The 54,020-nt window shown below is 65.2% G+C and carries 57 protein-coding genes, 1 tRNA gene and 1 pseudogene (1 of these 59 running past the window's edge); 27 read left to right on the top strand and 32 right to left on the bottom strand.

Features of this window, described 5'->3' with window-relative positions; translation table 11 throughout:
• The 6 genes in view from ACSFA5_RS29755 to ACSFA5_RS29730 are tightly spaced (at most 42 nt apart) and all read right to left on the bottom strand, a layout consistent with a single transcriptional unit that may run on beyond the window.
• On the bottom strand, nucleotides 1–82 hold the start of the coding sequence (locus ACSFA5_RS29755) for a non-heme iron oxygenase ferredoxin subunit (RefSeq protein ID WP_435447645.1). 239 nt of this gene lie to the left of the window's left edge; only the first 82 of its 321 coding nucleotides appear in the window; its start codon is at nucleotides 80–82; the stop codon falls past the left edge of the window.
• Between the two features lie 22 nt (nucleotides 83–104).
• Entirely contained in the window at nucleotides 105–1,073 is a 969-nt protein-coding gene (locus ACSFA5_RS29750) for a Bug family tripartite tricarboxylate transporter substrate binding protein (RefSeq protein ID WP_435447644.1), read from the bottom strand.
• A complete protein-coding gene (locus ACSFA5_RS29745; protein ID WP_435447643.1) occupies nucleotides 1,070–1,438 on the bottom strand; it encodes a chorismate mutase in 369 nt (122 codons plus the stop codon). The genes ACSFA5_RS29750 and ACSFA5_RS29745 overlap by 4 nt, the downstream gene beginning before the upstream one ends.
• 10 nt (nucleotides 1,439–1,448) lie before the next feature.
• Complete coding sequence (locus ACSFA5_RS29740; protein ID WP_435447642.1) at nucleotides 1,449–1,928, bottom strand: aromatic-ring-hydroxylating dioxygenase subunit beta; 480 nt, start codon at nucleotides 1,926–1,928, stop codon at nucleotides 1,449–1,451.
• Nucleotides 1,925–3,190, bottom strand: a complete 1,266-nt coding sequence (locus ACSFA5_RS29735) for an aromatic ring-hydroxylating dioxygenase subunit alpha (protein WP_435447641.1) — start codon at nucleotides 3,188–3,190, stop codon at nucleotides 1,925–1,927. Before ACSFA5_RS29735 ends, ACSFA5_RS29740 begins: the two co-directional genes overlap by 4 nt.
• A gap of 42 nt (nucleotides 3,191–3,232) precedes the next feature.
• Complete coding sequence (locus ACSFA5_RS29730) at nucleotides 3,233–4,231, bottom strand: 2Fe-2S iron-sulfur cluster-binding protein (protein WP_435447640.1); 999 nt, start codon at nucleotides 4,229–4,231, stop codon at nucleotides 3,233–3,235.
• A 127-nt stretch (nucleotides 4,232–4,358) separates the two neighbouring features.
• Between ACSFA5_RS29730 and ACSFA5_RS29725 the strand changes: the two genes are divergently transcribed.
• Nucleotides 4,359–5,291 carry a LysR family transcriptional regulator gene (locus ACSFA5_RS29725; RefSeq protein WP_435447639.1) on the top strand — a complete coding sequence of 311 codons (933 nt, stop codon included), beginning with the start codon at nucleotides 4,359–4,361 and terminating at the stop codon, nucleotides 5,289–5,291.
• A gap of 28 nt (nucleotides 5,292–5,319) precedes the next feature.
• Here the strand turns inward: ACSFA5_RS29725 and ACSFA5_RS29720 are convergent, their stop codons facing one another.
• Entirely contained in the window at nucleotides 5,320–5,793 is a 474-nt protein-coding gene (locus ACSFA5_RS29720) for a 2'-5' RNA ligase family protein (RefSeq protein WP_435447638.1), read from the bottom strand.
• A 322-nt stretch (nucleotides 5,794–6,115) separates the two neighbouring features.
• Between ACSFA5_RS29720 and ACSFA5_RS29715 the strand changes: the two genes are divergently transcribed.
• A complete protein-coding gene (locus ACSFA5_RS29715) occupies nucleotides 6,116–6,730 on the top strand; it encodes a porin family protein (protein ID WP_435447637.1) in 615 nt (204 codons plus the stop codon).
• A gap of 20 nt (nucleotides 6,731–6,750) precedes the next feature.
• Here the strand turns inward: ACSFA5_RS29715 and ACSFA5_RS29710 are convergent, their stop codons facing one another.
• The 3 genes from ACSFA5_RS29710 to ACSFA5_RS29700 all read right to left on the bottom strand — a co-directional run bounded on the left by ACSFA5_RS29710 (nucleotide 6,751) and on the right by ACSFA5_RS29700 (nucleotide 9,429).
• Nucleotides 6,751–8,019 (bottom strand): type II toxin-antitoxin system HipA family toxin, encoded by a 1,269-nt coding sequence (locus tag ACSFA5_RS29710; RefSeq protein ID WP_435447636.1) that lies wholly within the window; start codon nucleotides 8,017–8,019, stop codon nucleotides 6,751–6,753.
• Between the two features lie 4 nt (nucleotides 8,020–8,023).
• On the bottom strand, nucleotides 8,024–8,524 hold the full coding sequence (locus ACSFA5_RS29705; RefSeq protein ID WP_435447635.1) for a helix-turn-helix domain-containing protein: 501 nt from the start codon (nucleotides 8,522–8,524) through the stop codon (nucleotides 8,024–8,026).
• 320 nt (nucleotides 8,525–8,844) lie between these two features.
• Nucleotides 8,845–9,429: a TetR/AcrR family transcriptional regulator gene (locus ACSFA5_RS29700; RefSeq protein WP_435447634.1), complete on the bottom strand. Its 585-nt coding sequence runs from the start codon at nucleotides 9,427–9,429 to the stop codon at nucleotides 8,845–8,847.
• A 135-nt stretch (nucleotides 9,430–9,564) separates the two neighbouring features.
• Between ACSFA5_RS29700 and ACSFA5_RS29695 the strand changes: the two genes are divergently transcribed.
• The 5 genes and pseudogenes from ACSFA5_RS29695 to ACSFA5_RS29675 all read left to right on the top strand — a co-directional run bounded on the left by ACSFA5_RS29695 (nucleotide 9,565) and on the right by ACSFA5_RS29675 (nucleotide 12,986).
• The gene (locus tag ACSFA5_RS29695) at nucleotides 9,565–10,353 is read left to right on the top strand and encodes an SDR family NAD(P)-dependent oxidoreductase (RefSeq protein ID WP_435447633.1); all 789 of its coding nucleotides are present in this window, start codon (nucleotides 9,565–9,567) and stop codon (nucleotides 10,351–10,353) included.
• A 36-nt stretch (nucleotides 10,354–10,389) separates the two neighbouring features.
• Complete coding sequence (acuI, locus tag ACSFA5_RS29690; protein WP_435447632.1) at nucleotides 10,390–11,376, top strand: acrylyl-CoA reductase (NADPH); 987 nt, start codon at nucleotides 10,390–10,392, stop codon at nucleotides 11,374–11,376.
• A gap of 19 nt (nucleotides 11,377–11,395) precedes the next feature.
• Nucleotides 11,396–11,569 (top strand): annotated as a pseudogene (locus tag ACSFA5_RS29685) (alpha/beta fold hydrolase); the annotation flags it as partial.
• Between the two features lie 133 nt (nucleotides 11,570–11,702).
• On the top strand, nucleotides 11,703–12,704 hold the full coding sequence (locus tag ACSFA5_RS29680; RefSeq protein WP_435447631.1) for an NADP-dependent oxidoreductase: 1,002 nt from the start codon (nucleotides 11,703–11,705) through the stop codon (nucleotides 12,702–12,704).
• 9 nt (nucleotides 12,705–12,713) lie between these two features.
• Nucleotides 12,714–12,986 carry an SDR family NAD(P)-dependent oxidoreductase gene (locus tag ACSFA5_RS29675; RefSeq protein WP_435447630.1) on the top strand — a complete coding sequence of 91 codons (273 nt, stop codon included), beginning with the start codon at nucleotides 12,714–12,716 and terminating at the stop codon, nucleotides 12,984–12,986.
• Between the two features lie 25 nt (nucleotides 12,987–13,011).
• On the opposite strand, the gene guaA is transcribed toward ACSFA5_RS29675, so the two are convergent.
• The 4 genes from guaA to guaB all read right to left on the bottom strand — a co-directional run bounded on the left by guaA (nucleotide 13,012) and on the right by guaB (nucleotide 16,866).
• Nucleotides 13,012–14,628, bottom strand: a complete 1,617-nt coding sequence (guaA, locus tag ACSFA5_RS29670; RefSeq protein ID WP_435447629.1) for a glutamine-hydrolyzing GMP synthase — start codon at nucleotides 14,626–14,628, stop codon at nucleotides 13,012–13,014.
• An 11-nt stretch (nucleotides 14,629–14,639) separates the two neighbouring features.
• Nucleotides 14,640–15,074 (bottom strand): type II toxin-antitoxin system VapC family toxin, encoded by a 435-nt coding sequence (locus tag ACSFA5_RS29665; protein WP_435447628.1) that lies wholly within the window; start codon nucleotides 15,072–15,074, stop codon nucleotides 14,640–14,642.
• Nucleotides 15,071–15,319, bottom strand: a complete 249-nt coding sequence (locus tag ACSFA5_RS29660) for a type II toxin-antitoxin system Phd/YefM family antitoxin (protein WP_435447627.1) — start codon at nucleotides 15,317–15,319, stop codon at nucleotides 15,071–15,073. Before ACSFA5_RS29660 ends, ACSFA5_RS29665 begins: the two co-directional genes overlap by 4 nt.
• A gap of 77 nt (nucleotides 15,320–15,396) precedes the next feature.
• Nucleotides 15,397–16,866: an IMP dehydrogenase gene (guaB, locus tag ACSFA5_RS29655; RefSeq protein WP_435447626.1), complete on the bottom strand. Its 1,470-nt coding sequence runs from the start codon at nucleotides 16,864–16,866 to the stop codon at nucleotides 15,397–15,399.
• Nucleotides 16,867–17,004: 138 nt separating this feature from the next.
• On the opposite strand from guaB, the gene ACSFA5_RS29650 reads away from it, so the two are divergent.
• A complete protein-coding gene (locus ACSFA5_RS29650) occupies nucleotides 17,005–17,532 on the top strand; it encodes a DUF4124 domain-containing protein (protein WP_435447625.1) in 528 nt (175 codons plus the stop codon).
• Between the two features lie 16 nt (nucleotides 17,533–17,548).
• On the opposite strand, the gene ACSFA5_RS29645 is transcribed toward ACSFA5_RS29650, so the two are convergent.
• Nucleotides 17,549–17,893 (bottom strand): RnfH family protein, encoded by a 345-nt coding sequence (locus ACSFA5_RS29645; RefSeq protein ID WP_435447624.1) that lies wholly within the window; start codon nucleotides 17,891–17,893, stop codon nucleotides 17,549–17,551.
• Nucleotides 17,893–18,339, bottom strand: coding sequence for a type II toxin-antitoxin system RatA family toxin (locus tag ACSFA5_RS29640; protein ID WP_435447623.1), 447 nt, complete (start codon nucleotides 18,337–18,339; stop codon nucleotides 17,893–17,895). Before ACSFA5_RS29640 ends, ACSFA5_RS29645 begins: the two co-directional genes overlap by 1 nt.
• Before the next feature lie 63 nt (nucleotides 18,340–18,402).
• Here ACSFA5_RS29640 and smpB point away from each other — a divergent pair, with 63 nt between their 5' ends.
• The 6 genes from smpB to ACSFA5_RS29610 all read left to right on the top strand — a co-directional run bounded on the left by smpB (nucleotide 18,403) and on the right by ACSFA5_RS29610 (nucleotide 22,758).
• A complete protein-coding gene (smpB, locus tag ACSFA5_RS29635) occupies nucleotides 18,403–18,879 on the top strand; it encodes an SsrA-binding protein SmpB (protein ID WP_435438324.1) in 477 nt (158 codons plus the stop codon).
• A gap of 100 nt (nucleotides 18,880–18,979) precedes the next feature.
• Nucleotides 18,980–19,375, top strand: a complete 396-nt coding sequence (locus ACSFA5_RS29630) for a COG4315 family predicted lipoprotein (RefSeq protein WP_435447622.1) — start codon at nucleotides 18,980–18,982, stop codon at nucleotides 19,373–19,375.
• 27 nt (nucleotides 19,376–19,402) lie between these two features.
• A complete protein-coding gene (locus ACSFA5_RS29625; protein WP_435447621.1) occupies nucleotides 19,403–19,918 on the top strand; it encodes a sigma-70 family RNA polymerase sigma factor in 516 nt (171 codons plus the stop codon).
• Nucleotides 19,919–19,931: 13 nt separating this feature from the next.
• Entirely contained in the window at nucleotides 19,932–20,750 is an 819-nt protein-coding gene (locus tag ACSFA5_RS29620) for an anti-sigma factor family protein (protein WP_435447620.1), read from the top strand.
• A gap of 90 nt (nucleotides 20,751–20,840) precedes the next feature.
• On the top strand, nucleotides 20,841–21,233 hold the full coding sequence (locus ACSFA5_RS29615) for a COG4315 family predicted lipoprotein (RefSeq protein WP_435447619.1): 393 nt from the start codon (nucleotides 20,841–20,843) through the stop codon (nucleotides 21,231–21,233).
• Nucleotides 21,234–21,333: 100 nt separating this feature from the next.
• Entirely contained in the window at nucleotides 21,334–22,758 is a 1,425-nt protein-coding gene (locus tag ACSFA5_RS29610) for a hypothetical protein (protein ID WP_435447618.1), read from the top strand.
• Nucleotides 22,759–22,868: 110 nt separating this feature from the next.
• Here ACSFA5_RS29610 and typA read toward each other — a convergent pair whose 3' ends face one another.
• From typA to ACSFA5_RS29555, 11 genes are all read right to left on the bottom strand, one after another.
• A complete protein-coding gene (gene typA, locus ACSFA5_RS29605; RefSeq protein ID WP_435447617.1) occupies nucleotides 22,869–24,707 on the bottom strand; it encodes a translational GTPase TypA in 1,839 nt (612 codons plus the stop codon).
• Nucleotides 24,704–25,672, bottom strand: a complete 969-nt coding sequence (truB, locus tag ACSFA5_RS29600; RefSeq protein WP_435447616.1) for a tRNA pseudouridine(55) synthase TruB — start codon at nucleotides 25,670–25,672, stop codon at nucleotides 24,704–24,706. The genes typA and truB overlap by 4 nt, the downstream gene beginning before the upstream one ends.
• 2 nt (nucleotides 25,673–25,674) lie before the next feature.
• Complete coding sequence (rbfA, locus tag ACSFA5_RS29595) at nucleotides 25,675–26,046, bottom strand: 30S ribosome-binding factor RbfA (protein ID WP_435447615.1); 372 nt, start codon at nucleotides 26,044–26,046, stop codon at nucleotides 25,675–25,677.
• Between the two features lie 21 nt (nucleotides 26,047–26,067).
• The gene (gene infB, locus ACSFA5_RS29590; protein ID WP_435447614.1) at nucleotides 26,068–29,058 is read right to left on the bottom strand and encodes a translation initiation factor IF-2; all 2,991 of its coding nucleotides are present in this window, start codon (nucleotides 29,056–29,058) and stop codon (nucleotides 26,068–26,070) included.
• A 24-nt stretch (nucleotides 29,059–29,082) separates the two neighbouring features.
• Complete coding sequence (gene nusA, locus ACSFA5_RS29585; RefSeq protein ID WP_435447613.1) at nucleotides 29,083–30,576, bottom strand: transcription termination factor NusA; 1,494 nt, start codon at nucleotides 30,574–30,576, stop codon at nucleotides 29,083–29,085.
• A 16-nt stretch (nucleotides 30,577–30,592) separates the two neighbouring features.
• The gene (gene rimP, locus ACSFA5_RS29580) at nucleotides 30,593–31,231 is read right to left on the bottom strand and encodes a ribosome maturation factor RimP (protein WP_435447612.1); all 639 of its coding nucleotides are present in this window, start codon (nucleotides 31,229–31,231) and stop codon (nucleotides 30,593–30,595) included.
• A gap of 176 nt (nucleotides 31,232–31,407) precedes the next feature.
• A complete protein-coding gene (locus ACSFA5_RS29575; RefSeq protein ID WP_435447611.1) occupies nucleotides 31,408–32,610 on the bottom strand; it encodes a YbfB/YjiJ family MFS transporter in 1,203 nt (400 codons plus the stop codon).
• A 16-nt stretch (nucleotides 32,611–32,626) separates the two neighbouring features.
• Nucleotides 32,627–34,243 carry an ABC transporter ATP-binding protein gene (locus tag ACSFA5_RS29570; protein ID WP_435447610.1) on the bottom strand — a complete coding sequence of 539 codons (1,617 nt, stop codon included), beginning with the start codon at nucleotides 34,241–34,243 and terminating at the stop codon, nucleotides 32,627–32,629.
• A 14-nt stretch (nucleotides 34,244–34,257) separates the two neighbouring features.
• Nucleotides 34,258–35,328, bottom strand: coding sequence for an ABC transporter permease (locus ACSFA5_RS29565; RefSeq protein WP_435447609.1), 1,071 nt, complete (start codon nucleotides 35,326–35,328; stop codon nucleotides 34,258–34,260).
• Nucleotides 35,294–36,328, bottom strand: coding sequence for a microcin C ABC transporter permease YejB (locus ACSFA5_RS29560; protein ID WP_435447608.1), 1,035 nt, complete (start codon nucleotides 36,326–36,328; stop codon nucleotides 35,294–35,296). Before ACSFA5_RS29560 ends, ACSFA5_RS29565 begins: the two co-directional genes overlap by 35 nt.
• Before the next feature lie 16 nt (nucleotides 36,329–36,344).
• Nucleotides 36,345–38,144 (bottom strand): extracellular solute-binding protein, encoded by a 1,800-nt coding sequence (locus ACSFA5_RS29555; RefSeq protein ID WP_435447955.1) that lies wholly within the window; start codon nucleotides 38,142–38,144, stop codon nucleotides 36,345–36,347.
• Between the two features lie 37 nt (nucleotides 38,145–38,181).
• On the opposite strand from ACSFA5_RS29555, the gene fabI reads away from it, so the two are divergent.
• Together fabI and ACSFA5_RS29545 are read left to right on the top strand one after the other, a co-directional pair.
• A complete protein-coding gene (gene fabI / locus ACSFA5_RS29550) occupies nucleotides 38,182–38,964 on the top strand; it encodes an enoyl-ACP reductase FabI (protein WP_435447607.1) in 783 nt (260 codons plus the stop codon).
• Between the two features lie 65 nt (nucleotides 38,965–39,029).
• Nucleotides 39,030–39,872 (top strand): DNA ligase, encoded by an 843-nt coding sequence (locus ACSFA5_RS29545; protein WP_435447606.1) that lies wholly within the window; start codon nucleotides 39,030–39,032, stop codon nucleotides 39,870–39,872.
• Nucleotides 39,873–39,918: 46 nt separating this feature from the next.
• Here the strand turns inward: ACSFA5_RS29545 and ACSFA5_RS29540 are convergent, their stop codons facing one another.
• Nucleotides 39,919–42,219, bottom strand: a complete 2,301-nt coding sequence (locus ACSFA5_RS29540; protein ID WP_435447605.1) for an Orn/Lys/Arg family decarboxylase — start codon at nucleotides 42,217–42,219, stop codon at nucleotides 39,919–39,921.
• A 213-nt stretch (nucleotides 42,220–42,432) separates the two neighbouring features.
• On the opposite strand from ACSFA5_RS29540, the gene ACSFA5_RS29535 reads away from it, so the two are divergent.
• From ACSFA5_RS29535 to ACSFA5_RS29515, 5 genes are all read left to right on the top strand, one after another.
• Complete coding sequence (locus tag ACSFA5_RS29535) at nucleotides 42,433–42,858, top strand: NfeD family protein (RefSeq protein ID WP_435447604.1); 426 nt, start codon at nucleotides 42,433–42,435, stop codon at nucleotides 42,856–42,858.
• Between the two features lie 33 nt (nucleotides 42,859–42,891).
• A complete protein-coding gene (locus ACSFA5_RS29530) occupies nucleotides 42,892–43,821 on the top strand; it encodes an SPFH domain-containing protein (RefSeq protein ID WP_435438304.1) in 930 nt (309 codons plus the stop codon).
• Nucleotides 43,822–43,855: 34 nt separating this feature from the next.
• Nucleotides 43,856–43,946 (top strand) — tRNA-Ser (locus ACSFA5_RS29525).
• A 196-nt stretch (nucleotides 43,947–44,142) separates the two neighbouring features.
• Nucleotides 44,143–44,499 carry a hypothetical protein gene (locus ACSFA5_RS29520; RefSeq protein WP_435447603.1) on the top strand — a complete coding sequence of 119 codons (357 nt, stop codon included), beginning with the start codon at nucleotides 44,143–44,145 and terminating at the stop codon, nucleotides 44,497–44,499.
• Nucleotides 44,500–44,599: 100 nt separating this feature from the next.
• Nucleotides 44,600–44,989: a response regulator gene (locus tag ACSFA5_RS29515; protein ID WP_435447602.1), complete on the top strand. Its 390-nt coding sequence runs from the start codon at nucleotides 44,600–44,602 to the stop codon at nucleotides 44,987–44,989.
• A gap of 63 nt (nucleotides 44,990–45,052) precedes the next feature.
• Here the strand turns inward: ACSFA5_RS29515 and ACSFA5_RS29510 are convergent, their stop codons facing one another.
• The 4 genes from ACSFA5_RS29510 to ACSFA5_RS29495 all read right to left on the bottom strand — a co-directional run bounded on the left by ACSFA5_RS29510 (nucleotide 45,053) and on the right by ACSFA5_RS29495 (nucleotide 48,753).
• Nucleotides 45,053–46,261: a branched-chain amino acid ABC transporter substrate-binding protein gene (locus tag ACSFA5_RS29510; protein WP_435447601.1), complete on the bottom strand. Its 1,209-nt coding sequence runs from the start codon at nucleotides 46,259–46,261 to the stop codon at nucleotides 45,053–45,055.
• Nucleotides 46,262–46,395: 134 nt separating this feature from the next.
• Complete coding sequence (locus tag ACSFA5_RS29505) at nucleotides 46,396–46,800, bottom strand: hypothetical protein (RefSeq protein WP_435447600.1); 405 nt, start codon at nucleotides 46,798–46,800, stop codon at nucleotides 46,396–46,398.
• Between the two features lies 1 nt (nucleotide 46,801).
• A complete protein-coding gene (locus ACSFA5_RS29500) occupies nucleotides 46,802–47,242 on the bottom strand; it encodes a DNA polymerase III subunit chi (RefSeq protein WP_435447599.1) in 441 nt (146 codons plus the stop codon).
• Entirely contained in the window at nucleotides 47,239–48,753 is a 1,515-nt protein-coding gene (locus tag ACSFA5_RS29495) for a leucyl aminopeptidase (protein ID WP_435447598.1), read from the bottom strand. Before ACSFA5_RS29495 ends, ACSFA5_RS29500 begins: the two co-directional genes overlap by 4 nt.
• Before the next feature lie 21 nt (nucleotides 48,754–48,774).
• Here ACSFA5_RS29495 and lptF point away from each other — a divergent pair, with 21 nt between their 5' ends.
• The 6 genes from lptF to ACSFA5_RS29465 all read left to right on the top strand — a co-directional run bounded on the left by lptF (nucleotide 48,775) and on the right by ACSFA5_RS29465 (nucleotide 53,871).
• Complete coding sequence (gene lptF / locus ACSFA5_RS29490; protein WP_435447597.1) at nucleotides 48,775–49,899, top strand: LPS export ABC transporter permease LptF; 1,125 nt, start codon at nucleotides 48,775–48,777, stop codon at nucleotides 49,897–49,899.
• On the top strand, nucleotides 49,896–51,008 hold the full coding sequence (lptG, locus tag ACSFA5_RS29485) for an LPS export ABC transporter permease LptG (RefSeq protein ID WP_435447596.1): 1,113 nt from the start codon (nucleotides 49,896–49,898) through the stop codon (nucleotides 51,006–51,008). The genes lptF and lptG overlap by 4 nt, the downstream gene beginning before the upstream one ends.
• On the top strand, nucleotides 51,005–51,394 hold the full coding sequence (locus ACSFA5_RS29480) for a sirohydrochlorin chelatase (RefSeq protein ID WP_435447595.1): 390 nt from the start codon (nucleotides 51,005–51,007) through the stop codon (nucleotides 51,392–51,394). Before lptG ends, ACSFA5_RS29480 begins: the two co-directional genes overlap by 4 nt.
• Before the next feature lie 63 nt (nucleotides 51,395–51,457).
• Entirely contained in the window at nucleotides 51,458–52,399 is a 942-nt protein-coding gene (locus tag ACSFA5_RS29475; RefSeq protein WP_435447594.1) for a CysB family HTH-type transcriptional regulator, read from the top strand.
• Nucleotides 52,396–53,568 (top strand): pyridoxal phosphate-dependent aminotransferase, encoded by a 1,173-nt coding sequence (locus ACSFA5_RS29470; protein ID WP_435447593.1) that lies wholly within the window; start codon nucleotides 52,396–52,398, stop codon nucleotides 53,566–53,568. Before ACSFA5_RS29475 ends, ACSFA5_RS29470 begins: the two co-directional genes overlap by 4 nt.
• A 144-nt stretch (nucleotides 53,569–53,712) precedes the next feature.
• Complete coding sequence (locus ACSFA5_RS29465; protein WP_435447592.1) at nucleotides 53,713–53,871, top strand: DUF3309 family protein; 159 nt, start codon at nucleotides 53,713–53,715, stop codon at nucleotides 53,869–53,871.
• Nucleotides 53,872–54,020 lie beyond the last annotated feature (149 nt).

Genomic DNA, 54,020 nt, shown 5'->3' with positions numbered 1-54,020 from the left:
GCCCCTGCACCTCGATGCCGACCACGTCGTCGGCGGGAACGTCGTCGACCGCCGCGGCGTCGACCCAGGTCGTCGTGCTCATTGGGTGTCCTTGTTCTGTGGGTTCAGTTGTCAGGCTTGATGCCGGCCCGCTCGATCACGGGCTTCCAGCGCTGCAGTTCCTCGACCATGAACTTGTTCAGCGCCTCGGGCGTGCTGCCCACGGGGTCGAAGTACGCGGTCTGCAGGCGCTTGAGCGTCTCGGGCTCCTTCAGCGCCGCGGCAATCTCGCGGCTCATGCGCTGCACGATTTCCGGCGGCGTGCCCTTGGGCGCCATGTAGGCGAACCACGGCACGGCCTGGATGTCGGGCAGGCCCGATTCGCGCAACGTCGGCAGGTCGGGTAGCAGCGCCGAGCGCTCGGCCGAGGTGACGGCCAGCGCCTTCAGCCGCCCGGCCTTGGCCTGCGGCATCACCGTGACCGGCGGCAGGCAGGCGTACTGCACGTCGCCCTGGATGATGGCCGTGACCGCCTGGCCCGAGGAGGCATACGGGATGTGCACCGCGAACGAATTCGTCTTGAGCTTGATGAGCTCCACGCCCAGGTGCGAGATGGAGCCGTTGCCGGTCGATGCGAAATTGAACTTGCCCGGGTTCTGCTTCATGGCCGCGAGCCAGCCCTTGACCGAATCGACGTTCATCGCATTCGACACCGCGCACACGTTGGGCGTGGTGGCCGCGAGCGACACCGGCACCAGGTCCTTGAACGGGTCGTACGGCAGGTTCTTGTAGAGGATGGTGTTGTAGACCAGCGGCGCGTTCACCGACAGCAGGAAGGTGTAGCCGTCGGGCTGCGCCTTCGAAGCCTGGTCGGTGCCGGTGTTGCCGCCCGCGCCGGGCTTGTTGTCGACGATCAGCGGCTGGCCGATGCGCGCGGACAGCTTGTCGTTGACGATGCGCGCCAGGATGTCGGGCGACGAGCCAGCCGCGAACGGCACCACGATGCGGATCGGGCGCTGCGGCCATTCCTGCGCATGCGCGGCGGCGGCCATGGCCAGCGCGGAGAAGGTGATACCTATGCGAAGCGAGCTCATGGCGTGCCCTCCACCGCCACCATGGCCAGGTGATCCTGCTGCTCACGCGCGATGAACCCCGCGATGAGCGCCAGGTAGGCGGCCTCGACCACCTCGGGGTAGGCACCCTCCTTCGCGGCCAGCGCCTTCACCTTGTCGATCACCTCGTACTGGCGCTGCGGCGCCGACACCTGGAAGGCGTCGCGCTTGAAGCGCGCCGCGTCCTTCACGTAGCGGCCACGCTCGGCCAGCAGCGCGACGATCTGGCGGTCGAGCCTGTCGATGTTCTCGCGCACCTCGGCCAGGTCGGCGCACAGCGGCTCATAGGCGGGGTCGGTGAAGCGGCGCAGCGGCGCGCCGTGTGTCTCTGGTTCTTTTTCTTGCATGGCTCTGTTGTCAGATGGGGTAGATGATGGAGTTCGGGATCATTTCGCTGTCGAACACGCACAGGCGCGACGCGAACTTCAGGCCCTCGGGCGTGGACACGACCTTGTCGATGTAGCGCCCGACGTTGAATACCGTCGAAGGCCCGTCGAGCTTGGTGCGGAACACCGCGTAGTTGGCCTCGCAGTGGACCGTGCCGTCGTCGTCGACCCCGTGCACCAGCGGCAGCCCGACCACGTGGCGCTGGTAGTACGGGTCGTGGAACAGCGTCTCCTTGATGCCGTAGACCCGGTCTTCCAGCATGCCCCGGCTCTCGAACGAGAGGGTGGCCAGCGGCAGGTTGCGCTCGTGGTTCTCGCGCGGCTGCAGGCGGTAGCTGCACTGCTCGATGAAGAACGCGGGCCACAGGTCCCACTGGCCGGAGTCGACGGCATGCGCGTAGGCCGCGTAGAGGCGGGCCAATTCGAGATAGGCGTCGGCATCGAGTTTCATGCCGCCTCCATCACTTCACGCCAGTAGCGGTACATGCCGCGAATCAGCGTCTCGGTCACCATGTGATCGGTGTTCTCCACTTCGCGCCCACCCAGTTCGGCCAGCGTTCGGTGGTAGGGCTTCTGCTCGAAGCCCTGCTGCGAGAACTCGATGACTTCGCCGTCGTCGGCCGAGACGAAACCCGCCGGCCCGAACAGGTTGGCCTGGCGCAAGCGGCGCTGCGTCATCTCTTCGGTGTCGTCCTCGAAGCCGAAGTGCGTCCACACGAAGTCGAAGGCGTCGTGCCCCGCGGGCTGGATATGGCGCGTCGACACGCTGTTGACCTGTTGCTGAAGAATCAGGCTCGGAAACAGCGTCATCAGCACGGCGGTCGGGCCCTTCCACCAGTCTTCCTGCACGATGTCGAGAAAGCGCGGGTCCTTCAGCTGCATGCTCTCCTTGAAGCTGGACACTTGAGTGACTTGCGCGACCTGGCTTGCCTTGCCGCCGGTGCCGCGCGTCGAAATCATGGCGGCGTGGCGGCCGCGCGCGTCCATCTTCAGCTCCGACTTGTTGTCCGCGCGCCAGAGCCCGAAGGTCACGAACCAGGTGTGCAGCAGGCCCGGGTGGTAAGGGTCCTTGATGTTCTCCTGCATCAGCTTCCAGTTGCCCGGAATGCGCTGGCGGCTGTAGCCCAGGATGGTGAGCTTGCGACCGTCGAACAGGCGGTCGAAGTAATGCAGGATGTCGGGCCCCAGAAAGTCTTCGAGCGATTCGACCTCGTGATCGAACGACGCGAACACCACGCCGCCGCGCGAGGCCACCTTGAGCTTGTTGAGCCCGTGGTCCTCGGTCTTGAAGTCGGCGGGCATGCCGCCGTTGACCTTGCCGTCCTGCTTCACGCCCCGTCGAAACGGCACGCCCTGCAGGTCGCCCTTGAGCGTGTAGTTCCACTGGTGGTAGGGGCAGACGAACTCCTTGCGGTTGCCATGGCGCTCGCGACAGAACTGCATGCCGCGGTGCGCACAGACGTTCTCGAAGACGTGGAGTTCGCTCTCTGCGTCGCGCGACAGGATGACCGAGCGCTCCCCGATGGAGGTGCGCTTGAAATCGCCCGGGTTCGGAATTTCGGCTTCGAGCCCCACGTAGCACCAGTGCTTTTCGTAGAAGAAGCGCTGCAGCTCCTTCTTGTGCAGCGCCTCGTCGGTGTAGGCCATGAAGGGAATGCGGCTGCTCTTGTCGCTCTCCCATTTGAGTTCGATGGGGAACACTTGCGTGGTCATCGCGGGTCTCCTTTTTTGGGGGGTCTGTCCGTCGGATTCTTCTCAGGTGCCTTGCAGGTAGAAGGCATCGGCATGCGTCTGCTCGGGCGCCAGGCCGCGGCCGCGCACCAACTGCGTCACGGCCTCGACCATCGGCGGTGAACCGCACAGGTAGGCGCGCCAGCCGTCGAGGTTGCCGGGCCAATCGGCGCGGATGGCGTCGGTGATCAGGCCCACGCGCTGGTTGTCACGTGCCGGGCCGGTGACGACGACCACGTGCACGTTCAGGCCGGGGTGCTGCGCCTGCAGCTCGCGCAGCTCTTGCAGGCCGTACACGTCGGCATCGGAACGCATGCCCAGGTAGAGATGAATCGGCTGCACGAGCCCGGCGGCAATCGCGCCGCGCACGATCGACAGGATGGGCGCAAGCCCCGTGCCGCCCGCCGCGCACAGCATCGGGCCCCCGTGCTTCGTGCGCAGGTACGCCGTGCCGAGCGGCCCGCTCACGCGCACCGGATCGCCGACTTTCAGTTGCTCGAAGATGTGCGCCGTGACGCGCCCGCCGGGCACCTTGCGCACATGGAATTCAAGCTCCGCGTCGCGGCTCAGGCCGGCCATCGAGTACGGCCGCGCCAGGTCCGGCGCGAACTGCAGCTGCGCGTACTGGCCCGGAGAAAACTCCAGCGGCTTGTTCGGCTTCAGGCGCAGGCGGCGGATGTCGTGCGTGAGCACATCGATGCCGGTGACCGTGGCCTTGAGAATGCGCGCCGGATGCACCACGACCTCGTCGGGCTCCGGGATCTCGATGGCGCAGCTTTCGGTCAGCGTGGTCTGGCAGGCCAGCACGTAGCGCTCGCCCTGCCCGTCGGGGCCGTCCGGGCGGATGGCGTCCTGCCCGGCATCGAGCACCTGGCCCGACACCACCTTGCAGCGGCAGGTGCCGCAGCGCCCGGACATGCAGCTGTACGACACCGGCACGTGGTGCTCGCGCAGCACTTCGAGCAGGTTCGCGCCGGGGCGGACCTCGAGGGTGCGGGCAAGGGGGTGAATGTGCAGGTCCATCGTGGGGTTCTGTTGCGCCGGCGTCGGGTCCGGCTTGTCTCTTGAGACGGATGATGCGCGGCCACTCTCGATTGACCAATAGAATTTGGTGAATCATCTTCATCACTGCACTGAATAAAGGTGCGTCATGCAACTCAAGGACATCGACCTCAACCTGCTGCTGGTGTTCGACCGCATGCTGGCCGAAAAGCGCGTCTCGGCCGTGGCCGCTTCGCTCGGCCTGTCGCAGCCGGCCATCAGCAATGCGTTGGCGCGGCTGCGCAAGCTGCTGGGCGACGAGCTGTTCCTGCGCACCGCGCGCGGCATGGAGCCCACGCCGTTCGCGTTGCAGCTCGCCGAACCGGTGGCCTATGCCATGGGCGCGCTGCACACCGCGCTCAACCAGCAGGTGGTGTTCGACCCCTCCACGAGCACGCGCGGCTTCACGCTCGCGATGACCGACATCGGCGAGATCTACTTCACGCCCAAGCTGATGGCAGCGCTGGCTGCCGCGGCACCGGGCGTGACCATCAGCACGCTGCGCAACAACACCGCGACGAACCTGCGCGACGAGCTGGAGGCCGGCCATGTCGACATCGCCATCGGCCTGCTGCCGCAGCTCAAGGCGGGCGTGTTTCAGCGCCGGCTGTTTTTGCAGCGCTACGTGTGCCTTTTCTCGGGCACGCATCCGCTCGCGCGAAAGCGCAGCCTATCGCTCAAGGACTTCAGCGCGGCCGACCACGTGCAGGTGCAGGCCGCCGGCACGGGCCACGGCAAGGCGGACGACGTGATGGCGGCGCAGGGCATCCAGCGGCGCATCCGGCTCAAGGTGCCGCACTTCGTGGCCATCGGCCACATCCTGCGATCGAGCGGCATGATCGCGACCGTGCCCGAACGGCTGGCGCAGAGCATCGCCGAGCCCTTCGGCCTGGTGTGGCGCCCGCACCCGGTGGCGCTGCCGCAGATTGCCATCAACCTGTTCTGGCACGCGAAGGTGCACCGCGACCCGGGCAACCAGTGGCTGCGCGGATTGCTGTTCGACAACTTCTCCGATGGCGACCAGGGTGCGGGCTCGAGCTGATCTGCGGACCCGTGGCGGCGCGTTCGTGTCAGGCGAGCGCTGTGTCCAGAGGGGGGTCGGGCCACCGGCCCAGCACCTCGTGCACGCCCTCGCCCACATGGCTGTCGATCAGCACGAGCGAGCCTGCGGTCCACTTGACGGGCGCTTCGAGCGCGTGCTTTTCCAGCTTGCGCCGTGCGTAGGCCAGGGTCATGTGCGGCGTGAAGGCGCGCGAGGGTTTCAGGCCGGCGTCGGCCAGCGCTTCGCCCAGGCGCTGCCGGAACGCCATGAGGGCCGCAGTGTTCCTTTCTTCGTCGGCGCACAGCACCAGCGCGCCTTTGGTGTAGCTCATGGCGTGGTCGAAGACGATGTCGAATGCCGGGGCCGCGACCATGGCGGCCGCGCTCGAGGCCTGCGCCACCTTGTCGGCCGGCACTTGCGCGTAGCCGCCCAGGTCGAACAGCGTGACATGCAGGCGATGCGCTGCGACCGGTGTTCCCTTCAATGCGTGATGCGAGTTCATGCGTTCGCCCAGCGCCTCGATCGAGGTTGCGTCTTGTGCGTGGGGAAGCAGTGCGAAAAAGAGCGAGTGCGGCAACGCTTGCTTGCTGCGCGCCTTGCTTCGGGGGCGCGGCAAGGGCCGCGGCGGGGGATCGATACCGGGAAGAAGAAACTGTTCTGACATGCCTCGATCATCGCCCATGGCTTGCGCGCTTCATGCGCCCTTCAGCAAGTGCCAAGCAGGTCTTCAGACTGGTTTTCGAGAATCGACGCACACGGGTGGACGGCGCAATCGCCGTCTGCCCGTGACACCGATCCCAACGACTCCAACCAGGAATTTCATCTTGAAGCATTCGACAGCCTGCACCCTCACCTTCTTCGCCGCACTTCTTCTGGGCACCGCCGCCGTGGGTGCGCATGCCGCCGGCTCCGAGCAGGACACCGGCTTCTATGCGGGCGGCGCCATCGGCCGTTCGAGCTTCAGCCTCTCGTCGGCCGGCAGCGCACCGGTGCCGTGGGGCGGCGAGAAAAACAGCAAGGCCGGCACCGCGTACAAGCTGTACGGCGGCTACCGGCTGACGCAGCACTTCGGCGTGGAGGCCGGCTATGCGCGCCTGGGCCGCGTGAGCCAGTGGACCTCGGCCTACGGCGTTTCCACGCTGCAGAGCGGCTCGGGCCAGGCCTTCTATGCGGCGGCCACTGCGCGCCTGCCGCTGGGCGAGTCGTTCGCGATCAACGGGCGTCTCGGCATTGCGCACGGGCGCATTTCCGGCGGCGACAACGGTGCACCGGGCAACCAGCGTTTGACGGGCGGCGCCAACGGCGTGATGGCGGGCTTCGGTGCCGAGTACCGCGTGACGCAGAACCTGGCCATCACCGCGGACTACGACTACTTCGGCAAGCTGTCGAAGCAGGCCAAGGGCGGGATGCTGACGGTGGGCTTGAAGGCGAGCTTCTAGCCGGCGCCCGCGCCGCCTGATCAGCCCGCGAGTCGAAACGCCGCAGCCATCCGCTCTTGCTCTCGCGCGCGAATCTGCAGGCCACGGGCGATCTTGGGCCACTGCTTCACCACGGCCTGGCCGCGCGCGACGATCTCGTCGGCCAACTTGCCGGACACCCGAAAGTACGGCGCCACCGAACGCGCCAGATCGAGATCCATCGCGTTGTCGGCTTCGCTGACGTTGAGCTTCAAGCCTTGCGACTCGGCGACCGGATTCATGTCGTATGCATCGGACAGGCGCCAGCCCTTGCCGGGCACGAGGATGAAGCCGTGGTTGCGCAGGTGATCGTCGGTGTTGGAGACCAGCATGTTGAACACCATGCGCGACCACAGTTCGCGCAGATCGGCGACGGTGTTCGCGCCATGATCGATCAGTACGCGGGCGATCTCCAGGTAGCTCGCCCCTGTCGATGCGTCGTCGCCGTCCAAGCGGCCGGTGAGTGTCATGGCCGAGGCGAAGTGGAGCCTGCCCTGGGGCGTTCGGTCGAAGCGCTTCACCAGGAAGGTGTGATGCGGGCTCGCGAACCTGCGGGCCAGGCTTTGCGGCACGGCCAGGCCGCAGCCCCTGGCCAGCGTCTGCACCACCAACTCCCAACCGCCGACGTCGTGCGCGTCGCGTACGCTGGGGAACTTGGCGATCCACAAATGCCCCTGCGGATCGACCACGCTGGCTTTGGGCCGCGCCCCGCCGAGCGAACCGCCGGGCGCAATCAGCATGCGCAGCCATTCGTCGGCCGCCGCAGAGGTGTTGTCTTCATCGCGCTCCAGCGCCATGCTGGCCGCTTCGAGTTCGCGCAGCTGCACGAAGGGTGGCGCTGCCGCGCCGTGCTGGTTGTCCAGGAAATCGCCGGCATCGTCGAGCCGAAGGCGCAGCGCGCCTGAACGATAGGCGTCGTGCACGCCCAGCAGGTAGTCCGATTCGTGCATGCGAAGGGCATGGCCGACCTGCCCTGTCCGCTGCGAGCGCTCGAGCCGGCGGCGCATCAACACACGGCCCCAGCGGTCCGGGCTGGCATCGGCGAACACGCCGAACGTGTCATGACCCTGCGGCGGGTGCTGCCGGCCCTCGAAGAGGCCCAGCCGAGGATCCAGATGCAGGTTCAAGGTCGCGGTGTGCGCCAGCGCGGCGGCTTCGAACTCGAACTCGAAGACGTCACGCCCTGCGCCGCGCCGGGCACGAAGCCATCCCAGGCGAAGCGGCGCGGCAAGCCCGACCCAGTCCGCGTAGACGGCGATGGTCTTGGCCATGCGGTCAGCGCGCCGTTTTTGTCGGCGCGGCCATGGGTTCGATCAAGGCGGCCAGCGCATCGGCACTGGAAAAACCGCCCGTCTCCATCCAGCTCGGCATGTCATTCGCAGGTTCCAGCGCCTGCGCAATCTGCTTTTTGGGGGGCGCCTTGCGCCGTGGAACGGACGGCGTGGACGGTGGGGCTGCGGGTACCGGGCGGCGGGCCTTTCGGGTGTGCGCGGGCAACTGCGCGTCCTGCAATTCCCTGCCCACGGGGTCTGCCTTGCCCAGCAAGTCGAGGTCTTTCTCGATGCCCAGAACCTGCATGACCGCAAGGTAGGCCCCCATGGTCACCCCTGAGCTACCTCGCTCCAGGCTCCTGAGCGTCATGGGCGACATTCCAGCCCGCTGCGCGACCTGCTTGGCCGGGAGCCGCCGGCGCAGGCGCGCCAGGCGAAGGCGTTCGCTGAACTGCAGAAGCAGGTCCTCGGAGGCGGGGAGCAGAGGGGCTGTTTTTTTGGCCATGGTGCCATTATTTTATTTTTCTCATGACATTATCGCCATAATATTATCTATTTTTGCTGCGGTCAGTCATGAGCAATGGGCTTTACAAGAGCAATATCGTGGCTTATTTAAGCAAAAGATGCCAGAATTTTGGCGTACCTTCGGTCTTGAGAACGAATTCGCCAACGACACAATCTGTTCCGCCATATCAGCGTGGAAAGTCTGTCGATTGCCGAGCAAGTGGTGGCAGGCGTATTGATCGAGGACTTTCGACTCACCTGAGATCGGAGGCGCACCTCCTGAAACGGGTGCCAGGAGGTCGAAGATCAGGTACGTCCTGACTACGCATCCAGGGGAGCCGGCAGCCTCGACAGGACTGCGGCGCGGCAGACATCCAGAATTTCATCGGCGAGAGGCGAGTCGTCAGGACACGCCCGCGACAGCACGATCGCGCCGATCACCTGCGCGAGGACGTCGATCCGCTGGGCGCGCATCTCGCCTGCCCGATCGCCCTCCTCCGGTGCGCCGCACTGGTTTTTCAGGTTCGACAGCAAGCTTTCGACGCCGGTCGCAAAAGCCCTCTTGATCGACTCCGGCTGACGCGCAGCGTCCCCGCACAGCGCGGCCATCGTGCAACCTTCACCACGACCGTCGCGATGCTCCCGGGAGAGGTATTGCGCGACGACACCCACCGCATCGATCCCTTCGGATTTGGCGGCCGACTGCGCAAAACCGCAGGTCGCCGCTTCCACCAGCAGGTCGGCCTTGGACCCGAAGTGCTTGTAGAACCCGCCGTGGGTGAAGCCTGCGACCGCCATCAAGTCCGCGATTCCCACCCCGTCGTAGCCACGCTCGCGAAACAGCGCAGCGGCCGTCTCGACGATGTGCGCCCGGTTCGCCTGCGCCTGCGCTTTGGTGACTTTCATGTTCAGGATCTCTCTGGGTATGCCATCGGTGAAGCTGTGAGTATTGCATTGATGTCAATCATCATCAAAGTCCTTGACAATTAAGATGACGATTGACATCATTAAGACATCACCCCTCCGATCAAGAGAAATCACATGACCTCCCATTCCACTGTTCTCATCACGGGCGCCTCGACCGGCATTGGCGCCATCTATGCCGACCGCTTCGCCCGCCGCGGCCACGACCTGGTGCTGGTGGCACGCGACAAGGCGCGGCTGGAAACGCTTGCTGCGCGGCTGCGCGAGGAAACCGGCGCTGCTGTCGAGATCCTCGCGGCCGACCTGACCCAGCTTGGCGATCTGGCCATAGTCGAGGCGCGCCTGCGCGAGGACGCCGCGATCGACACCCTGATCAACAACGCCGGGGCCGCGCTGTCCGGTCAGTTCATCGACCAGTCGACAGACGATGTCGCCCGCCTGGTCAACCTCAACACCACCGCGCTGGTAAGGCTGGCGAGCGCCGTCGCCCCGCGCCTGGCGCAGGCCGGCAAAGGCGCGATCGTCAACATCGGCTCGGTGGTCGGCCTGGCGCCCGAGTTCGGCATGTCGGTCTACGGCGCGACCAAGGCCTTCGTGCTGTTCCTGTCCCAGGGGCTGAGCCTGGAGCTCACGCCGAAGGGGGTCTACGTGCAGGCGGTGCTGCCTGCCGGCACCCGTACCGAAATCTGGGGGCGCGCGGGCATCGACAGCAGTGCGATGCCTGATTTGATGGACGCGGACGAGTTGGTGGATGCTGCGCTGGTGGGGTTCGACCGCCGTGAACTCGTGACCATTCCGCCGCTGCACGATGCCGCGCGCTGGGAGGTGTTGAACGGGGCACGCCAGGCCCTGATCGCGGACATCCGGCAGGCGCATGTGGCCGAGCGCTATCGAACCGCCGCCTGAAACGGCAAGAAGACTCCAGAACGAAAGAGACAGCACATGACGTTCAAGGCACTGCTCGCCAGCAAGACCGGCGACACCATTTCAACCAGCCTGGTCGACTTCAACGACGAGGATCTGATGCCGGGCGACGTCACCGTCGCGGTCGAGTACTCGACGGTGAATTACAAGGACGCGATGGCGCTCAGTGGCCGGTCACCGGTCATTCGCCAGTTTCCGCTGATTCCGGGCATCGACTTTGCCGGTGTCGTCGAGTCGTCGGCCTACCCTGGCCTGGTCGCCGGCGACCGTGTGCTCGCGACCGGCTGGGGGCTGAGCCAGACGCACCACGGTGGCTTCGCGCAGAAAGCGCGGGTGAGCGGTGATTGGCTGGTCAAGATCCCGGAGGTCTTTTCGACGCGTGACGCCATGGCCATCGGTACCGCCGGGTTCACCGCGATGTTGTCCGTGCTCGCACTGGAGCATGGCGGCCTCGTGCCCGAGCGTGGCGACATCCTGGTGACCGGCGGGAATGGCGGCGCCGGCTCCGTGGCGATCGCACTGCTGTCGGGCCTGGGCTATCGCGTGATTGCATCGACCGGGCGTCTCGAGGAAACAGAGTACCTGCGCGAACTGGGCGCGGCGGAGGTCATCGACCGCCGCACCCTGTCCGAAGCGGGCGCACCGATCGCCAAGGAGCGATGGGCCGGGGCCATCGATGCGGTCGGCAGCCATACGTTGGCGAACGTCCTGGCGCAGACCCGGTATCGCGGCGTGGTTGCGGCCTTCGGCCTCGCGCAGGGTGCGGACCTGCCGGCGTCCGTGCTGCCCTTCATACTGCGCAACATCACCCTCGCGGGTATCGACTCGGTCAATGCGCCGCAGCCTGTGCGGCTGCAGGCGTGGTCGCGTCTGGCCAGCGACCTGGACCTGAACAAGCTGGCACGGACCACCAGGGTGATTGGCCTGTCAGACGTTCCTGTAGTCGCCGGCCAGGTACTCGCAGGGAAGGTTCAAGGGCGCACCGTCGTCGACGTGAACGCCTGAGCGCCACCTTGAAGAGACGATGATTCCTGCCGACAAACACCCGGGTTCGCGCGTGCCCTGCATCGATGCCTCCAACCGATCGATCGATGTCGACGGGACTGCATTCGCGTACCGCGACCTGGGGCCGCGCAACGGCGTGCCGCTGGTCCTGCTCAACCACTGGGGCGCGGTCCTCGACAATTTCGACCCGCGTAGGCGGTCTCCTGGCCGCTGATCGCCAAAGGTTTGTTGACGCTGCGCGATCCGAAGACCTGCCTGTTCTTCACCTCCATGGCCGGCCTTCCTCAATGACCGAACAATCAAAAAAACCTGGACAAAATCCTCCCATGAGAGCTTTCATCATCGATCGATACGGAAAGAAAGAAGTTGGCCGCATCGGCGAAATGCCCGACCCCGAGGTCCGGGACGATGACGTTCTGGTCCAGATCCACGCGGCGAGCATCAACCCCCTGGACTCGAAGATCAAGAGCGGCGAATTCAAACTGATTCTCCCCTATCGCCTGCCGCTGGTCCTGGGCAACGACATGGCCGGAACGGTCGTGCGGGTCGGCGCTCGCGTTCGCAAGTTCAAGCCCGGTGACGAGGTCTACGCACGACCTGACGACGATCGCATCGGCACCTTCGCAGAGTTCATTGCAGTCAAGGAGTCGTCGCTGGCGCGCAAGCCCGTGAACCTCGGCATGGTCGAGGCCGCATCCCTTCCTCTGGTGGCCCTGACGGCCTGGCAGGTGCTGGTCGAAACCGCCAAGCTGAAAAAGGGACAGAAGGTGCTGATCCATGCCGGCTCCGGCGGCGTAGGCACCATCGCCATCCAGCTTGCCAAGCATCTCGGCGCGTTCGTGGCCACGACCACCAGCACGGCCAACATCGCCTGGATGAAGGCCTTGGGCGCGGACGTCGTCATCGACTACAAGCAGCAGGACTTCGCCGCGGTGCTTCGTGGCTACGACGTGGTGCTGAACAGCCTCGGCATCGACGAGCTGAACAAATCCCTCCAGGTTCTCAAGCCGGGCGGACATCTCATCTCCATCTCCGGGCCGCCCACACCGGCGTTCGCCGCCGCGCGAGGACTGGCCTGGCCGCTCCGGCAGGTGCTGCGCCTGCTGAGTTTCGGCATCAGGAGGAAGGCAAGGAAGAACGGAGTCGAATACACGTTCGTCTTCATGCGGGCCGATGGGGCGCAGTTGCGCGAGATCACCTCCCTCGTCGAATCGGGCGCCATCCGCCCGGTCGTCGACAAGGTATTCCCGTTTCAGGACATCCACAAAGCTTTGGCTTACGTCGACAGCGGGCGCGCCAAGGGCAAGGTCGTGGTGCAACGGGTGTAGCTGCCGCGCATGCGTCGCAACAAGGAGAGTGATTTGAGTACACACGCAAACCTCAACATCGGCAAACGCGCTCTGGTCACCGGCGCATCCAGCGGCATTGGCGCGGCCATCGCGCGTGAGCTCGCGGCGCTCGGCGTCGATCTGGTGCTACGAGCACCGCGTCGTGCTTCGGCGTGGCTTCTCGACGCGGCGGTTCGCGTCGCGTGTGGCGACTCAAGTGCTCGGCAGGCCGCGGTTGGCACTGCCGGAGCGAACAGCAACTCGAGACCGCAAGGGAGCTAGCGCAGAGACAACTGCAGGGGCGCCTTCATTCCCACTCGATCGTCGCCGGCGGCTTGCTCGACACGTCGTACGTCACCCGGTTGATGCCGCGCACCTCATTGATGATGCGGCCCGACACCTTCTTGAGCAGCGCATAGGGCAGCTCTGCCCAGTCGGCGGTCATGAAGTCGCTGGTCTGCACGGCGCGCAGTGCCACCACGTAGTCGTAGGTGCGCCCGTCGCCCATCACGCCCACGCTCTTGACCGGCAGGAACACGGTGAAGGCCTGGCTCGTGAGGTCGTACCAGCTCTTGCCGGTGTCGTCCTTGAAGTTGCGCAGTTCCTCGATGAAGATCGCGTCGGCGCGGCGCAGCAGGTCGGCGTACTCCTTCTTCACTTCGCCCAGGATGCGCACGCCCAGGCCCGGACCGGGGAACGGGTGGCGATACACCATTTCGGGCGGCAGGCCGAGTGCCACGCCGAGTTCGCGCACTTCGTCCTTGAAGAGATCGCGCAGCGGTTCGAGCAGCTTCAGGCCGAGCTGCTCGGGCAGGCCGCCCACGTTGTGGTGGCTCTTGATCGTGACGGCCTTCTTGCTCTTGGCGCCGCCCGACTCGATGACGTCGGGGTAGATGGTGCCCTGCGCCAGGAAGGTCGCGCCCTTGTGGCCGCCATCACCGGCCTTCAACTTCGCGGCTTCCTGCTTGAACACGGTGACGAACTCGCCGCCGATGATCTTGCGCTTGGCTTCGGGGTCGCTCACGCCGGCGAGCTTGCCGAGGAACAGGTCGCTGGCATCGACGCGAATCACCTTCGCGTTGAGCTTGCCTTCGAACATCTCCATGACCAGGTCGCCTTCGTTCAGGCGCAGCAGGCCATGGTCGACGAACACGCAGGTCAGCTGGTCGCCGATGGCGCGGTGAATGAGCGCGGCCGCCACGCTCGAATCGACGCCGCCCGACAGGCCCAGGATGACTTCTTCATCGCCCACCTGCTCGCGGATCTTCTGCACGGCTTCGGCGATGTGGTCGTGCATGACCCAGTCGGGCTTTGCGTCGCAGATGCCGAGCACGAAGCGCTCGAGCAGCGCCTTGCCCTGCACGGTGTGCGTGACCTCGGGGTGGAACTGCACGCCGTAGTAGCGGCGCGCCTCGTCGGCCATGCCGGCAATGGGGCAGCTGTCGGTGCTGGCCATGAGCTTGAAGCCCGGCGGAAGTTCGGTGACCTTGTCGCCATGGCTCATCCACACATTGAGCATGCCGTGGCCTTCGGGCGTGGTGAAGTCGGCGATGTCCTTCAGCAGCGCAGTGTGGCCGTGGGCGCGCACCGCCGCAAAGCCGAACTCGCGCTTGTGGCCGCCCTCGACCTTGCCGCCGAGCTGGTGGGCCATGGTCTGCATGCCGTAGCAGATGCCGAGCACCGGCACGCCGAGGTCGAACACGGCCTGCGGGCACTTGTCGGTGGTGTCCTCGTACACGCTGGCGTGGCTGCCCGAGAGGATCACGCCCTTCAGGTGGCCGTCGGCGGCGTACTCGCGCACCCATTCGTCGGTGACGTCGCAGGGATGCACTTCGCTCAGCACATGGGCTTCGCGCACACGGCGTGCGATCAGCTGGGTGACTTGCGAGCCGAAATCGAGGATGAGGATCTTGTCGTGTTGCATGGCGAGAGGACTCAGAGCGTTGAAATGTCGAACAGCTTGACGCCCGCCTTGGGCGCCGCCTGGATGAGTTGCTCGTCGAAGGTGGCGAGCGGGAGATCGAGCGACCTGGCGAGCCAGAGGTAGCCCGCGTCGTAGAGCGAGACACCGGCGTCGATGGCCACGGCCAGCACGGCCTTGTGCTGCGCGGGCGCGAGTTCGTGCAGCTCCACGCGGTGGCGGATGGCGTCGAGCACGCTCCACAGCCCTTCGACCGCGGACGAAGGAATGCGGCCGCTGCGCACGCCGTTGGCGAGGATGTTGGCGCACTCCCATTGCCAGGCGTTGGGCGCCTGCGGCTCGACCTCGTCGCGGCGGATGGCGGCGTAGAGCTTGCGGGTGTGTTCGCTGGCCTGGTCGGGCAGCAGCCAGGCGGCGGTGACCGAGGCGTCGATGACGAAGGCGGTCACGGTTGGCGCCCTTCTTCACGCAAGGCGCGCATCGAAAGACCGGGTTGGATGGTGGCGTGCAGCGCGTCGATCTGGCCGAGCTCACGCGCGATCTGCGCGTCGGTGATGACCGGCTTGCGGCGCACCGGCAGCATGCGCACGACTTCCTTGCCGTGGCGGGTGATACGAACCTCCTCGCCCTTTTCGACCAGGTCGATCAGGGCGGAGAAGTTGTTCTTGGCTTCAGCGATGCCGATGGATTGCATTTGGGCCAGAAAAATTGAATCTGGCCCGAATTCTAAACTCAGTCTGGCCTGACTTTCAAGGTCTGGCCAGATTGAGCTTATTCAGCCCGGTAGTTCGGCGCTTCTTTGGTGATCTGCACGTCGTGCACATGGCTCTCGCGGATGCCGGCCGTGGTGATCTCGACGAACTCGGCCTTGTTCTGCATGTCCGCGATGGTCGCGCAACCGCAGTAGCCCATGCTGGCGCGCACGCCACCGGCCATCTGGTAGACGATGGAGACGATCGAGCCCTTGTAGGGCACGCGCCCTTCGATGCCTTCGGGCACCAGCTTGTCGGTGTTGGGGTTGCCGGTGGTCGATTCCTGGAAGTACCTGTCCGCACTGCCCTGCTGCATCGCGCCGATGGAGCCCATGCCGCGGTAGCTCTTGTAGCTGCGGCCCTGGTACAGCACGATTTCGCCGGGCGCTTCTTCGGTGCCGGCGAACATGCTGCCCATCATCACGGTGCTGGCACCGGCGGCAATCGCCTTGGCGATGTCGCCCGAGTAGCGCACGCCGCCATCGGAGATCAGTGGAACACCCGTGCCGTGCAGCGCGGTGGCCACGCTGTCGACCGCCATGATCTGCGGGACACCCACGCCCGCCACGATGCGGGTGGTGCAGATGGAGCCCGGGCCGATGCCGACCTTGACCGCATCGGCGCCGACATCGGCCAGTGCACGAGCGGCATCACCGGTGGCGATGTTGCCGCCGATGACGTCGACCTGGGGATAGTTGCGCTTGACCCAGCGCACGCGCTCGATCACACCGGCGCTGTGGCCATGGGCGGTATCGACCACGATGGCGTCGACGCCGGCCTTCACCAGCGCTTCGACGCGCTCTTCGGTGCCGTCGCCCACGCCCACCGCCGCGCCCACGCGCAGGCGGCCGCTGGCGTCGCGTGCGGCGTTGGGGAAGCTGGTCTGCTTGGTGATGTCCTTGACGGTGATCAGGCCCTTGAGCTCCCAGTCGCTGTTGATGACCAGCAGGCGCTCGAGCTTGTACTTGTTGAGCAGCGCCTTTGCATCGGCCAGCGTGGTGCCGTCGGGCACGGTGATGAGCTTGTCGCGCTGCGTCATGATTTCGCTGACGGGCACGTCGTAGCGGGTTTCGAAGCGCAGGTCGCGCCCCGTCACGATACCGACGACCTTGCCGCCGTCGATCACCGGAAAGCCGGAGATGCCGAGCTGGTCGGACAGCGCCATCACCTGGCGCACCGAGTGCGTGGGCGTGATCACCACCGGGTCGCGCAGCACGCCCGACTCGTAGCGCTTCACGCGGGCCACTTCGGCGGCCTGCTGTTGCGCGGTGAGGTTCTTGTGCACGATTCCCATGCCGCCCTCCTGCGCGATGGCGATCGCGAGGCGGGCTTCGGTCACGGTGTCCATGGCCGCCGAGACGAGCGGCAGGTTCAGCGTGATGTTGCGGGAGAGTTTGGTGGCGAGAGAGGTGTCCTTGGGCAGGACCTGGGAGAACGCTGGCACCAACAACACATCGTCGAAGGTGAGCGCTTTGCCGAGAAGGCGCATGGGTGAAGCTCCAAAAGACGGATTGTAACGAGGCGCCCGCAGGGTTTGCCGGCCCGGGCTTTTCAGCCGCGTTGCAAAAGCACCCCATGCCATCCGACGCGGATGTTGCAAAAAGTAAGGCAAGGCTAAAATTCGCGCATGAAATTCGTGCACTGGCTGGTATTGGGATGTGTCGTTGCGCTGCCGCTGTCCGCAAGCGCCCAATGGCAATGGCTCGACAAGAACGGCAAGAAGGTCTTCAGCGACCAGGCGCCGCCGCCCGACGTTCCAGAGAAAAACATCCTGCGACGCGTCGGCCCGCCGCCGGTTGCACGCTCTACCGCGAATCCCAATGTGGATGCTGCGCCCGCGGAAGGCGCAGCCGATGCCGCTGCCGCACCGAAGACAGGAGCGGCCCCCAAGCCGAGCGGTGTCGACAAGGAGCTCGAAGAAAAAACCAAAAAGGCCGAAGCCGACGAAAAAGCCAAACAGGCTGCGGAAACAGCCAAGGCCGCCAAAGCCAAGGCCGACAACTGCGCCCTCGCACGTCAGGGCAAAGCCACGGTCGACAGCGGCGTGCGCATCGCCAGGGTCAACGCCAGCGGCGAGCGCGAGATCATGGACGACTCCGCGCGCGCCGCCGAGCAAAAGCGCATTCAGTCGGTCATCGACAGCGACTGCAAGTGACGGCGACGCGGCAGCGTCAGTAGCCGGCTGCGCCGCCCTTGCGGCGGGTCGCGAAAAGACCGGTTCCCCGTGCGCCCTGGCGCTGAAAGCGCTCCCGGCGCGCGACCTTCGGGTCGACCTGGAGGGGGCGGCACAGTTCGATGCGGTCACCGTCTTTCAAGGCCTGCTCCCACTCGACCGCCTTGCCCCAGATGCCCGGTGTGGTGGCGTGGCGCCAGTCCAGGTCCGGAAACTGCCGAGACAGGCCGCTGGCCTTGACCGCATCGGCCAGCGTGGTGCCGGGCACAAGCCGCAGCGTCTGCTCGAACACCTCGCGCGCCGCGGGCGAGCAGTTCAGGGTGACCTCGATCACACCGGTCATCAGGTCGCGCCGTAGACCTGTTCGGCGCGCTTGACGAAGGCCTCGACCAGGCTGGAGGCGATGGTGTCGAACACCGGCCCCACCAGCGCCTGGAGCGCGAAATTGCTGAAGCCGTAGCTCAGGTGCAGCTCGACGCGGCAGGCGCGCTCGCCCGCTTCGCCCACGGGCACGAACTTCCATTGACCGTCGAGGTTGGAGAACGGCCCGTCGACCAGCTTGAGCTGCACTTCGCGCCCCGGTACGTGGGTGTTGCGGGTGGTGAAGCTCTTGCGCAGGCCGCCGAAGGACAGGCCGACTTCGGCGGTCATGCCGGCCTCGTCCTGCTCGACGACGCGCGACTTGTCGCACCAGGGAAGAAACTGCGGATACTTGGCCACGTCGGTGACCAGCGCGTACATTTCTTCGGCGCTGTACCAGATGAGGACGGACTTGTTGACTGTTTTCATAGAATCGGCACAGCGTGCGCGACGGATTGTATTGAAGCCATGCAGCCCCAACATTCCTGAGTCATGGCCACAAAGAAACAAGATACCTCCTCCCGCATTGCCGACAACAAGAAGGCCGCCTACAACTATTTCTTCGAAGAGCGTTTCGAGGCCGGCATGGTCCTCGAAGGCTGGGAGGTCAAATCCCTGCGCGAAGGCAAGGTGCAACTGACCGACGGCTACGTGGTGATCCGCGAAGGCGAGTTGTACGTCGTGGGCCTGCAGATCAACCCGCTCAAGAGCGCCTCGACCCACGTCAGTCCCGACTCGATCCGCACCAAGAAGCTGCTGCTGCACAAGGAAGAAATCCGCCGCTTGGTCGGCAAGATCGAGCAGAAGGGCTACACGCTGGTGCCGCTCAACCTGCACTGGAAAGCCGGCAAGGTGAAATGCGACATCGCACTGGCCAAGGGCAAGGCCGAGCACGACAAGCGCGACACCATCAAGGACCGCGAAGGCAAGCGCGAGGTCGAGCGCGCCATGAAGAGCCGCAGCCGCTGAATCTTTTTTTCTTGCAGGCGATGGAATAAAAGACACGCTGCGGGCGTTTGTGCGTTTGTCACCGGACAACCCGGTGCCATCACAACCCAGGAGTCTTTCCATGTCGCCATTCAGCCGTTCGCTGCGTCCTCTTCTTTCGCACGCTTCTTCCGCAGTGCTGCTCGGCGCCCTGCTCGCGCTGCCGGCTTTCGCCGAACCCAAGCCTGCCGACGGCGCGCTGGTCGGTGCCAACGGCATGACGCTCTACACCTTCGACAAGGACACGGCCGGCAACGGCAAGTCGGTCTGCAACGGCGGCTGCGCCACCAACTGGCCGCCGTTCATGGCTGCCGAGGGCGACAAGGCGGCCGGCGACTTCACTGTCGTCACCCGCGACGACGGCAAGAAGCAATGGGCCGCCAAGGGCTGGCCGCTGTACTACTGGGTCAAGGACACCAAGCCGGGCGACAAGACCGGCGACGGCGTCAACGGCACCTGGAAAACCGCCAAGCCCTGATCGCCTTTTCAACCCACCCACGCTCCCATGGACGCCCGCCTGCTGGTCGAGCACATCCCGAGCCTGCGCCGCTATGCGCGCGCGCTCACGGGCAACGCATGGGCGGCCGACGACCTGGTGCAGGACACGCTAGAGCGCGCCTGCAGCAAGTGGCGCCTGTGGGTGGTGGGCAGCGATCTGCGCGCGTGGCTGTTCACGGTGATGCACAACATCTTCGCTAGCCAGGCGCGGCGCACGCCGCCACCGCACGCGGTTGTATCGCTCGACGAACTGCCGCACGAGATGCAGGGCGGCATCGACCCGGGCCGAGACCAGGGCACGCGCCTGGACCTGCAGCGCTGCCTGATGCAGCTGCCCGAGGAGCAGCGCGCCGTGCTGCTGCTGGTGACGCTCGAAGACCTGTCGTATGCCGAGGTGGCCAAGGTGCTCGGCATTCCCACGGGCACCGTCATGTCGCGCCTGTCGCGCGCCCGCGTCCGGCTGCAGGAGCTGATGGACGGCGCCCGCGCCCCCGTTCGCCCCGGCCTGCGCCGCCTCAAATGAAACCCGCCGCACCATGAACCGCCCCGCCCCGCCCCCCACCGACGACGAACTGCATGCCTGGGTCGACGGCCAATTGGCCGCCGAACGTCATGGCGCGGTCGAAGAAGCCATTGCGCGCGACCCTGCCGTGGCCGCGGAGATCGCCGCGTGGCACACGCAGCGTGACGCCTTGCGCACGCTGCACCGCGAACTGCTCGACGAGCCCGTTCCCACAGCCCTGATGAATGCGCTCGGCGACCATCCGCCACCGGGAGCGCCGCGTGACTCCTGGATGCGCTGGGGCGCCATGGCGGCCGGCGTGCTGGTCGCTTTCGCTGCCGGCTGGCTCGGCAGCAGCCAATGGTCCGCCGCGCACGGCGGCTCGCAGCTGGCCAAGGCGCCGGCGGTGCGCGAGTTCGTGCACGACGCGTCGATGGCGCACGTCGTCTACACGCCGGAGAAGCGGCACCCTGTCGAAGTGGCCGCGTCCGAGCAGCAGCACCTGGTGCAGTGGCTGTCCAAGCGCCTGGACCGGCCGCTGAAGGTGCCCGACCTGTCGTCCCAGGGGTACACCCTGGTCGGTGGCCGATTGCTGCCCGGGGAAACCGGTGCTCGCGCCCAGTTCATGTTCGAGGACGCCGCCGGCGAGCGCGTGACGCTGTACATCGGCACGCTGGACGCCAACGCGGCCGGTGCCGCCGCCGCGCGCGAAACGGCCTTCCGATTCGCCGCCGAAGGCCCCGTGCCGAGTTTCTACTGGGTCGACCAGGGCTTCGGCTATGCCCTCGCGGGCAAGCTGCCGCGAGAACTTCTGCTCAAACTTGCGACGCTGGCCTACCGCGATTTGTCTTGATGAACGCATAAACTGCCGGCTCGCGTATTCGTTGGGCCCGGCCCGTCACCGGACCCGTCTTCGCGATTTTTCAACTGAAGGAGAAACTGCATGAAATTGCTCAGCGCCTCGATCCTCGCGGCGGCCCTGCTTGCCGGCTGCGGCAGCATGTCCCCGACTGCCCAAACGCCCGACACCCCCACCCGCACCGCCGACGGCGTGCTGGTCGGACCGAACGGCATGACGCTGTACACCTTCGCCAAGGACACGGCCGGTGCCGGCACCTCCGCCTGCAACGCCCAGTGCGCCACCAACTGGCCGGCGCTCGGCGTCGCCGAGACCGCCAGGCCCATCGGCGGCTACACCATCATCATTCGCGAAGACGGCAAGCGCCAATGGGCCTACAAGGGCTGGCCGCTGTACTTCTGGTCGAAGGACGCCAAGGCTGGCGACAAGACCGGTGACGGCGTGGCCAACGGCGCCTGGAAGGTCGCTCGCCCCTGATTCACCAGGGCACAGCGCAGACAAACGCCGGCAGCCGCCGGCGTTTTTTTGTCCGCTTCGACCGACGCATCGCCCCGCGGGCGCGCGGCAGAATCCCCGCATGACTTCTGACGCCAACCCGGACGCGTTCCTCGCGCTGCTGACCCAGGGCCTGATCACCGACACGCAGCACGACGCCGTGCTTGCACATCCCGAGACGCCGAGCCTCCCGCCCCTGCCCGGCCCCGCGCATGCCCTGGCATGGATGCGCGTGCGAGGCCTGATCACCGAAGCGCAACAGAACGCTGCGCTCGACGACGTCGAGGCCGCCGAGCCCGCCCATCCGCACGCGGACGACGCCGCGATGAGCGCGATGGATGCCGACGACCAAGTCGAGCTGGCCGGGCAAGGCATCACCCACGAAGCGCTCCAGGCGCTGCACGGCAACGGCCTCATCGACACACCGACACGCGACGAGGCGCTGGAAGAAACACCCGTCGTCGGCACCGTGCCCGCCTCCGCGGCGGCCACGCTGGCCTGGCTGGTGAGCGAGGAGCTCATCGACAAGAAGGGCTTCGAAGCACTCCGCGCCCAGGTTGCCGCCGAGCCGGCCTTTGCCATGGCGGCGGACCGCGTGCGCATCGTGAACGAGGCACAGGCGCTGATCGATGCCGATGCGCAAGCCGTGAAGGCATGGAAGTCCCGCACGCAGCGCGCGCGCCATGTCGGCGCGCTGAAGCTGATGCTGAGCGTGCTGGTGATCGGCGGCGGCCTCGGCTGGTACCTCTTCGCACCGGCCGGCGTGCCCGCCTGCGACGCGGCCTCCACGCGCAAGACGCTCGACAGCCTGATGTTCCGTGTTTCCCTGGACGTGCGCATGCGCACCCTCGATCCGCAAAAGCGCGCCGAGCTTCAAACGCCGTCCGTCGGCAGCATGCGCGAGATCGGCTATCGCAAGACAGACCGTGTGCGCGGCTGCACGGCCGTGATGATGCAGGGCGACAAGCGAGACCCGATGGCCTTCACCATCGGCCCCGTCGCGCCGAAGAGCGACGACATGGTGGTGCGCGGCGCCGACCTGGCCATCGTGCAGGCGCGCTTCGGTCATCTCGATGCCAGCGGCAAGCCGCTCTACAACGCCGAGCCCATCGGCCGCGAGGCGCTGGAGAAGGCATTCCGCGAAGGGGCTGCGCCGCTGAGCGAGCGCCCGACGGTTTCGCGCCTGCGCCCGCGCAACGAATCCGGCCTGATCGACAAAGACCCGGACCGCTCGCGCGAAATTGCGGAGGTCGAGGTGGCCGGGCCATGCCGGGCGCTCGAGAACGACGCTGGGCAGGCATGCCCGCTGGTCATCGAATACAACGACCGCATGCTGGGCGCCATCGGCGGCGACACCCGATCGCTCGCGCTGACCGGCGAATTCAAGTTTCTGCAAGCGAACGGAAACTGGCGCGTGAGCGACGACTTTTCGAAGACCTTCACCCGCTCGGTGCTCGAGGCCCGCTTGAAGCGCATGGGCCTCACCGACGTGGCCCTGCCGCAATAAGGCGGCGCGCCAACGAAAAAATCACCCCTGGCGGCAGCTTCTCTCGAAGAAGCTGCGCCAGAAGGTGATCTGGAAACTGCGCACCCCTGCACAGGCAGGGGCGAAAGCTATCAGCCTTGCGACGTGTCGCGGCCGGCGCGCTTGCGCTCGTGTTCCTTCAGGAAGCGCTTGCGCAGGCGAACGCTCTTGGGGGTGATTTCGACCAGCTCGTCGTCCTCGATGAACTCCACGCCGTATTCGAGCGTGAGGTCGATCGGGGGCGTGATCTTGATCGCATCTTCCTTGCCCGAGACGCGGAAGTTGGTCAGCTGCTTGGTGCGCGTGGCATTCACCACCAGGTCGTTGTCGCGGCTGTGGATGCCGACGATCATGCCTTCGTATACCGGGTCGTTCGCCTTGACGAACATGCGGCCACGGTCGTCCAGCTTGCCCAGGGCGTAGGTGAAGATTTCACCGTCGTCCATGGAGATCAGCACGCCTTGCTTGCGCCCGCCGATGTCGCCCTTGTGCGCTTCGTAGCTGTCGAAAATGTTGCTGATGAGGCCGGAGCCGCGCGTCAGATTCAGGAACTCGTTGGTGAAGCCGATCAGGCCCCGCGCCGGAATGCGGTATTCGAGGCGCGTGCGACCGCGGCCGTCCGGTTCCATGTTGACCAGATCGCCCTTGCGCTCGCCCAGCGCCTGCATCACGCCGCCCTGGTGCTGCTCTTCGACGTCCACGGTCACCAGTTCGATCGGCTCGTGCTTTTCGCCGTTGACGGTGCGGAACACCACGCGCGGCTTCGACACGGCGAGTTCGTAGCCTTCGCGACGCATGTTTTCCAGCAGGATGGTCAGGTGCAGTTCGCCGCGGCCCATGACTTCGAAGATGCCTTCTTCGTCGGTTTCCTTGACGCGCAGCGCCACGTTGTGTTGCAGCTCTTTCTGCAGGCGGTCCCAGATCTGACGGCTGGTGATGTACTTGCCTTCGCGGCCGGCCAGCGGGCTGGTGTTGACGCAGAAGTTCATGGTCAGGGTCGGTTCGTCGACCTTGAGCATGGGCAGCGGTGCCGGGTTGGCGGGGTCGGTCACGGTAACGCCGATGCCGATGTCGGTGATGCCGTTGATCAGCACGATCTCGCCCGGGCCGGCTTCGGTCGCCTGCACGCGCTCCAGACCCTGGAACGTCAGCACCTGGTTGACGCGGCCCTTGACGACCTTGCCGTCCGGTCCTTCCATGACGACCACGTCCATCATGGGCTTGATCGTGCCCTGGCTGATGCGGCCCACGCCGATGCGGCCGACGAAGGTCGAGAAGTCGAGCGCGGAAATCTGCAGCTGCAGCGGCGCTTCGGGGTCACCCTTTTGCGCAGGCACGTGCTTCAGGATGGTGTTGAACAGGGCCGACATGTCGGGGCCCCACTGCTCGCCGGCAGCGCCTTCTTCCAGCGACGACCAGCCGTTGATGCCCGAGGCATACACCACGGGGAAGTCGAGCTGTTCGTCGGTGGCGCCGAGCTTGTCGAACAGGTCGAAGGCGGCGTTGACCACCTTGTCCGGGTTCGCACCGGGCTTGTCGACCTTGTTCACCACCAGGATGGGCTTCAGGCCCAGGGCCAGCGCCTTCTTGGTCACGAAGCGGGTCTGCGGCATCGGGCCTTCCTGCGCGTCGATCAGCAGCACCACGCCGTCGACCATCGACAGCGCGCGTTCCACTTCACCGCCGAAGTCCGCGTGGCCCGGGGTGTCGACGATGTTGATGTGCGTGCCTTCCCAGGTCACGGCGCAGTTCTTGGCCAGGATCGTGATGCCACGTTCCTTTTCGATGGCGTTGTTGTCCATCACCGTGTCGACGACCTTCTCGTGATCGGCGAAGGTGCCCGACTGGCGCAGCAGCTGGTCGACCATCGTGGTCTTGCCATGGTCCACGTGGGCAATGATGGCGATATTGCGGATTTGCTTGGTACTCATGGTGTCGCTTCGGTCTGTTGTGCGTTCAAAAGAATTTGCTGGATTTCGATGGGGTTCAGCAAGCGCCCCGGGATCAATTCACCGGCCTTGACGTGGGCAGAGCCCAGGAAGGCCGGCGGCTCGGTGCCGAACACGGCCACCTCGCCCGCATCGGCCCAGTCGCCGCTGCGGCGCAGGCCCGAAAGAAAACGTGCCGCATCTTCCGCGCCGAGCGTGACGCGGCTGTGGCCGTCCACCAGCGATTCGGCAGGCAAGAGCTGCGCCAGGCGCTCCTCTTCGTCCATCGCCTCGAGGGCTTCGAGCGTGATGCACTGTGCCTCGACGAAATTGCCGGTGGCGGTGCGCCGCAGCGAAGTCAGGTGCGCGCCGCATCCCAGGGCCTCGCCGATGTCTTCGCCGAGGGTGCGGATGTAGGTGCCCTTGCTCACGGTCGCTACTATTTTGATAGTGGCCAACCCTTGCGCATCGCCCGCTTCAGCCAGTTTCAGCTTGTAGATCACGACGTCGCGGGGCGCCCGCTCGATCTCTATGCCTTCGCGGGCGTATTCGTACAGCGCCTTGCCGTCCTTCTTGAGCGCGCTGTGCATCGGAGGCACCTGGCGGATCGGGCCGGTGAACTGCCCCTCGACGCGCACCAGATCATCGGGTGTCACATGCACGGGCCGCTCGGCGATCACATCGCCCTCGGCATCGCCGGTGGCGGTCTTCACACCGAGAAGCGCCGTGGCCTCGTAGGTCTTGTCGGCGTCCAGGTGCAGTTGGCTGAACTTGGTGGCCGCGCCGAAACACAAGGGCAGGACCCCGGTCGCGAGCGGATCGAGCGTGCCGGTATGGCCCGCTTTTTCCGCGCGCAGCAACCACTTGGCCTTCTGCAAGGCCTGGTTGCTGGAGAGTCCCAGCGGTTTGTCGAGCAACAACACCCCATGCACAGGGCGCCGCTGCACCCTTGTGCGTGGCGCGTTCATGGCTATTCGTCTTTCGAACGCGAGGCGACGGCTTGCGCGATGAGCGCGTTCATGTCGGCCGCGCGCTCGGTGGTGCGGTCGAACAGGAAGTGCAGCGTAGGCACCGTGTGAATGTGCAGGCGCTTGAACAGGCCGTTGCGCAGGAAGCCCGCGGCCTGGTTCAACGCTTCGGTGGTCTCGTCCACGTCACCCGTGAGCACGCTGAAGAAGATCTTCGCGTGCGCATAGTCGGGCGTGACCTCGACGGCCTGGATCGTGACCATGCCCACGCGCGGGTCCTTCAAGTCGCGCGCGATCAGTTCCGTCAGATCCCGCTGGATCTGGTCGGCAACCTTGAACGCGCGATTGGGGGCGGCGGCTTTTCTTTTCGGCATGGACTCTTTCGCTTCGAACGCTTACAGCGTCCGGGCGATTTCCTTGATTTCGAAGAATTCGAGCTGATCGCCTTCTTTGATGTCGTTGTAGTTCTTGAGCTTGATACCGCACTCAAAACCTTCGCGGACTTCGCGGACATCGTCCTTCATGCGCTTGATCGAGTCGACTTCGCCGGTGTAGATCACCACGTTGTCGCGCAGCAGGCGGAAATGCGCGCTGCGGTTGACCGAGCCGGAAGTGACGTACGAGCCTGCGACCGTACCGATCTTCGAGGCCACGAACACCGTGCGGATCTCGGCCGAGCCGATGATCTCTTCGCGGCGCTCCGGTGCCAGCATGCCCGACATTGCGACCTTGATCTCGTCCACAGCGTCGTAAATGATGCTGTAGTAGTTCAACTGCACGCCGTTGTTCTCGGCCAGCTTGCGCGCACCGGAATCGGCCCGCACGTTGAAACCGATCACCACGGCCTTCGAGGCGATGGCCAGGTTGATGTCGCTTTCGCTGATGCCGCCGACACCAGCGTACACCATCTGCACCTTGACCTCTTCGGTCGCCAGCTTGAGCAGCGACTGGGCCAGCGCTTCCTGCGAGCCCTGCACGTCGGCCTTGATGATGATGCGCAGCGTCTGCACTTCGCCCGCCGACAGGTCGGTGAACATGTTCTGCAGGTTCGCGGCCTGCAGCTTCGCCAACTTGGTGTTGCGGAACTTGCCGGCACGGTAGGTGGCGATTTCACGCGCTCGGCGCTCGTCGCTCATCACCATGAATTCGTCGCCCGCTTGCGGCACTTCGGTCAGACCCTGGATCTCGACCGGGATCGAAGGACCCGCGGACTTGATCGTCTTGCCGTCTTCGTCGAGCATGGCGCGCACGCGGCCATAGGTCGAACCCGCCAGCACCACGTCGCCCGCCTTGAGCGTGCCCGACTGGATCAGCACCGTCGCCACCGGGCCGCGGCCCTTGTCGAGCTGCGCTTCGATGACCAGGCCCTTGGCCGCGGCATCCACCGGCGCCTTGAGCTCCAGCACTTCGGCCTGCAGCAACACCTGTTCGAGCAGGTCGTCGATGCCCTCGCCCGTCTTGGCGGAAACCTTCACGAACGGCACGTCGCCGCCGTACTCTTCCGGCACCACCTCTTCGGCCACCAGTTCCTGCTTCACGCGGTCCAGATTGGCGTCGGGCTTGTCCACCTTGTTGATTGCAACCACGATCGGCACACCTGCAGCCTTGGCGTGCTTGATGGCTTCCTTGGTCTGGGGCATGACGCCGTCGTCGGCCGCCACCACCAGGATCACGATGTCCGTGGCCTGCGCACCGCGGGCACGCATGGCGGTGAACGCCTCGTGACCGGGGGTGTCGAGGAACGACACCATGCCGCGTGCGGTTTCCACGTGGTAGGCACCGATGTGCTGCGTGATGCCGCCGGCTTCGCCCGCTGCAACCTTGGCGCGGCGGATGTAGTCCAGCAGCGAAGTCTTGCCGTGGTCGACGTGACCCATGACGGTCACGACCGGTGCGCGCGGCAAGGACTCGGCGGTTTGCGCCGACACGTCATCGTCGGTGAAGGCTTCCGGATCGTCCAGCGCGGCAACCACGGCGTTGTGACCCATGTCCTCCACGATGATCATCGCGGTGTCCTGGTCGAGCGACTGGTTGATGGTCGCCATCATGCCGAGCTTCATCAGCTGCTTGATGACTTCCTGCGCCTTCACGGCCATCTTGTGGGCCAGTTCGGCCACGGTGATGGTTTCGGGAACGTGCACCTCGAGAACGCGCGCCTCGACCGGTGCGGCCGGTGCGTGCTGCTCGTCGTGACCGCCGCGGTCGTTGCCACGGCGACCACGCGGGCCTCCGCGCCAGTTGCCGCGACTGACACCGCCGCTGGCATCGCCGCGTGTCTTGATTTCCTTCTTCTTGGCAGGATCGCCGGCCCAGCTCGACGAGAGCTTGGCGGACTTGACTTCCTTGCCGGCACCGGCAGCGCCAGGCGCTGCGGCAGCACCCGGTGCGGCTGGCGCGCCGGGACGCGGCGCGGGCGTGGCGGGCTTGTGCAGCGTGCCCTTGACCGCGGCCTTTTCGGGCTGCGGCTTCTCGGGAGCCTTGTGCGGCACCAGCACGCGGGCCGGTGCATTCATCATGGCGCGGATGGCTTCGGCTTCGGCGAGGGCCTTGCGGCGACGCTCGTCCAGGTCCTTGGCGCGGGCGGCTTCCTCGTCGGCACGGGCCTTCGATTCGGCGGCGGCCTTGGCCTTCGCGTCTTCCTTGGCTTGCGTGGCGGCGTTCTGCGCGGCGAGCTTGGTGTCGGCGGCCTGCTGTTCGGCGGCTGCGGCGGCGGCAATCACTGCGGGAGCAGGTGCGGCTGCGGGCCTGGAGTGCGCGTCTTTGCTGGCCGCGTTGACTGCGGCGGTCTCTGCAAACGCAGCGGCCTTCTTCGCGGCGGCGATGCGCACGGCTTCCTGCTGTGCCTGCTCAGCCTGTTCGGCGCGCTCGACCTTCTCGGCCTGTTCGCGATCGCGGGCTTCGGCTTCTTCGCGCAGACGACGCTTTTCGGCCAGTTCTTCTTCCTGGCGGCGGATCAGCTCGGCCTGGCGGCGCGCCTCTTCCTCGCGGCGGGCCAGTTCGGCCTCGTCGACGCGCGGAGCTTCGGGAGCCTCGACCGGCGCTTCTTCCGCATGCTGTGCCGATTCCGGCGTGGCCGGATGACCGTCCTCGCGCTGGATGAAGGTGCGCTTCTTGCGCACCTCGACCTGGATCGTGCGGGCGCGGCCGGTGGCGTCGGCCTGCTTGATCTCGCTGGTCGACTTTTTCGTCAGCGTGATCTTCTTGCGCTCGGGCTCGACGGTGCCGTGGCTGGCCTTGAGGTGGCCGAGCAGGCGTTGCTTGTCAGCCTCGGTGAGCGCGTCGGTGGCGGCCGCTTTGGGCACACCTGCGCTCTTGAGCTGGTCAAGCAAGGTTTCGGGAGTCTTCTTGAGCTCGTTCGCGAACTCGGCGACAGTGGTACTGGACATATTGGTTTCGTGCCTTCATGACCGTCACTCTTGGCCAGCGAACCAATGTTCGCGGGCTTTCAAGATGAGGGTTTTGGCGTCATCGGCGCTGTGGCCGGTGATCTCGGTGAGTTCATCGACCGCGAGGTCGGCAAGATCGTCACGGGTGTTGACACCCGCTTCGGTCAGCTTGGGAATCAGCTCGGGGTCGAGGCCCTCGAGGTCGTGCAGGTCTTGCGATACCTGCGGCTGGACCTCGACGCCCTCTTCCTTGGCGATTTCCATGGTCAACAGCGCATCCTTGGCGCGCGTGCGCAGCTCATTGATGGTGTCTTCGTCGAAGGCTTCGATCTCCAACATTTCGGAAATTGGCACGTAGGCCACTTCCTCGAGGCTGTTGAAGCCTTCGGCGATCAGGATGTCGGCGATTTCCTCGTCGACATCGAGCTTTTCCATGAAGAGCTTGCGGCTGGCATCGGTTTCGACGGCCTGCTTCTGCGCAGACTCGTTGGCGTCCATGATGTTGATCTTCCAGCCGGTGAGGTCGGAAGCCAGGCGTACGTTCTGGCCGCCGCGGCCGATGGCGATGGCGAGGTTCTCCTCGTCGACCACCACGTCCATGGCGTGCTTTTCTTCGTCGACCACGATCGACGACACGTTGGCCGGTGCCAGGGCACCGATCACGAACTGGGCCGGGTCTTCGCTCCACAGCACGATGTCGACGCGCTCGCCGGCGAGCTCGTTGGTCACGGCGTTGACACGGGTGCCGCGCACGCCGACACAGGTGCCGATCGGGTCGACGCGCTTGTCGTGCGAGAGCACGGCGATCTTGGCGCGCGAACCCGGGTCACGGGCGCAGCTCTTGATTTCGAGCAGGCCCTGTTCGATTTCGGGCACTTCCTGGCGGAACAGCTCGATCATGAACTCGGGTGCCGAGCGCGACAGGATGATCGGCGCGCCGCGCAGCGTCAGGTCGACCTCCATGATCATGGCCCGCACGCGGTCGCCGTTGCGCAGGTTTTCCTTGGCGATCATCTCGCTGCGGCGCAGGCGGCCTTCGACGCGACCGGCCTCGACGATGATGTCGCCCTTGTCCAGGCGCTTGACGGTGCCCACGAAGATCTTGTCGCCGCGCGACATGAAGTCGTTGAGCAGCATCTCGCGCTCCGCGTCGCGGATCTTCTGCAGGATGACCTGCTTGGCGGCCATGGCGCCGATACGGCCGATGGGCACCGAGTCCACCGCTTCTTCGATGTACTCGCCGACTTCGATGTCCGACATTTCTTCCTTTGCCTCGAACAGGAGAATTTCCTGGTCGGGCAACTGCAGGCCGGCTTCATCGGGAACGACGTGCCAGCGGCGGAAGGTTTCGTAGTCGCCGCTGTCGCGATCGACCACCACGCGGATGTCCACATCGCCCTGATGGAGCTTCTTGGTGGCTTGCGCCAGTGCGGATTCGACCGCGCCGAAGACGACGTCACGTTCGACGTTCTTCTCGCGCGAGATCGCATCCACCAACATCAACATTTCGCGATTCATGCCACCACTCCTCTGGTCAGTCCGGAACCTGCGTTCCGTCGTCAATATCCGAAAAACCCGGTTGGGTTTTGGCCTTGCGGCCCTTGAAATCCACAATGGGCGCCAGCCGCGCGTCGCGCAGCTCGTCCAAAACGAAGCCCAGCGCATGCAACGGTGCAGGCGCGCGCTTCTTGCTCACTTTTTGTCCAGGCTTGGCCTCGGGCGCATCGCTCCAGACGATCTGCCAGCCCTGGGCGCCATCCGCCTGCTCGACACGCTCCAGCGTGCCGCGAAATTTCTTGCGATTGGCCGACACCTGGCCCGCCGCCGCCGCGCCCATGGGCGCTTTCAACGTGATGTCGATGATCTCGCCCACGAAGCGCCCGAAATCCTGCTCGCTGCGCAGCGGGCGGTCGATACCGGGCGAGGACACCTCGAGCCGCTTGTATTCGACACCGTCCACTTCGAGCGCGAACTGCAACTGACGCGTGACCTTCTCACAGTCTTCGACCGTCACGAAGGGGTCCGGCACACCGGCTGCAACAGCTTCCGATGTGGGGGGCGTCCACGGCAAATCAATCGTCACGCGCAGCGTTCCCCCGACCGAGCGTTCGATCTCGATCAGGTCATAGCCGAGACCGGCCACGGTTTGTTCCACTATTTGCTGCAATGCCACGTGTTCGAAAGTGCCTTTTAAATACGGGACCTGGGCAATCCGCGCGCCACGGATACCAGGTTGCTGGGATGTCCAGAATGCACAGACCAAAAAAAACGGGCGGTTGGTACCCGCCCGTTTGGTCGTGAGCCTCGAATTATATGCTGTTTGCGCAATAAATGAAGAGGCTAAAGCACTCAAACAGCCATTGGACGGCGAGATTTGGCCCAAACCCATGCAAATAAAACCGCGCCGAGCGCCAATGCCGCCGCCGCGACAAGCAACGGCACCTGAAACGACCCCGTCCGCTGGGCCAGCGGCGCGGCAAACAGCGGTCCGATGATCTGCCCGACCCCATAGGACGCCGTCGCATAGCCGATCAGACCGGCCGCCGCGTTGCCGCGCAGCCGGCGTGCGTCCCGCATTGCAAAAAGAGTGATGGCGGTGAACGGCATCCCCAACAGCAGACTGCCGAGCGCAAAGCCGCCGATGGTCGGCCATGCCACCGACAGCACGACACCGAGCGCCTGCAGCGCGTAGGCGCCGGCCAGAAGCAGCCGGTTGTCCCAATGCGACGGCGCCCGTGCGCCGATCAGCGCACCGGGAATGATGGCCAGCCCGAACAGCGGCCAGAAGAAGTCGGGCCACGACGAGCCGGGCAGTGCCTGCCGGGCAATCACGGGCAGGAAGGTCGCGGTGATGATGTAGCCGAATCCGGCCAGCCCATAGAGCGCCACCAGCCAGATCGCATCGCTGCGGTCGGCGGCCGATGCGCTGGCGCGCGCTGCCGCCGCCGGTTCGGCAGCCGCAGCGCCGCCAGCTTGCGCTTGCTCGGCGTCGTCGAACACCCGCCAGATCACGGCGACGAGCACGATCGCCAGGATGCCCAGGCCGATCCACCCCGCCTCGGAGCCCCAGCGCCCGAGCGCCCCGCCCAGCAGGCCCGTCATCGCGATGCCGATGCCCGGGCCGGTGTAGATCACGCCCGCCAGCATCGGCGAGTTGGTCTCCGCCAGCCTGCGCAGCCCCCAGCCGGAGGCGAACACGAAGACCCAGGCGCTCATCACGCCGGCCGCCGCGCGCAGGATGCCCCAGCTCGTGAAGCTGTGCAGCAGCCCCATGCCGACCAGCAACGCCGCCGTGGCCAGCAGCCCGCCGCGCACCATGCTCGATGCCTTGATGCCGATGGCCGCGCAGCTGACCGCCCCCAGAAAGTAGCCCAGGTAGTTGAGCGACGCCAGCAACCCGCCGGCCGCGAGCTCCAGCTTTCCCTCGTGCAACATGATGGGCAGCATGGGCGTGAACGCAAAGCGCCCCAGGCCCATGGCCACCGACAGGGTGACCATGCAGGCCAGCGCCGCGCGCCACGCCCCGCGACGGTCGCGTCCGATTTCCGACATTGCTTGCAGTCTCCGTTTATTCCAGCAGCGCGGCGGCCACCAGCTTTTTTGTATAGGGGTGCTCGGGCGCGTCGAGCACGCGCTCGACCGCCCCGGCCTCGAGGATGGCCCCGTCCTTCATCACGATGACCTGGTGCGCCATGGCGCGGATCACCTCCACGTCGTGCGTGATCAGCAGGTAGCTCAGCCCGCGCTCGCGCTGCAGGCGCTGCAGCAGGCCGAGCACCTGCTTCTGGATGGTCACGTCGAGCGCGCTGGTGGGTTCGTCGAGCACCAGCAGTTGCGGATCGACGATGAGCGCACGCGCAATCGCCAGCCGCTGGCGCTGCCCGCCCGAAAACTCATGCGGGTAGCGGTCGAGCAGCGAGGGAAACTGGGCCTCGGCCAGCCCGACGTCGGCAAGTGCGGCGAGCGAACGGGCGCGGCGCGCCTCGGCATCGAGCTTGGGCGCATGAACGCGCAGCCCCTCCCCCACGATCTGCTCGACCGTCATGCGCGGCGAAAGCGAGGAGAACGGGTCCTGGAACACCACCTGCATCACCCGGCGCAGGCCCAGGTCGGACGCGCGATCGACCGCCCAATCCTTGCCCGCGACCTTCAGCGCGCCCTGGTGACGCAGCAGCCCCAGCGCCGCCAGCGCGAGCGTCGACTTGCCCGAACCCGATTCGCCGACCACGCCGAGCGTCTCGCCCGGCGCAATGCGAAAACTCGCGCCCTGCACCGCCACGAACTCGCCCTTGCGAAACCAGCCGCCGATGCCGGGCCGGGGCACCGGATAGGTCACGCGCAAAGCTGTGGCCTCGAGCACCGGCGCTGCGCCGCTCGACGGCACGGCCGCAACTTGTCGCTCGGGGTGGCTGTCGATCAGCTTGCGGGTGTAGGGGTGCTGCGGCGCCTCGAACACCGGCGCGACCGCCCCGTGCTCGACGATGTGACCGTTCTCCATCACCGCCACGCGGTCGGCGAAGCGGCGCACCAGGTTCAGGTCGTGCGTGATCAGCAGCACCGCCATGCCGTGCTTGCGCTGCAGTTCGGCCAGCAGGTCGAGGATCTGCGCGCGCACGGTGACGTCCAGCGCCGTGGTCGGCTCGTCGGCCAGCAGCAGGCGCGGTTTGCAGGCCAGGGCCATCGCGATCATGGCGCGCTGGCGCTGGCCGCCCGACAGCTGGTGCGGAAACGCCTGCGCGCGCCGCGCCGGCTCCGGAATGCCCGTGTCGGCCAGCAACTGGACGGCGGCCGCCTGCGCGGCGCGGGCCGACAGCCCTTCGTGAAGCTCCAGCACCTCGGCGATCTGGTCGCCCACGCTGTAGAGCGCGTTCAGCGCGGTCATCGGCTCCTGGAAGATCATCGCGATCTCCCTGCCGCGGATGCCACGCAGCTGGCGCTCCGGAATCGATAGCAGGTCACGCACGTCCGACGCGCGTTCCCCGCCAAAAAGCCTTGCAACGCCAGTGACGTCGGCGTTCTGCACCAGCCGCAGCAGCGACAGCGCCGTGACCGTCTTGCCCGAGCCCGACTCGCCGACCAGCGCGAGCTTTTCGCCGGCGGCTATATGGAAGTCGATGCCGTGCACCACCTCCTTGCCGCCGAAGGCGACGCGCAGGCCCTTCACGTCGATGAGGGGGGGATTCATGGAGTTGCCGTCCGTCACTTGTCGGCCTTTCGCGGATCGAGCGCATCGCGCAGCGCGTCGCCCATGAAGGTCAGCAGCATCAGCGTGACGACCAGCACGGCGAAGGTGGAAAGGGAAATCCACCAGGCATCGATGTTGGCCTTGCCCTGGCTCAGAAGTTCGCCGAGCGACGGCGTGCCGGGCGGCACGCCCAGGCCCAGGAAGTCGAGCGAGGTCAGGGCGAGGATGGCGGCGCTCATGCGAAACGGCAGGAAGGTGACGACCGGCACCATGCTGTTGGGCAGGATGTGGCGCCACATGATCTGCAGGTTGCTCACGCCCAGCGCGCGCGCGGCGCGCACGTAGTCCATCTGTCGGTTGCGCAGGAACTCGGCGCGCACGTAGTCGGCCAGGCCCATCCAGCCGAAAAGGCTCAGCAGAATGAGCAGCAGCGCCACGCTGGGCGCGAAGATCGCGCTGAAGATGATCAGCAGGTAGAGCTCGGGCATGGAGCTCCAGATTTCGATGAAGCGCTGGAACAACAGATCGGTCTTGCCGCCAAAAAAGCCCTGCACCGCGCCGCTGACGATGCCCAGAACCACCCCGATCACGGTGAGCGCGAGCGCAAACAGCACGCTCACGCGAAAGCCGTAAATCAGTTGCGCGAGCAGGTCGCGGCCGCGGTCGTCGGAACCAAGAAAGTTTTCGCCCGATGGCGCGGCCGGATTGGGTTGGGACGCGAAGTAGTTGAGAGTGCGCGGACCGTAAGGATTCGGCGCATACACCGCCCAGTTGGCGCCAGCGGTGATGCGCTCCCTGATGAAAGGATCCAGGTAGTCGGCCGACGTCTCGAAGTCACCGCCAAAGGTTTTTTCCGAATAGTCGCGCAGCACGGGAAAATAGGTCTGGCCTTCGTACCGCACGACGAGTGGTTTGTCGGTGGAAATCACTTCCGCGAAGAGACTCAAGACCACCAGTGTCGAGAAAACGACGAGGCTCCAGAACCCCAGAGGATTGCGACGAAAGCGACGCCAGGCGCGAACGCGCGGGCTGACCGACTTGACAGGTGCGCTAGTCAAACTTGACCCTCGGATCGACCCATACATAACAAAGATCGGAAATCAGCTTGGTCACCAAGCCGATCAGCGTGAAAAGGTACAACGTGCCCAACACCACCGGATAGTCGCGCCGGATCACGCTCTCGTAGCTCAGGAGGCCCAGGCCGTCGAGCGTGAAAAGGGTCTCTATCAGCAGCGCGCCAGTGAAGAAGGCGCCGATGAACGCCGCTGGAAAGCCCGTGATTATGGGAATCAGCGCGTTGCGGAACACATGCTTCCAGAGTACCTGGCGCTCGGTGAGTCCCTTGGCCCTGGCCGTCAGCACGTACTGCTTGCGGATCTCTTCGAGAAAGGAGTTCTTGGTCAGCATGGCCGTGACGGCGAAGCTACCGAGCACCATCGCCGACACCGGCAATGCGATGTGCCACAGGTAATCGACGATGCGCGCACCCCAACTCAAGGTTTCCCAGTTCGGCGAGGTCAGCCCCCGAAGCGGAAACCATTGCAGCTTGCCGCCAAAAATTACCAAGAGCGCCACGCCGAGCACGAAGCCGGGAATGGCATAGCCGACGAGCACGATGAGCGTGGTGACGAAGTCGAAGCGCGACCCGGCCCGTACCGCCTTGGCCACACCCAACGGAACGGCAATGAGGTAGCTGATGAAGAAGGTCCACAGCCCGAGGCTGATGGAGACTGGTAGCTTCTCCTTCACAAGTTCCCACACCGCCTTGCGTTGATAGAAGCTCGTGCCGAGGTCGAGCTGTGCGAACGACTTGAGCATCGTCCAGAACCGCTCGTGGGCCGGCTTGTCGAAACCGTAGAGCACCTTGATTTCCTCGATGCGCTGCGGATCCAGGCCTTGGCGACCACGGTATCCGGCGCCGCTGGCAGCCGCGCCCTCCCCGCCCGAATCCCTGCCCTGAAGCTGGGAAACCAACTGCTCCACCGGACCGCCGGGCACGAACTGGATGACCGCGAAAGTGACGATCAACACGCCGAGCAGCGTCGGAATCATCAACAGCAAGCGCTTGAGGATGTAGGTCGCCATGAATGTATGCCTGACTTTATTTGTTGGAAGGCGAAGCCCACCAGGTCGACAGCGCCCAGTCGTCGGCCTGGTAGTAAGGCGGAATCGTCGGCGGCAACACGAAGCGACCTGGCCTGTACCCGATCAGGAAGGAGTTGCTGTAGTACTGAGGGATCGAGTAATAGCCGTTAGACAGCACGCGATCCAGCGAACGCATGGCGGTGGCGAGTTCCACGCGCGTGGTGGCCATCGCAACCTTGCCCAAAATGGCGTCAACAGCAGGGTCTGCCACGCCCCACGAGTTGGCAGAGCCCACTGTGTCAGCGGCCTTCATGCCAAAAAGCTCGAAGAGTTCGCCGCCCGGTGCGGTGCTCCCAAGCAAGCGCCTCGATGTCATCTCGAAGTCAAAGTTGTCCATGCGTTGCTGCGCGAGCGAGAAGTCGACCGTGCGGAAAGTCATTTCGATCCCCAGCTTGCGCAGTGCGGTCTGAAACGGCGTCGCCACGCGGATCAGTGAAGGCTGGTCGTTGAGGAATTCGATGGTGAATGCCTCGCCCTTCGCATTGCGCAGCGCGCCGTCCTTGTAGTTCCAGCCAGCCTCGGCGAGCAATGTGCGCGCCTGGCGCAAGTTCTCGCGCAGGCTGTTGGGCGGCACGGTGCTCGAGGGAACCGGAGCAGGGCCGAACACCTCCGGCCGGAGCTTGGCTCGAAGCGGCTCCAGCAGCGCCAGTTCGTCCGGCTTGGGCAAGCCCTCGGCGTGAAACTCGCTGTTCGGAAAGTAGCCCTGTGCGCGCGTGTAGATGCCGTAGAAAAGCTGGCGGTTGAGCCATTCAAAGTCCACCGCCAGCCCGATCGCCTGCCGCACACGAACGTCCTTGAACTTCTCCTTGCGCGCATTGAACACGTAGCCTTGAAAATCCCCGGGGTTGTTGTTCTTGAACTCGCGCTTCAGAATCTCGCCGCTGTCGAATTGCTTGCCCTTGTACTGGCGCGCCCAATTGCGAGACGTGAACTCGCGCATGAAATCGAACTCGCCAGCCTTGAGCCCCTCGAAACGGGAAGTTTCGTCGAGGTAGACCTTGTACGTGACACGGTCAAAGTTGAACTGCCCCTTGCGTACCGCAAGGTCGACGCCCCAGTAATCTGCGCGACGCACGTAGGTGATGTCGCGGCCCAGGCGGTCGCTGACCGGTCGGTAGGGGCCCGAGGCGACCGGCACGTCTGTCGTGATCTGGTCGAACGGCTTGCCCGCGCCCCATTTCTGGCTGAACACCGCCATGCCGCCAACCACCAGGGGCAACTCGCGGTTCGGGTTGGCGAAGTCGAAGCGAACGGTGCGCTCGCTCACTGCACTGGCGCCCTTCACTTCGGCGTAGATCGTGCGGTACGCCGGCGAAGCGAGCTTGCCAGTCAACGTCTTGAACGAGTGCACGACGTCTGCCGCAAGCACCGGCGATCCATCGTTGAAGCGCGCCTTCGGATTGATGCGGAAAGTGGCGGACAGTCGGTCGGGCGCGACCTCCACATCTTCGGCCAGCAGGCCATAGCCAGTGGTCGGTTCCTCCATGTTGCCGATGAGCAAGCTCTCGAACATCAGGGGGCCCACTCCCGACGGCGCGGTCCCCTTGAGCGTGAACGGATTGAACTTGTCGAAGTTGGTCGGGCGAGTCGGAGGCACCATGCGGATCTCACCACCCTTTGGGGCATCCGGATTGAGGTATTCGAAATGCGTGAATCCCGCCGGGTACTTGATGTCACCGAACTGTGCGTAGGCATGGGCGGCCCACGAGGGGGTCGCCGAGAACGCCAACACCATCCAGAGCAGCCAACCTCGCATGCGAGAATTCTGCCCAAGATTTTCACAAGGCAACTTCATGGGCTTTCTTTCCGGCAAAAAACTGTTGATCACCGGTGTGTTGAGCAATCGCTCCATTGCGTATGGCATTGCCAAGGCCTGTCATGAACAGGGCGCGGAGCTCGCCTTCAGCTATGTCGGCGAGCGATTCAAGGACCGTATCACCGAATATGCCGCAGACTTCGGCTCGAAGCTGATTTTCGACTGCGACGTGGGCAACGACGCGCAGATCGACAAGCTCTTCGCCGACCTGGCGCAAACCTGGCCCACGTTCGACGGCTTCGTGCACAGCATCGGCTTCGCGACCCGCGAATCCATTTCAGGCGACTTCCTCGACGGACTCTCGCGCGAAGGCTTCAAGATCGCGCACGACATCAGCGCATACAGCTTCCCGGCCATGGCCAAGGCCGCCCTGCCCTACCTCAACGAAAAGTCGGCCCTGCTCACGCTGACCTACCTGGGTGCCGAGCGCGCGCTGCCCAACTACAACACCATGGGCCTGGCCAAGGCTTCACTCGAAGCCTCCGTGCGCTACACGGCCGCCTCGCTGGGCCCGAAGAACATGCGCGTGAACGGCATCAGCGCCGGACCGATCAAGACACTCGCGGCCAGCGGCATCAAGGGCTTCGGCAAGATGCTCGCCGCCGTGGCCGAGGCCTCGCCGATCCGCCGCAACGTGACCATCGAGGAAGTCGGCAACGTGGCCGCTTTCCTGCTGAGCGACCTGGCCAGCGGTGTGACGGCGGAGATCACGTATGTCGACGGTGGTTTCAGCAACGTCGTGGGCGGAATGGCCGAGTAATTTCAGCAGAAACCCGCTGGTACGGTCGCCAGGCGGTCGTATGCAGCTATCTATTCAATAGCACCGTGCTGAGCCGACGCTCCCTCCTTCTTGCTGCTTTCGGCCTCGTCGCCGCACACGCCGTGTTCGCGCGCGACGCCGCGCCCTCGCTGATGCTGGCCGAGGTCTACCGCCCCGGCATGTCGCTGTCCGACTACTGGGTCAGCGAGAAATACGACGGCGTGCGCGGCTACTGGGACGGCAAGCAGTTATGGACGCGCGGCGGCGAACGCGTCGTGGCACCCGCATGGTTCACAGCCCCGCTGCCCAAACAGCCGCTCGACGGCGAACTGTGGGCGGGCCGCGGCCGGTTCCCGCATGCGGTCTCGACGGTGCGCAGCCAGACGCCCAACGACACCGCGTGGCATGAGATGCGCTTCATGGTGTTCGACCTGCCCGCCCAGGCCGGCGACTTCAGCGCGCGGCTGACCGCCCTGCGCAAGCTGCTCCCCGTCACCGACGCACCGTGGGTGGTGCCCGTGCCGCAAGAGCGCGCGACCACGCACGAAGCGCTGCAGGCGCTGCTCGACAAGACGGTGAAGATGGGCGGCGAAGGCCTGATGCTCCACCGCGGCAGCTCGAGCTATCGCGGCGAGCGCAACAGTGACCTGCTGAAGGTCAAGCCCTACGACGAAGCCGAGGCCCGCGTCGTCGAGCATGTGGCCGGCAAGGGCAAGCACGCGAGCCGGCTCGGCGCGCTGGTGGTCGAAACCGCCGACGGCAAGCGCTTCAAGCTGGGCACCGGCCTGACCGACGCCGAACGGGAGAACCCGCCCGCCATCGGCAGCTGGGTGACCTACCGCTACAACGGCACCACCGCCAAGGGGCTGCCGCGTTTCGCCCGCTTCATGCGGGTGCGAGAAGGCTAGGCACAGGCCATTCGATCGGGCCGGGCGGCCCGACCCGCAGGCCTGTTTACTGCACTGCCCTGACGCAGTCCGCGTAGTAGCGCTTCTTGCCCGTCTCGTCGACGCGCGCCACCAGGCCGTGGATGTCGGTCTCGAAGCCCGGACACTGCGAGTTGAACTCGCGCGAGAACCGCAGGTAGTCGACGATCTTCTTGTTGAACACTTCGCCTGGAATCAGCAGCGGAATGCCCGGCGGGTACGGCGTGATCAGGCTGGTGGTGATGCGGCCTTCGAGCTCGTCGATTTCCACGCGTTCGGTCTTGCGGTGCGCGATGTGGGCAAAGGCGTCGCTGGGCTTCATGGCCGGCGTCAGGTCGCTCAGGTACATCTCGGTCGTGAGGCGCGCCACGTCGAAGCGCGCATACAGCTTGTGGATGTGCTGGCACAGGTCGCGCAGGCCGAGCTTCTCGTAGCCCGGGTGCTGTTGGCAGAACTCCGGCAGGATGCGCCACATCGGCTGGTTGCGCGCATAGTCGTCCTTGAACTGCTGCAGCGCCGTGAGCAGCGTGTTCCAGCGGCCCTTGGTGATGCCGATGGTGAACATGATGAAGAAGCTGTACAGGCCGGTCTTCTCCACGATCACGCCGTGCTCGGCGAGGAACTTGGTCACCACGCTGGCCGGAATGCCGCTCTCCGCGAAGTTGCCTTCGAGGTCGAGGCCGGGCGTGACGATGGTCGACTTGATCGGGTCGAGCATGTTGAAGCCGTCGGCCAGGTCGCCGAAGCCGTGCCAGTTGCGCGGCGACTTCTTGGTCTTGCGCTTGGTGGCCTCCTTCTCGCCCTTCATGATCCAGTCGTCCGCGCGGCCGATGCCTTCTTCGACCAGCTTCTCGGGGCCCCAGACCTTGAACCACCACTCTTCCGAGCCGAACTCTTCCTCGACCTTGCGCATGGCGCGGCGGAAGTCGAGCGCTTCGAGAATGCTCTCCTCCACCAGCGCGGTGCCGCCGGGCGGCTCCATCATGGCGGCGGCCACGTCGCAGCTCGCGATGATCGCGTACTGCGGGCTGGTCGACGAGTGCATCAGGTAGGCCTCGTTGAACAGGTCGCGGTCGAGCGCGCGGTTCTGCGAGTCCTGCACCAGCACGTGGCTGGCCTGGCTGATGCCGGCGAGCAGCTTGTGCGTGGACTGGGTGGCGAACACCAGCGAGTCCTTCGGCCGCACGCGGCGCTTGCCCATCGCGTGGTACGCGCCGTAGAACGGGTGGAAGGCCGCGTGCGGCAGCCAGGCCTCGTCGAAGTGCAGCGTGTCGACGTAGCCGTCGAGCATGTTCTTGATGGTCTCGGTGTTGTAGATCACGCCGTCGTAGGTCGACTGGGTGAGCGTCATCACGCGCGGCTTGACCGTTTCAGGGTCCACATGCGACAGCAAGGGGTTGGCCTTGATCTTGGCCTTGATGGCGCTCTGCTCGAACTCGCTCTGGGGAATCGGGCCGATGATGCCGAAGTGGTTGCGCGTGGGCTTCATGAACACCGGAATCGCGCCGGTCATGATGATCGCGTGCAGGATCGACTTGTGGCAGTTGCGGTCGACCACCACCACGTCGTCGGGCGCGACCGTGTGGTGCCACACCATCTTGTTGCTGGTGCTGGTGCCGTTGGTCACGAAGAAGCAATGGTCGGCGTTGAAGATGCGCGCCGCATTGCGCTCGCTGGCCGCCACCGGGCCGGTGTGGTCGAGCAGCTGGCCCAGTTCTTCCACCGCGTTGCACACGTCGGCGCGCAGCATGTTCTCGCCGAAGAACTGGTGGAACATCCGGCCCACAGGGCTCTTGAGGAACGCCACGCCGCCCGAGTGGCCCGGGCAGTGCCACGAGTACGAGCCGTCTTCCGCGTAGTCGATGAGCGCCTTGAAGAACGGCGGCTGCACGCCTTCCAGGTAGCTCTTGGCCTCGCGAATGATGTGGCGCGCCACGAATTCGGGCGTGTCCTCGAACATGTGGATGAAGCCGTGCAGCTCGCGCAGGATGTCGTTCGGAATGTGGCGCGCGGTCTTGGTCTCGCCGTAGATATAAATGGGCACGTCCGCGTTCTTGCGCCGCACCTCGCCGATGAAGGTGCGCAGGTTCAGCACGGCCGGGTCGAGGTCGGGGCCGACAGTGAATTCTTCGTCGTCGATCGACAGGATGAAGGCGCTGGCGCGGCTTTGCTGCTGCGCGAACTGGCTCAGGTCGCCGTAACTCGTGACGCCCAGCACCTCGAAGCCCTCGCTCTCGAAGGCCTGCGCGAGCGCGCGAATGCCGAGGCCCGAAGTGTTTTCGGAACGGAAGTCCTCGTCGATGATGACGATGGGAAAGCGAAATTTCATGAGCGGGGCTCCGGACAGGCGGGGAGACAGACAGGCAAAGACGAGGCGCGAAGTGTACGGAATTCGGATGACGGATTCGGTCAGCTTCCTGCAAGACATTCGGGCCCGCCAGGCAAGCCCACCTCCTCCCGCGCCAGTACCCCTACGCACGGCAAGCGCTTGGGGTTCATGCCGCAGAATGGTGCGCATCGAACAAGCAAGAGAGGAGTCGACATGGCGAATTCCACCGTCTGGTGGCTGATTGCGGGGGTGGCCATCGTGGCCGAGTTGCTTTCGGGCACGGTCTACCTGCTGCTGCTCGCCGCCGGCTTCGCCGCCGCCGCGATCTCGGCGCACCTGGGCTTCGGTACCGTCACGCAACTCATCGTGGCGTCGGTGATCGGCGTGGGCGCCGTGCTGGTCTGGTATTCGGTCCAGCGCCGGCGCCCCGCCGCACCGCGGACCGGCACCAACCGCGACGTGAACCTCGACATCGGCGAGAGCGTGCAGGTCGATGCCTGGAATGCCGACGGCACCGCGACCGTTCGCTACCGCGGCGCGCAATGGACGGTGATTCAGCACGCAGGCAGCACCCCGTCCGCCGGAGAGCACCGCGTGGTCGAAGTGATCGGCAGCCGCCTCGTCGTCGACAAGGTTTAGTCAGTCCATAGAACTCAGAAAAGGAAGCGCACCATGGAATTTTCGGTCCCCCTCATCATCCTGGTCATCGCGATCATCTTCATCAGCCAGTCGGTCAAGTTCGTGCCGCAGCAGAACGCCTGGGTGCGCGAGCGCCTGGGCAAGTACCACAGCACGATGACGCCCGGCCCCAACTTCCTGATCCCGTTCATCGACCGGGTGGCCTACAAGCACAGCCTGAAGGAAATTCCGCTCGACGTGCCGAGCCAGATCTGCATCACGCGCGACAACACGCAGCTGCAGGTCGACGGCATCCTGTACTTCCAGGTGACCGATCCGATGCGTGCGAGCTATGGCTCGTCGAACTACATCGTGGCGGTGACACAGCTCGCGCAAACCTCGCTGCGCAGCGTGATCGGCAAGCTGGAGCTGGACAAGACCTTCGAGGAACGTGACGTCATCAACGCGCAGGTGGTGGCCGCCATCGACGAGGCGGCGCTCAACTGGGGCGTGAAGGTGCTGCGCTACGAAATCAAGGACCTGACGCCGCCGAAGGAAATCCTGCTGGCCATGCAGGCGCAGATCACCGCCGAGCGCGGCAAGCGCGCGCTGATCGCGGCCTCGGAAGGCCGCCGCCAGGAGCAAATCAACATCGCCACCGGCGAGCGCGAAGCCTTCATTGCCCGCTCCGAGGGCGAGAAGCAGGCGCAAATCAACAACGCACAAGGTGAAGCCGCGGCCATCACCGCAGTGGCCACGGCCACGGCCGACGCCATCGAGCGTGTGGCTGCAGCGATCCGCCAGCCGGGCGGCGAGCAGGCTGTTCAGCTCAAGGTGGCCGAACGCGCCGTCGATGCGTACGGCAAGGTCGCAGCAGATTCGAAGACCACACTGATCGTGCCGAGCAACATGTCCGAGACCGCAGCGCTCATTGCATCGGCGATGCGCATGATTCAGACCGGCAAAAGCGCCGGCCCGACCTGAAACGGCTCGAAGCCAAGCTATAATTTGAGGCTCAGGAGCGGTGGATGAGCGGTTTAAGTCGCACGCCTGGAAAGCGTGTGAGGGTTAATAGCCCTCCGCGGGTTCGAATCCCGCCTGCTCCGCCAGAGATTGATTGTTCGTAACCGTTCGCGAACATGCAGACAGCACAAGAAGCCCAAGTCGCCACAAGCACTTGGGCTTTTTTGTCATCTGTTCTGCAAGGCAATGCGTTGCTTTGCAACAACTAGGCATCGTGCACCGGGCGTTTCGTCTGGCAGTACGATTCAAAGGTTTTACTTTCAAGCCTGCAAAGGAGCCTCGATGGCTGGACAACCCCAAATCTCGCCGCGTGGCACGACATCGCTGGACCGCACCCTTCAAAAGAGCGAACAGGTGGCTGCCGATGTACAGCGCGCCTCGGACAACCTCGCCGTTGTGACCACCGTGCTCGAACAAGAGCTGCCCGCAGAGGTGCAGGTCGGCGAAGTGGCGCAGGCCATCGAGCACACGAGCCAGCTCGAGGGCAAACTGGCCAAGTCGGCCGAGAAGCTGGCGGAGGTCAATGCCGCGTTGAGCGAGGAAATCGAGAAGCGCCTCGAAGCCACGGCCGAGCGAGACGAAAGCCTGGCACTGGCCGAGAAGCTCAAGGCAAAAATCCGCGCCCAGAGCTCCAACTGACCCAGGCGGCACAACAGGCTCCCTGCGTCCGTATCCTTTCTCCTACGCTGCGGCGGCGTCAGGCACGCTACGCTATTGGTTCTCAAAGCGAAACCACGGCATGTCCCTCATCACGTTCCTCGTCGAGGACAACAAGACCATCAGGGATAACCTGGTCCCGGCACTCGAGGACCTGGTCAATGGCCATGTGGTCGGCTTCGCCGAAACCGAAACCGAAGCGCTGGCCTGGCTCGACACCCACCCCGACGACTGGCAACTGCTGATCGTCGACCTTTTCCTCAAGGAAGGCTCCGGCCTGGGCGTGCTGGCGGGCTGCAAGACACGCAAGCCGACGCAGCGCGTGGTGGTGCTCAGCAACTACGTCACGGTAGACATTCGCGCGCGCTGCGCGGCGCTCGGCGCCGATGCCGTGTTCGACAAGTCGCGCGACCTCGACGCCTTCATCGAGTACTGCAACACCGACCGCCCCTCGGGCCTCGCGCCGCTCTGAACGGCTCCGGCGGCAGACATGAAAAAAGGGCCCGAAGGCCCTTTTCTTTTTGGCGAATGCCAATCAGCGCACAACGGCGATCTGCGTGCGCACGCCACCCTTGTAGGTGTACAGCGTCAGCGCGCCGTTCTTGATGTCGCCCTTTTCGTCGAAGGCGATCGGGCCGGTCACGCCCTTGTATTGCACCTTGCCGACTTCAGACAGGTACTTTTCCGGATCGGAAGAACCGGCCTTGACCATGGCTTCGGCCAGCACGTTGACCGCGTCGTACACGTACGGTGCATAGATCTGCACTTCCACGCCGTTCTTGGTCTTGAACTTGGCCTTGAAGTCTTCCAGCGGCTGCTTGAAGTCACCGTCCACGCCGCCGGCTTCAGCGCACACCACCATGTCTTCACCGATGGCGTCGCCAGCCAGCTTGGGCAGCTCGCCGGTGCAAAGGCCATCACCGCCCATGAACTTGACGTTCAGGCCGAGTTGCTTGACCTGCTTGAGCATCGGGCCGCCGACAGCGTCCATGCCGCCGAAGAACAGCACGTCGGGCTTGGTCGCCTTGAGCTTGGTCAGGATGGCGTTGAAGTCGGTCGACTTGTCGGTGGTGAACTCGTGGCCCACGATGGTGGCGCCAGCAGCCTTGGCCGCCTTTTCGAATTCTTCGGCAACGCCTTGGCCGTAGGCTGTGCGGTCGTCGATCACGGCAATGTTCTTGCCCTTGAGCGTATCGACCGCGTACTTGCCCAGCGTGCCGCCGAGTTGCGTGTCGTCGGCCACCACACGGAACGTGGTCTTGAAGCCTTGACGCGTGTACTTCGGATTCGTGGCCGAAGGCGAGATCTGCGGAATGCCAGCGTCGCTGTAAAGCTTCGAGGCGGGAATGGTGGTACCCGAGTTCAGGTGACCGACCACGCCGTTGACCTTTTCGTCCACGAGCTTCTGGGCCACTGCGGTGCCTTGCTTCGGATCGCCGGCATCGTCTTCTGCAACCAGTTCGAACTTGGCGGTCTTGTCGCCGATCTTGAGGCCCTTGGCATTCAGGTCTTCGATGGCCATCTTGGCACCCATTTCGTTGTCCTTGCCCAGGTGGGCAATGGGACCGCTGGTAGGTGCCACGTGACCGATCTTCACGACCAGCGTTTCTCCGGCAGGTGCGGGTGCAGCTGCAGCCGGGGCCGCGGCGGTCGGCGCTGCAGCAGGCGCAGCAGCTTCTTCTTTCTTGCCGCAAGCCACGAGCGTGATTGCAGCCAGTGCGACCGCTGTCCATTTCAATTGCATGAGAACCTCCAGAACTTGGATAAAGAATAAAAAACCGGTCGTGTGATCCGGGCGCGCAAACCTCGCAAGTTTCGCGCCGCAGGCCAGCGGCACCCTCACGCCCTTGCGACCTGCGGCGCAGTTTAGCCGAGGATTTACGCGCCGGAAGCTGGCGTAGACCCTGTGTTCTCGGAGAGTTCGGCGGCCATTGCCTCGATGACCAGCGCGCGCAAAACAGCCTCGATTTCAGCGCGCAAACGCGGAACCATTGCATCGAGTTGATGCTGAATGGCGGCTGACACCGTGTCGCTCAAACGTTCTTCCAGCGACAGGTCGACGCGCTGCAGCACGCGGTGCAGGAGTTGCTCTTCGAGGCTGACGATTTCGGCTTGCGTCAGCTGCGCCGCCGGCGGCAAAGCCATGGCGCTCGTCGGGTCGGCATGACGCGCCGGCTCGCCGTGTGGCTCGGAGTTCGGTGGGGTCGCGGGCTCCGCAGGAATCTCTAGCACGGTCGTCAGCGTGGGAACGAACCGGGGCGGTGTGCGCAGCGTGCTGGCCATGTCAGGAACTCTTTGCGAAGTCGTGCGGCTGAATGGTGTAGCCGCGGTCGGCATAGTGGCGCCAGCGCGAGCGCCCGACCTGACGGTCGTGGGTCTCGTCGCTCACGATGTCGATCATGCGCTCGTAGCGCTCGAAGCCGGCGGGCACGTCGAGCCCGAGATTCACCAGCATCTCGCGGTGCGGCAGAGACGCCGCGTCGGCGCCTTCCACGGACAGCACGACGGGCGAACGCGCCACCACATGCGCAGGCGCATCGCCGCGGCAGTGCGCGACGAAGTCCACCGGCGAAAGCTGCCAGAGCGCGGCGTCCACCGCGTCGAGCGTGCGCGCATCGCCCACCAACACCACGCGCAGGCCGCGCGCGTTCACGGCCTTGCGAACCAGCCGGCAGGCGTAGTTCAGCTTGTCCGGCGCGTTGTAGTGAAAGCCGATTTCCGTCACTTCGCGGACCGGGCCTTTCGCGCCGGAGCCTTGGCCGCCTTGGAGGTCTTTGCCTTGGCCGATGCCTCGGCGCTGCCCGCACGGGTCGTCAGGTAGGACACCAGCAGGCCCACCGGCCGGCCGGTCGAGCCCTTGGCGGTCCCGCTCTTCCAGGCCGTGCCGGCGATGTCCAGGTGCGCCCAGGCGAAGTCGCCGGCAAAACGCTGCAGGAACTTGGCCGCGGTGATGGCTCCGCCGGCTCGCCCGGCAATGTTGGCCACGTCGGCGAAGTTGCTCTTCAGGCCTTCCGCATAGTCGTCGTCCAGCGGCAAGCGCCAGCAACGGTCTTGCGAAGCCTCGCCGGCCGCCTCGAGTGCGGCGGCCAGTGTGTCGTCGCTCGAGAACAGACCGCTGCGCACGCCGCCCAGCGCGACCACGCAGGCGCCCGTGAGCGTGGCGATGTCGATGACGGCGGCGGGTTCGAAGCGCTTGGCATAGGTCAGCGCATCGCACAGGACCAGGCGGCCCTCCGCGTCGGTGTTGAGCACCTCGATGGTCTGGCCGCTCATGCTGGTGACCACGTCGCCGGGCTTGACCGCGCGGCCGTCGTTCATGTTCTCGCAGGAGGGAATGAGGCCGACGACGTTGATGGCCGGCTGGATGTCGCCGAGCGCACGGAAGGTGCCCAGCACGCTCGCCGCACCGCACATGTCGAACTTCATCTCGTCCATTTCGGCCGCCGGCTTGAGCGAGACGCCGCCGGTGTCGAAGGTGATGCCCTTGCCGACCAGCACCACCGGCGCCTGGTCCTTCGGTGCGCCGTGGTAGCGCAGCACGATGAAGCGCAGCGGCTCGGCCGAGCCCTGTGCCACGGCGGCGAACGAACCCATGCCGAGCTTCTCGACTTCCTTGGGCCCGAGCACTTCGCACTTGATGTTCGGCAGCTTGGCCAGGCCCTTGGCTGCCTCGCCCAGCAGCGTGGGCGTTGCATGGTTCGCAGGCCGGTTGCCCCATTCCTTGGCCAGCTCGATGCCGTTGACGATGGCACGAGCGTCGTTGAAGGCGGCAGCCACAGCAGGCGAATCGGCCACACCGAGCATCACGTTTCGGATGCTGCGCGGCTCGGCCTTCGACTTGGTGGTCGTGTAGACGTAGCTGGCATCGGCCACCGCCGTCACGGCGCACGCCGCGGCGGCGCCGTCGGCCGGCTGCGCAAACACCACGACCACGCGTTTCGGCCCGTGTGCCTTGACGGCGTTGACCGCGGCAACCACACCGCTGCGGACCGAAGCAAGCTTGCCGTCGCCGATCGCGGCGAGCACCACGCGCGACGCCACGACATCTTCCGGACGGTAGAGCGCCAGCAGCTTTCCGGCCTTGTCGGGCAGGTCGCCGGCCTTGCGGGCACTGGCGGCCAGCACCGAAAGTGGGTCCTTGGCAGTGAGGGGAGCGCTGCCGACGAGCACGATCAGGACATCGGATTTCTCGGCTGCAGCCTGGGCGACGGTGAGGGTCTTGAGTTGAAAGTCCATAATCCTTTTTTTCCTCGAACGATGTTATTCCATTCTTCCCTACGCAAGGAGCTGTCCCGCAGCTTCGGAGCAACCCTCGTGGTCCTGGTCACCATCGTGATGACCATGATGCTCATCCGTACCCTGGGGCTCGCGTCCAAGGGCAGTGTGAACCCGCAGGAAGTGTTCCTGGTGATGGCCTACACGGTGCTCGGCTACATGCCGACCATCCTGAGCCTGAGCCTGTTCATCGCCATTGTCGGCACCCTGTCGCGCATGTACCGCGACAGCGAAATGGTGATCTGGTTCTCCAGCGGGCGCGGGCTCATGGACTTCGTGAAGCCGCTGTTCCGCTTTTCCTGGCCGGTGCTGATTTTGATCTCCGTGATGGCGCTGGTGGGCTGGCCCTGGGCCAACTCGCAGACCATCGGCATGCGCCAGCAGTACGAGCAGCGCAGCGACATCGAGCGCGTGTCGCCGGGCGAGTTCCGCGAGTCGGCCGGACGCGTGCGGGTGTTCTTCATCGACAAGGACACGCCGGACGCCTCCAAGGCCACCAACGTCTTCATCTGGTCGATCGAGCGCAACCTGCAGATCACCACCTCGGCGCGCAGCGGCAGCATTGAGAACATCGGAAACTCTCGCTACCTGCTGCTCAACAACGGCCAGCGGCTGGAGCAGCCGATGGCCAACACCGGCCTGAAGATCAGCGAATTCAAGACCTACGGCACCCGTGCCGGCGGCGACAACGGCACGGTGAACGATGCCACGCCGCCCCGCGCCCGCACCACCCTCTCGCTGCTGGCCGACCCGGGCAACCCCAGCCGCGGTGAACTGGCCTGGCGCATCGGCATGCTGCTGACCGCCGTCAACTTCGTGCTGCTGGCGCTGAACGTGTCGAGCGCCAACCCGCGCGTCGGGCGCAGCGGCAACCTGCTGCTGGCATTGTTCGCGTTCGTCGTCTACTACAACATGCTCAACATCGGGCAGAGCTGGATCAGTTCCGGGCGCTTCGGCATGGCCGGCTTCATGGTGATGCTGCACGGTGGCGTGCTGGTGCTCAACCTGGCATGGCTGAGCGCACGCCAGAACAACTGGGGCAGCCGCCGCACCAAGCAAAGCCGTGCCGCCGCGGTGCCCACACCCAAGATCGAACCCACGACGTGAAAACGATAAGACGCCTGATCTACGTGGAGGTGCTGAAGTCCGTCGCGTTCGTGACGCTCGGCTTCCTGAGCCTCTTTTTCTTCTTCGACTTCGTCGACGAGCTGCAGTCCATCGGCAAGCCGGACAGCCTGAACTACGGGCCCGTGCAGGCGCTGATCTACGTGACCCTGCTGATACCGAGCCACCTGTACGAACTGTTGCCGATCACCGTGCTGATCGGCTCCATCTTCGTCATGGCACGGCTCGCGCAAAGCTCGGAATACACCATTCTTCGTACCAGCGGCCTGGGCCCCTGGCGTGCGCTGCGCACCCTGCTGCTGCTGGGCATCGGCTTCGTGATGCTGACCTTCGCCATCGGCGACTATGTCGCGCCCGCTTCCGAGCGCACCGGCCAGTTGCTCAAGGCCAAGTACCAGGGCATCTATTCCATGGCCGGCAACACCGGCGCCTGGCTCAAGGAGAAACGCGGCAACGTGTCGTACGCGGTGAACGTGCTGTCCATCGACCGCAAGGGCGCGCTGAAGAACCCGCGCATCTTCGAGTTCGACGACGCCGGCTACATCAGCACCCAGATCGTGGCCGGCTCGGCCACCATCGGCGACGACGGGCACTGGATGCTCACTAACGTGGAAGAGCAGAAGTTCGACACGCGCAGCTCGGCCGACCAGGCCCGCATCGTCACCACCCAGAAGGCGCAGCTGAACTGGCCCACGTCGCTCACGGGCGAGATGGTGTCTGTTGCGTTGCTGCGCCCCGACCGCATGAGCACGATCGACCTGTTCGACTACATCCGCCACCTCGACGCCAACGGTCAGACCGCGCAGCGCTACGAGATCGAGTTCTGGCGCAAGGTGTTCTACCCGCTCTCGTGCCTGGTGATGGTGGTGCTCGCCCTGCCCTTCGCTTACCTGCACTTCCGACAGGCCGGCATCACGACCTACGTGTTCGGCGGCGTGATGATCGGCATCAGCTTCTTCCTGCTGAACAACGTGTTCGGCTACCTCGGCAACCTGAGCAACTGGTCACCCTGGCTCACTGCGGCGGCGCCGGGAATGATTTATTCGGTGATGTCGCTGACCGCCTTCAGCTGGCTGGTGTTGCGACGATGACCATGACCACTGCAACACGCAGGCAGGCGCAGGGCATCGTCCTGCTGGCGCACGGTTCGCGCGACGAGCGCTGGCGCGAGCCGATCGAAGCCGTGGCCGCGCGCGTCACCGAGCGAGCGCCTGACGCACTCGTGACCTGCGCCTACATGGAACTGGCCACGCCCGACCTTTCCACCGCGGCCGCCGCCCTGATCACCGCCGGCGCGCGCGCCATCCGCGTCGTTCCGCTTTTCCTGGGCATGGGCAAGCATGCCCGCGAAGACCTGCCGCACCAGCTTGAAGCGCTGCGCCAGACCTGGCCCGACATCGACATCTCGCTCGCCCGCATCGTGGGCGAAGAGCCTGAGCTGGTCGACCTGCTGGCCAGAGTTGCCATCAAATCCTGAACATTCGGCCATTTCGATAGATTAAGAAGGCATAATGAATTCCGTAATAAGACGGAATTTGATATGAATCTGCATCAGTTCAAGTTTGTTCAGGAAGCCGTACGGCGCAACCTGAACCTCACCGAGGCGGCCAAGGCGCTTCACACCTCGCAGCCCGGAGTCTCCAAGGCCATCATCGAGCTCGAGGAAGAACTGGGCGTTGAAATCTTCGCGCGCCACGGCAAGCGCCTGAAGCGCGTGACCGAGCCGGGCCAGCACGTCATTGCCAGCATCGAACTGATCATGCGAGAAGTGGGCAACCTCAAGCGCATCGGCGAGCAGTTCAGCGCGCAGGACAGCGGCACCCTTTCCATTGCCACCACCCACACCCAGGCGCGCTATGTGCTGCCGGTGCCGGTGGCGAACCTGCGCGAGGCCTACCCCAAGGTCAACGTGAGCCTGCACCAGGGCTCGCCCGACCAGGTGGCGCGCATGGTGATCGACGAAATCGCCGAGATCGGCATCGCCACCGAATCGCTCGACGGCTACGCCGAACTCGTGACCCTGCCCTGCTACGAATGGCAGCACGTGCTGGTGCTGCCCAAGGACCACCCGCTGGCTGGCAAGGAGCGCATCTCGCTCGAAGACCTGGCGCTCGAGCCGATCATCACCTACCACCCTTCGTTCACCGGCCGCACGCGCATCGACCACGCCTTCGCACAGAAGAAGCTGTCGCCGCGCATCGCGCTCGAAGCGATCGACTCCGATGTGATCAAGACCTACGTTCGCCTTGGGCTGGGCGTGGGCATCGTGGCCGAGATGGCGGTGCGCGACGAGTCGAACGCCGACCTCGTGGTGCGCCCCATGGGCCATGTGTTCGGCCAGAATATCGCGCGGGTCGCGTTCAAGCGCAGCGCCTATCTGCGCAACTTCGTCTTCAAGTTCGCGGAGCTGCTGTCCGACCGCCTGGACCGCAACCTGATCGCCAAGGCCCTGAGCGGCCACCAACAAGACTACGAGCTATGAGCACAGTTCACGCCCCACGCACGCCGGCCATCGGCACCAAGCTGCCCTCTGTAGGCACCACCATCTTCACGGTCATGTCGACCCTGGCGGCCGAGAAGAACGCGGTCAACCTGGGCCAGGGCTTTCCGGATTTCAACTGCGATCCGAAGCTGCTCGAAGACGTCACGGCCGCCATGGCCGCGGGCCACAACCAGTACCCGCCGATGCCGGGTATTCCGGCGCTGCGCGATGCCATCGCCGCCAAGATTTCCGCGCTCTACGGACACGCCTGCAGCGCTGCCACCGAAATCACCGTCACCGCGGGTGCCACGCAGGCCATCATCACGGCCATCCTCGCCGTGGTGCGCGCAGGTGACGAAGTGATCGTGCTGGAGCCCTGCTACGACAGCTACGTGCCCAACATCGAGCTGGCCGGCGGCAGCGTGGTGCGCGTGCCCCTCACGCCCGGCACCTTCCGCCCCGATTTCGACAAGATCTCTGCCGCGCTCACGCCGCGCACCCGCGCCATCATCGTCAACACGCCGCACAACCCGAGCGCCACCGTGTGGACCGAGGCCGAGATGCGCAAGCTCGAAGAGCTGCTGGCGCCGACCGACGTGTTCGTGATCAGCGACGAGGTCTACGAGCACATGGTCTACGACGGCGCCCGCCACGAAAGCGTGGCGCGGTTCCCGGGCCTGGCGGCGCGCAGCTTCATCGTGAGCAGCTTCGGCAAGACCTACCACGTCACCGGCTGGAAGGTCGGTTTCGTGGCCGCGCCGGCGCCGCTGATGGCCGAGTTCCGCAAGGTGCACCAGTTCAACGTGTTCACCGTGAACACGCCGATGCAGCATGCGCTTGCGCAGTACATGGCGCAGCCCGAGCCCTACCTCGAGCTGCCGGCCTTCTACCAGCGCAAGCGCGACCTGTTCGCCGCCGGCCTGGCCGAGAAGACGCGCTTCAAGTTGCTGCGCAGCGAGGGCAGCTACTTCCAGTGCGTGGACATCTCGGCGGTGAGCGACCTGTCGGAAGCCGACTTCTGCCTCTGGCTCACGGGCGAGATCGGCGTGGCGGCCATTCCGCTGTCGGCCTTCTACGGCAACGGCTTCGACCAGCGCGTAGTGCGCTTCTGCTTCGCCAAGAAAGACGAAACCCTGCTCGCGGCGCTCGACCGCCTTGCACGCCTCTGAGGCAAGCGCCGACGGCACCCGGCTGGAACGCCGGCGCCTTCGGTAGGACGTTCACTGACCACCGAAGGGGCGGCTATCCGGCGATCCAATCGACGGGACAGGTAGAGCATCGAAGCTCAACACAACAACTGCCCTGGAGAAACCATGTCGCTCTCGTTCATTCTGCTGATCGTCCTGATCCTGATACTGGTCGGCGCATTGCCGAGCTGGGGTTACAGCCGCTCCTGGGGCTACGGACCCAGCGGCGGCATCGGCCTCATCGTCGTCATCATCGTCATCCTGGTGCTCATGGGCCGCATATAGGCCCGGCCGGCCACCCATGAAAAAGCCCGCGAAACAGGCTGTGTAAATAGTCAGCCGGCCGCTTAGATCAAGATGCCCCGCAACAGCGGGGCATTTTTCATTGGGGCGCGAAGTGAAGAAGACAAGGGCCTCAGCCCCGCAGCGCCTGG

Source organism: Variovorax monticola (assembly GCF_051216855.1).
Lineage (GTDB): Bacteria > Pseudomonadota > Gammaproteobacteria > Burkholderiales > Burkholderiaceae_C > Variovorax.
Note: the sequence above shows the minus strand (reverse complement) of the source record. Positions and strands in the feature narration are given on the sequence as shown.

Bases quoted from the DNA above. Each gene is read 5' to 3' on its own strand.
- truB (WP_435447616.1), bottom strand. From the start codon at position 25,672: ATGAACGCGCCACGCACAAGGGTGCAGCGGCGCCCTGTGCATGGGGTG.
- ACSFA5_RS29640 (WP_435447623.1), bottom strand. From the start codon at position 18,339: ATGAAAACAGTCAACAAGTCCGTCCTCATCTGGTACAGCGCCGAAGAA.
- ACSFA5_RS29615 (WP_435447619.1), top strand. From the start codon at position 20,841: ATGAAATTGCTCAGCGCCTCGATCCTCGCGGCGGCCCTGCTTGCCGGC.
- ACSFA5_RS29675 (WP_435447630.1), top strand. From the start codon at position 12,714: ATGCGTCGCAACAAGGAGAGTGATTTGAGTACACACGCAAACCTCAAC.
- typA (WP_435447617.1), bottom strand. From the start codon at position 24,707: ATGAGTACCAAGCAAATCCGCAATATCGCCATCATTGCCCACGTGGAC.
- nusA (WP_435447613.1), bottom strand. From the start codon at position 30,576: ATGAATCGCGAAATGTTGATGTTGGTGGATGCGATCTCGCGCGAGAAG.
- ACSFA5_RS29650 (WP_435447625.1), top strand. From the start codon at position 17,005: ATGAAATTCGTGCACTGGCTGGTATTGGGATGTGTCGTTGCGCTGCCG.
- ACSFA5_RS29475 (WP_435447594.1), top strand. From the start codon at position 51,458: ATGAATCTGCATCAGTTCAAGTTTGTTCAGGAAGCCGTACGGCGCAAC.
- ACSFA5_RS29630 (WP_435447622.1), top strand. From the start codon at position 18,980: ATGTCGCCATTCAGCCGTTCGCTGCGTCCTCTTCTTTCGCACGCTTCT.
- lptF (WP_435447597.1), top strand. From the start codon at position 48,775: ATGTTATTCCATTCTTCCCTACGCAAGGAGCTGTCCCGCAGCTTCGGA.
- ACSFA5_RS29680 (WP_435447631.1), top strand. From the start codon at position 11,703: ATGAGAGCTTTCATCATCGATCGATACGGAAAGAAAGAAGTTGGCCGC.
- ACSFA5_RS29535 (WP_435447604.1), top strand. From the start codon at position 42,433: ATGGCGAATTCCACCGTCTGGTGGCTGATTGCGGGGGTGGCCATCGTG.
- ACSFA5_RS29565 (WP_435447609.1), bottom strand. From the start codon at position 35,328: ATGTATGGGTCGATCCGAGGGTCAAGTTTGACTAGCGCACCTGTCAAG.
- ACSFA5_RS29560 (WP_435447608.1), bottom strand. From the start codon at position 36,328: ATGGCGACCTACATCCTCAAGCGCTTGCTGTTGATGATTCCGACGCTG.
- ACSFA5_RS29730 (WP_435447640.1), bottom strand. From the start codon at position 4,231: ATGGACCTGCACATTCACCCCCTTGCCCGCACCCTCGAGGTCCGCCCC.
- ACSFA5_RS29470 (WP_435447593.1), top strand. From the start codon at position 52,396: ATGAGCACAGTTCACGCCCCACGCACGCCGGCCATCGGCACCAAGCTG.
- ACSFA5_RS29750 (WP_435447644.1), bottom strand. From the start codon at position 1,073: ATGAGCTCGCTTCGCATAGGTATCACCTTCTCCGCGCTGGCCATGGCC.
- ACSFA5_RS29620 (WP_435447620.1), top strand. From the start codon at position 19,932: ATGAACCGCCCCGCCCCGCCCCCCACCGACGACGAACTGCATGCCTGG.
- ACSFA5_RS29575 (WP_435447611.1), bottom strand. From the start codon at position 32,610: ATGTCGGAAATCGGACGCGACCGTCGCGGGGCGTGGCGCGCGGCGCTG.
- ACSFA5_RS29735 (WP_435447641.1), bottom strand. From the start codon at position 3,190: ATGACCACGCAAGTGTTCCCCATCGAACTCAAATGGGAGAGCGACAAG.
- ACSFA5_RS29465 (WP_435447592.1), top strand. From the start codon at position 53,713: ATGTCGCTCTCGTTCATTCTGCTGATCGTCCTGATCCTGATACTGGTC.
- acuI (WP_435447632.1), top strand. From the start codon at position 10,390: ATGACGTTCAAGGCACTGCTCGCCAGCAAGACCGGCGACACCATTTCA.
- ACSFA5_RS29505 (WP_435447600.1), bottom strand. From the start codon at position 46,800: ATGGCCAGCACGCTGCGCACACCGCCCCGGTTCGTTCCCACGCTGACG.
- ACSFA5_RS29625 (WP_435447621.1), top strand. From the start codon at position 19,403: ATGGACGCCCGCCTGCTGGTCGAGCACATCCCGAGCCTGCGCCGCTAT.
- infB (WP_435447614.1), bottom strand. From the start codon at position 29,058: ATGTCCAGTACCACTGTCGCCGAGTTCGCGAACGAGCTCAAGAAGACT.
- ACSFA5_RS29695 (WP_435447633.1), top strand. From the start codon at position 9,565: ATGACCTCCCATTCCACTGTTCTCATCACGGGCGCCTCGACCGGCATT.
- guaA (WP_435447629.1), bottom strand. From the start codon at position 14,628: ATGCAACACGACAAGATCCTCATCCTCGATTTCGGCTCGCAAGTCACC.
- ACSFA5_RS29530 (WP_435438304.1), top strand. From the start codon at position 42,892: ATGGAATTTTCGGTCCCCCTCATCATCCTGGTCATCGCGATCATCTTC.
- ACSFA5_RS29745 (WP_435447643.1), bottom strand. From the start codon at position 1,438: ATGCAAGAAAAAGAACCAGAGACACACGGCGCGCCGCTGCGCCGCTTC.
- ACSFA5_RS29710 (WP_435447636.1), bottom strand. From the start codon at position 8,019: ATGGCCAAGACCATCGCCGTCTACGCGGACTGGGTCGGGCTTGCCGCG.
- ACSFA5_RS29725 (WP_435447639.1), top strand. From the start codon at position 4,359: ATGCAACTCAAGGACATCGACCTCAACCTGCTGCTGGTGTTCGACCGC.
- ACSFA5_RS29705 (WP_435447635.1), bottom strand. From the start codon at position 8,524: ATGGCCAAAAAAACAGCCCCTCTGCTCCCCGCCTCCGAGGACCTGCTT.
- ACSFA5_RS29720 (WP_435447638.1), bottom strand. From the start codon at position 5,793: ATGAACTCGCATCACGCATTGAAGGGAACACCGGTCGCAGCGCATCGC.
- ACSFA5_RS29555 (WP_435447955.1), bottom strand. From the start codon at position 38,144: ATGCGAGGTTGGCTGCTCTGGATGGTGTTGGCGTTCTCGGCGACCCCC.
- ACSFA5_RS29570 (WP_435447610.1), bottom strand. From the start codon at position 34,243: ATGAATCCCCCCCTCATCGACGTGAAGGGCCTGCGCGTCGCCTTCGGC.
- ACSFA5_RS29520 (WP_435447603.1), top strand. From the start codon at position 44,143: ATGGCTGGACAACCCCAAATCTCGCCGCGTGGCACGACATCGCTGGAC.
- ACSFA5_RS29740 (WP_435447642.1), bottom strand. From the start codon at position 1,928: ATGAAACTCGATGCCGACGCCTATCTCGAATTGGCCCGCCTCTACGCG.
- rbfA (WP_435447615.1), bottom strand. From the start codon at position 26,046: ATGCCGAAAAGAAAAGCCGCCGCCCCCAATCGCGCGTTCAAGGTTGCC.
- guaB (WP_435447626.1), bottom strand. From the start codon at position 16,866: ATGCGCCTTCTCGGCAAAGCGCTCACCTTCGACGATGTGTTGTTGGTG.
- ACSFA5_RS29515 (WP_435447602.1), top strand. From the start codon at position 44,600: ATGTCCCTCATCACGTTCCTCGTCGAGGACAACAAGACCATCAGGGAT.
- ACSFA5_RS29700 (WP_435447634.1), bottom strand. From the start codon at position 9,429: ATGAAAGTCACCAAAGCGCAGGCGCAGGCGAACCGGGCGCACATCGTC.
- ACSFA5_RS29610 (WP_435447618.1), top strand. From the start codon at position 21,334: ATGACTTCTGACGCCAACCCGGACGCGTTCCTCGCGCTGCTGACCCAG.
- ACSFA5_RS29495 (WP_435447598.1), bottom strand. From the start codon at position 48,753: ATGGACTTTCAACTCAAGACCCTCACCGTCGCCCAGGCTGCAGCCGAG.
- ACSFA5_RS29660 (WP_435447627.1), bottom strand. From the start codon at position 15,319: ATGCAATCCATCGGCATCGCTGAAGCCAAGAACAACTTCTCCGCCCTG.
- ACSFA5_RS29480 (WP_435447595.1), top strand. From the start codon at position 51,005: ATGACCATGACCACTGCAACACGCAGGCAGGCGCAGGGCATCGTCCTG.
- smpB (WP_435438324.1), top strand. From the start codon at position 18,403: ATGGCCACAAAGAAACAAGATACCTCCTCCCGCATTGCCGACAACAAG.
- ACSFA5_RS29540 (WP_435447605.1), bottom strand. From the start codon at position 42,219: ATGAAATTTCGCTTTCCCATCGTCATCATCGACGAGGACTTCCGTTCC.
- ACSFA5_RS29645 (WP_435447624.1), bottom strand. From the start codon at position 17,893: ATGACCGGTGTGATCGAGGTCACCCTGAACTGCTCGCCCGCGGCGCGC.
- fabI (WP_435447607.1), top strand. From the start codon at position 38,182: ATGGGCTTTCTTTCCGGCAAAAAACTGTTGATCACCGGTGTGTTGAGC.
- ACSFA5_RS29510 (WP_435447601.1), bottom strand. From the start codon at position 46,261: ATGCAATTGAAATGGACAGCGGTCGCACTGGCTGCAATCACGCTCGTG.